The organism is Rhodanobacter sp. BL-MT-08, assembly GCF_054161255.1.
The window spans coordinates 1,648,340-1,704,140 of record NZ_CP167872.1; the positions used below are offsets into that span (position 1 = coordinate 1,648,340).

The window sequence follows — 55,801 nt, forward strand, 5'->3', positions numbered from 1 at the left end:
CAAGTCACCGATCCAGCTCTTGCTGAAGTACCAGGGTGGCTTCCGCACCGTCGCGGTGGATTATCACGGCGGCCTGCAATACCCGCATCTCGTGCGCGTCGAAGGCACGCCGGATTATCTCAGCGAGATTGGTGCGGCGAGAAAATAGCGCGAACCGGCGGCGCTATTGCCGCCCAGCGTTACCAATGAGGGCAAAAGCATCGATGGCTGCTTTTGCCCTCGCTGGTTTTGGACGGCTAGTCCGCGAAGAAATCTCGCAGCGCGCTCGCAGGTATTTCCAGCAGGCTGCCAAGCCGGCCTTAGCCGTGAGCCTGAGCGCTCCCGATGCTATCGAGCGCTTTGAGCGCGTCGTCTGGCAGCGTGATTTCCGCTGCGGCCAGGTTTTCGCGCAGATGCGCCACCGACGAGGTGCCCGGAATCAGCAGGATATTCGGCGAGCGCTGCAGCAGCCAGGCGAGCGCCACCTGCATCGGCGTGGCATCGAGCTGCGTGGCGACGTCGGACAGCGCGGTCGATTGCAGCGGGGTGAAGCCGCCGAGCGGGAAAAACGGTACGTAGGGGATGCCGGCCGCGGCAAGTTCGTCGATCAGGGCGTCGTCGTGGCGGTGGGCGAGGTTGTACTGATTCTGCACGCCGACAATTTCCGCGATGGTGCGTCCTTCGGCCACCTGCGTGCGCGTGACGTTGCTCAGGCCGAGATGACGAATCAGGCCCTGCTGCTGCAGTTCGGCCAGCACCGTCAGCGGCGCTTCGAGCGAACCCTCGGCGGGGCCGTGCACGTCGAACATCAGGCGCAGGTTGACCACGTCGAGCGCATCGACGCCCAGGTTGCGCAGATTGTCGTGCACGGCACGGGTGAGGTCTTCCCTGGAGAACGCGGGATTCCACGAGCCGTCCTCGCCACGCCGCGCGCCGACCTTGGTGACGATCACCAGATCGTCGGCATAGGGATGCAGCGCTTCGCGGATGATCTGATTGGTGACGTGCGGGCCGTAGAAATCGCTGGTGTCGATGTGATCGACGCCGCTGGCGATCGCCTCGCGCAGCACGGCGAGCGCGCCGTCGCGATCTTTCGGCGGGCCAAACACGCCCTTGCCGGCCAGTTGCATGGCGCCGTAGCCCAGGCGCTTTACAGTGCGATCGCCGAGCTTGAACGTGCCGGCTTTAAGGATATCGTTCATGGCTTTTCTCTCAGGGTGTTTGCTGTCGGGGACCTGAAATATAGGCACTCGGCACTTGTATGATAAGCGGGTGCAATCGGCACGGGCCGTATGGAAAATCGAACAATGCCGCCGAACCTTGCCGATCTTTCCGCCTTTGTGGCCGTGGCGCAGGCCGGCGGGTTCCGCGATGCCGCACGTAAGTTGGATGGCAGCGCATCCAGTCTGAGCGAGGCCGTGCGTCGGCTGGAAAGTACGCTCGGCGTCAGGTTGCTCAACCGCACCACGCGCAGCGTGGCCACCACCGAGGCCGGGGCGCGGCTGCTCGATCGGCTGGGCCCGGCGCTGGGCGAGGTCGAGGCGGCGCTGGATGTGGTCAACGGCTTTCGCGACCGCCCGGCCGGCACGCTGCGGCTGAACGTGCCGGTGAGTGCGGCGCGGCTGGTGCTGCCGCAGATCCTGCCGCCGTTTCTCGCGGCCTATCCCGATATCCGGCTGGAGATCGTCGCCGAAGACAGCTTTGTCGATGTACTTGCGGCCGGTTGCGACGCCGGCATTCGCTACGACGAGCGGCTGGAACAGGACATGATTGCGCTGCCGATCGGTCCGCGCGTGCAGCGCTACGCGACGGCGGCATCGCCGGCGTATCTGGACCGCCGCGGTCGCCCGGATCATCCGCGCGACCTGCTCGCGCATGCCTGCCTGCGCGGACGGTTCTCCAGCGGTGTCATGTACCCCTGGGAGTTCGAGCGTAACGGCGAGATCGTCACGGTGGAGCCGTCCGGCCCGCTGATCGTGCGCATCGGTGCAGCGACCGATCTGGCCGTGGACGCCGCGGTCGCCGGCTGTGGCGTCATCCAATTGTTCGAGGACTGGCTGCGCCCGTATCTGGACAGCGGTGCGCTCGAGCCTGTGCTCGAGCCCTGGTGGCAGCGGTTCTCCGGACCGTTCCTCTACTATCCGGGGCGCCACCATCTGCCCGCGCCGCTGCGCGCGTTTGTCGATTTCATCCAGGCGCGGCGCGCTTCGATGGAAGGCTGAGCAACGCTCGACGATGGCCGCTATCGCGCAGGCTCAGCGCCGCGTCGCCAGCACGCCATCCAGCGCCAGCTGTGCCTTGAAGCCGGCTTTTTCGAGCCGTTTGGCCACCTCGTTGGGCACGTCACGGCCGCTGGTGAGCTTGTTCGGGCTGCCGGTGTAGTGGAACAGCCGGCCGCCGCGACGCAGCACGCGCGCGAGGTGGTCGTAGAAGACCTGCGAATAAAGCTCGCCGGCGATGCCGAAGCGCGGTGGGTCGTGCAGCAGCGCGTCGACGGAGGCGTCGGCAATCTGCGTGATCGCCTGCGACACGTCGGCATGATTGAGCTGCAGGCGACCGCCGCTGGCAACACCGTCCGGATCGGGCGACCAGGGATTGAGCGTGCGCAGCCACAGCACGTCGGCATTCTTTTCCAGCGAGTGGATATGCGCCACGCCGGCTTCGAGGCAGCAGGCGGCGAAGTAGCCCAGGCCGCCGCAGGTATCGAGCACCATCTTGCCGCGCGGTTCAATCAGCGCCACCTTGCGCCGCGCGTCCTCGAACGGCGACTCCTTCGAGGTCGGCAGCATCTTGATGCCGTCAATTTCGAACGTGGGCGCACCCCACTCGGTGGGCACCAGCTTGATCAGCGACTCGGCAAAGCGCGACACCGGCGCGAACTCCTCGCCGTCCCAGTGATAAATCGTGCGGTCTTTCAGTTTCGGCGCGTAAGGGTATGGCCGGTCGCGCCACTGCCAGGCGTCTTGTTCCAGCGTGATGCTGATGGTCGACCGTCCCAGGTCGACGCTGCCGCTCCATGTGCTGGCGCCGGCATCGCGCGCCGCGAGAAGCGCGTCGGCAATCGGGCGAGTCAGCAGCGGGCTGGAACAATGCGACACGAAGTGCTCCTGGTACGACGGCAGCCGGCCGCAAGCCGACGAGCACGGAATCGTAACGTACTGGTGCGCCACCGGCGCTAAATGTACGGCAAAGTGGGAGGGCTGAGCTGGCGGCTCATGCGTGCTTCGGTTGTCGCGCCGGCTTGCCTGGCGCCGCGGCGCGCATGCCTCGACGGTGCAGCGTCTTCAATTCCTCAGCGGTGAGACGACAGGCGGTCGCGCTGCCGGTCTGCGCCATCACGAAATCGATAAAGGCACGCACGCGGCTGGGCATTTCAGTGCGCTGGGCGTAGTACATGTAGACGCCGTAGCGCTCGTTGAGCTGGTCGAGCATCAGGGGCACCAGCGCGCCGCTGCGCAGGTGGCCGGCGGCGCTGATGCTGTCCAGCTGGCCGATGCCGAGCCCGTCCACCACGGCCTGGGTTTCGGCTTCGGGATCATTGCTGGTGAAGCCGGCCGGCAGATCGCCGAAGCGCAGCTCGCCCTTGTCCTGAAACTCCCACGGCGAAATGCGGCCGGTATTGGGGTGACGCGCGCCGGTGAGCTGATGTTGTTCCAGATGTACGCGTTTTGTCGGCACGCCGTGTTCGGCCAGATAGGCCGGGCTGGCGCAGATCAGCAGCTGGATGCGAAACAGCTCGCGCACCACCAGCTGTGCGTCCGGCGGAAAGCCGCTGCGGAAGCCGATGTCGATGTCGCTGCCGATCAGGTCGGTGTAGCGATCGTCCAGCAGCAGCTCGACCAGCACGCCCGGATAAGCCTTGCGAAACGCGCCGATCAGCGGCACCAGAAAAGCGCGGCCCAGGGTCGGAGAGGCGCTGAGGCGGATCGTGCCCTGTTCTTCGGTGACGGCGCTCTGCACCTGCTGCCAGGCGCTGTTGACCAGCTCGATACCCGGCCGCACCTTGTCGGCGAAGCGACGGCCTTCCTCGGTCAGGCTGCTTTTGCGCGTGCTGCGGCGGAATAGCTGCACCCCAAGTTCGCGCTCGAGCTGGCGTACCGCCTTGCTCACCGCCTGCGGCGTGATGCCCTGGGCCGAGGCCGTGCGGTTGAAGCTGCCCAGATCGATCGCCTTGAGAAAGGTCTCGATCGCGCGAAGCCGATCCATTGGAAACTCCAAGTTGTTTTTGAAAGCCGGTATTGAGACTACTACGGTTGCTATTCAACGCGTAATCTATGCAGGCTTACTTCCCCCCAAAGGAGACATTCCATGCTTCCCACTCTCAGCTATGCCGCCTCGTCGGCCAAAGCGCCGCTGGCGCCGTACCGCTTCGAGCGCCGCGATCCGCGCGACCACGACGTCGTCATCGACATCCTCTACTGCGGCGTCTGCCATTCGGACGTGCACACCGTTCGCGATGAGTGGGGTCAGGGCAAGTACCCGATCGTGCCGGGCCACGAGATCATCGGCCGCGTGACCGCGGTCGGCAAAGGCGTGACCAAGTTCAAGGTTGGCGACATGGCCGGCGTCGGCTGCATGGTCGATTCGTGCCGCGAATGCGCCAGCTGCAAGGAAGACCTCGAGCAGTTCTGCGAGAAGGGCGCAACCTTCACCTACGCCAGCAAGGACCGTCACGACGGCACCGCCACCCAGGGCGGCTATTCCAGCCAGGTCGTGGTGGACGAGGCGTTCACCCTGCATATTTCCGACAAGCTCGACCCCGCCGCAGCGGCTCCGCTGCTGTGCGCCGGCATCACCACCTATTCGCCGCTGAAGCACTGGAAAGTCGGCAAGGGCAGCAAGGTTGGCGTGGTCGGCCTGGGCGGCCTGGGCCACATGGCGCTGAAGCTGGCGCACGCCTTCGGCGCCACCGTGGTGCAGTTCACCACCTCGGAGTCCAAGCGTGCGGACGCGCTGCGTCTGGGCGCCGATGACGTGGTGCTGTCGAACAATGCCGAGCAGATGAAGGCCCACGCAGGCACCTTCGACTTCATCCTCGACACCGTGTCGGCCAAGCACGATCTGGACGTCTATCTGCAGATGCTCAAGCGCGAGGGCACCATGACCCTGGTCGGTGTGCCGGACAAGCCGGCAGAACTCGCCGCTGGTGCGCTGATCTTCGGCCGTCGTTCGCTGGCCGGCTCGCTGATCGGCGGCATTGCCGAAACGCAGGAGATGCTGGATTTCTGCGCCGAGCACGGCATCGTCTCGGAGATCGAGAAGATCGACATCCAGAACATCAACGAGGCCTACGAGCGCATGCTCAAGAGCGACGTGAAATATCGCTTCGTGATCGACATGGCCAGCCTGAAGAAAGAGGGCGCGGCCGCCTGATTCAAGCCAGCCGTTAAAGCGTCAAACGAAAAAGGCCGCCTGTATCAGGCGGCCTTTTTCTATGGCTGGTTTTATCGCTGCAAATGCAGGCGAGAGCCGTGGCCCTTGCCTGCTGGCTTGAATCCGTATTACTTCTCGGGAGAGTCGGTCGCCAGGCCGACGCTTCGCCATGTCTTCATCTCTTCCAGCACACCTTCCAGATAGGCGGTGACCTTTTCCACGCCCCACGCGCCAAGCACCAGATGGCGCGGCGGGTTGGGGTGACCGACCAGGTCGATCATCGCCTGCGCGGCGAGGGCCGGATCCCCGGCCTGCTTGCCGCTGCCTTCGCTGGTGCTGCGCATGCGTGCGGCGGCGGTATCGGCATAGTCGGCGATCCTGCTCGGCGTCTGCCTGAGCGAGCGACCCGCCCAGTCGGTGCGGAACGGACCCGGCTCGATGCAGGTGACCTTGATGCCAAGCGACTCGACCTCGGCGGCCAGTGCGTCGGCCCAGCCCTCCACCGCATGCTTGCTGGCCGCGTAGAAACCCGAACCCGGAAATCCGACGAAGCCAGCGACCGAAGTGATATTGAAGATGTGCCCCTGGCGCCGCGTGCGCATGCCCGGCAGTACGGCCTGGGTCATGGCGAACAGGCCGAAGACGTTGGCCTCGAACTGGGCGCGGATTTCCTTGTCCTCACCTTCTTCAATAGTGGACTGATAGCCGTAGCCGGCGTTGTTGACCAGCACGTCGATGCGGCCAAACTTGTCCTCGGCGGCTTTCACCGCGGCCTTGATCTGCGCGGCATCGTTGACGTCCAGCGCCACGGCCAGCGCCTGCTCTTCGTGACCGGCCACGAGGTCCGCCACTTTGGAGGCATCGCGTGCCGTAATGACCGCACGCGCGCCGCTCTCGATAACGCGCTGTGCGAACGCGCGGCCAAGGCCGGTGGAGCAGCCGGTGATGAACCAGACGGTTTTTTTATCGGACATGGGTGTTTCCTGTAAGCGTGGAAGCGGATGCTGCGAATCATTGGGTGCAAGCATAAGTTCGCAGGCGTGAACTCGTTGAAAAGCGCCGCAGCGCACGGGCGTTTCCCCTGGCGCCAGCACGGGCTCGCAATAAAGACTTCCGCGAGGGTGCAAATGCCTCGCGGCGCATGCGACGATGACGCGAGACGCCCAAAGTCTCCCGGCCTGCTTTGCGTATTTCCGGAGCCGGGACGAACGCGCTCCCATGGTCGGGCGCTGCAGAAAAGATAAAAGTTGGAGCCGAATTCAACGCCGCATGGCTCAGCGTTCGAAGCACCCCGGCATCGTCCGCTGAAGCCGGAAAATGGCGCGGTGCAGCGTGGGTCGGTGCCGGAAAATGCAGCCGCCCTGCGGCACCATTTTCTCGTGCTGCGGCCAGCCGGTCGAGATCTTCAGTCAGTGCGCTGATCGGCAGATGCGAAGGGATTGTTGCGACGCGAGATGTACTCGTTGCGCGGCATCGCAAACCACCTCTTTGACGCTGCCGATTTGCCGGCGCATATTGCCGTTGCGGAATATGGGACATTTCGCTGGGCGGTTCTGTATGGACGTCCAATTGATCGACGGGCCTGCAGCGGAATCGAGTTGCAAAATCATTCTGCTGCGGGGTGACCGTTTCACCCTGTGCGTTCATCTACGCAACGATTTTCAGGCTGGCGCGTAAGTGCGCGTACAACACGCAGCCAGACCGTTTCGGCCTGGTCACTTTGAGCTTGCATGGAGACGACATGAAAATGATCAGCACAACGCAGGCATCGTCCGTCAGCCCGACATCCAGGCGTCTTGCCATGGTCTCTCTCGCGGCATTGACGGTAATCGGCTTCGGCAGCATTGCTCATGCCGCTGTCGCCAACGCCCAGTACGGTGGTCAGTGCGCCGAGGCCATGGCAGAGGGAAAACACGTTTCCACCGACTGTTCGGTCAACTGGACGGCGAAAGACGGCAAGGAATACTGTTTCGGCAATGCGGCCGCGAAGGCGAAGTTCCTGAAAAATCCGCGGGCGCAGATCAAGAAGGCTGATGCTTTCGCGATGGCGCATCCGAAATAGCCTGTCGAGATCGGGGCGGGGACGGCATCGGTGGTCTGAGGAGGCCAGGCCCTTGCTTTTTGCTGGTGCCGTTCCCGGCAGCGCACTGACGGAAGCCAACGAAGGCGGCCAGGGTTACTTGGCGGCCGCCAGACTTCACCGCTGCCGATCAGTCAGTGCGCCGCGGCGTTTCCGAAAATCTGTGCCATGACGTCGGGCGGCGGCACGCCCTGGGCCATCTTCACGTTGCCGTCGTGATCGAGATAGACGATGGCCGGCGTTCCCTGTGCGCCGAGCGTATGCATCAGCGTTTCGTTGTGGGCAAGCTTTGTCAGCGTGGCCCGGGGAATGGGCGACTCTGGTGCCAGGCGCGGCTCTCTGGAATCCTCATTGGCCTTCAGTGCCGCCGCGGGATGGGCGGCGTCCAGCATCGCCGCCCCGCGTCCCGCGCTGTCCTCGGCGATCACCGCCACCATGACGTGGCGCGTCTGCAGCTGGCCGGTTTTCAGGAAAGGTTGCATTGCCTGCCATAGCTTGCGGCAGTATTTGCACTCGGTGTCGGTGAACACATAGACGATATGTCTGGCCCTGGGGTTGCCTTCCACGATCCACGTCGATTTGTCCAGCGCGGCCCACGAGGGATCGACGCTGGACGTCGGGCTCGGATTCGATGACGTTTCATCATCGATGACGGCGGGAGCCAAGGCGTGAGCTGTCGAGAGCACAAGAAAGGTGCCCGCAAGCAGTCCAACTAACCTCGATCGCTTCATGACTGGTTTCTCCCGTGATCGGCATGCCAATGCGTGAGCTTGGTTCGTTCCGCATGCGTTGCCAGTCACTATAGCCGCGTCCCGCCGGCGGATGGCCGATGCACAGCAGTGAGGGGCGCTGACAAGAAAGCCGCCCGAAAGGCGGCCTTCTTGTACGGCTTGCAAACGGGGTCAATCATCCAGCCGAAGCGGCGGTCGCCGGTGCCGTGGTCTTGCCGTGCTTGTGTGACGCATGAGCGGCTTTCTTTTTGGCGCGTTCATTGCGGTACATCGCGTCGGCTACCTGCTTTTGCTCAGGCGACAGTACGCCATACAGGTCGCTGAAGGCTGACGACAGCTTCTGCATGTTTTCCGCATGCTGCTGCGCCAGAGCGGCATAGGACTTCATGGCATCGTCTGCGCTCATACCCGAGAGCTTGCTGGCGCGCTCGCGGAATGCGCTATCGGTTTTCGTGGCGTTGTCGCGCATGGTCTGCGCAAAGGCATTCCACTGCTTGGACTGCTGATCGGTAATGTTGAGCTGGCTATGCAGTTCGGCAATTCTCTGCTCGACCACGTCGGCATGCTTCTGCGCATGGCCCTTTGCCATGGATGAGGAAGACATCGCGGAGCTGCTGGCGGATGCCGGTGCCTGTTGCGCAAAGCCGGCTGTGGTGAAAATGGCAAGTGACAGCAGGACAGGCGCTGCGAGATGACGAAAGGTTTGTTTCATGGATTGGATGCTCCGATTCGCGTGGCGTGATCGACAGCGGCCCTTGCGGGCGCGTCGCGCTGATTAGTAGCCGTTCTGCGGCGGCGGATAGCTGTTGTTGTAATAGACAACACCCGGTGGCGGAGGCGGCGGTGGCGAGGAGTACACCACGTCCGGCGGTGGCCTCTGGGCAGCATTCGAAATCGCGGCGCCAGCAATCACACCGAGCAGGGCACCGGCGATGAGACCGCCGTTGCCGCCGCCGCGACCGCGGTCGCGATAGCGGTTGTCGTTGCGGCGGTCGTAGTGCGGCTGCGGGCGGCCGTGATAGCCGTGCCCGTAGCGCTGGGCCTGGACGGGCACCGCAACGACGGTCACCGCGACGCCCATCACGGCTGCAGTGAGGTAGCGATAAAACGGGATTCGAGCGATGTGAGTCATGAACGTATGCTCCTCACGGTAGGGCGGATGATCGCCCGCATCGCGCATCATTATGTGCGCGACCAGGTGTCCTGAAGCTGATGAAAGTCGACGGCACACATCATGCGCCATGCCATGGCTGCCCCGTCGCGGATCGAGTCTAGGCGCATCTGTGTGAGTGGGGATTTAACGTATGCCTCGCTTCGACGCTTCGGGCAACGCCTTGCGGCGATTGCATGCCGCAACGGCGCTTTATCCATACGCCGTCTGGGTGGTGGGCGCATCATGGGATGGATGCTGCCATCCTCTGCGGAGCCTGCAAAAAAAGGAGCCGCTTTTTGCGCGCGGCTCCATGGTGATGGTGACCTGGTGAATTCGACCGGTTCACGTCCATGCGATTCGTCCCGCCTGGCTTTTGGCATGACGGTAATACGCCGTACCGCGACTTCGCGCTTTCCACGAGGCCGCCGTCTCCTTGGCGAATTCCCGATACGAGCGCGGCGCGTGGCTGAGGATGCCGGACATGATGTCGATGGCGCCGGGCTTGGGCAGCATGCCGTCGCTCTGGAAACGCGCCAGCATCAGGCGAATGTCGTAGGCGGACCACGACGGCGCACGGCTGGCCATGTTCTTTTCGAAACCGACCAGATCGTTGCCGCCGTAGGCCACCGGCTTGCCCAGGGTTTCGGACCAGATCGCGGCGGCGTCCGTGCCGGTGATGGCATCGGGACCGACCAGTTCGATCACGTCGCGCGGCAGGGGGGTACTGGCCTGTTCGCGGCGCAGCAGCGAGGCGACGGCGATCTCTGCGATATCGCGGGTGTCGATCATCGACACCCCCAGTTCGCCCAGCGGCATCGGGTAGACGCCGTTCTCCAGCGCGCCTTTCATCATGGCGTCGTTCTGCATGAAGTAGGACGGGCGCAGCACGGTGGCCGGCAGGTCGAGCTGTTCGATCGCACGTTCCACCGTGTATTTGCCGGTGAAGTGCGGCACGTCGGTGAACGCGTCGCTGTTCTGCACCGAGAAGTAGACGATGCGCTGGATGCCGGCTTCGCGCGCCAGGTTCAGCGCGATCAGCGCCTGCGTGACTTCGTCGGCGACGACCGCGTTAAGCAGGAACAGCGTATCGACGTTCTTCAGCGCGGCGCGCATGGACTCGACGTCGGTCATTTCGCCGGCGACGGCGCGCACGCCCTCGGGAAAGCTGGCCTTGTCGGGGTTGCGGGTCAGCGCATGGACGGTGGCGTGTTGCGCCACCAGACCGTTGACGACCTGGGTGCCGATGGCACCGGTACTGCCAGTGACGAGAATGCTCATGTCGTTACTCCTTTTGTTTCGGTGAGAATGGGTTTGGTCGGTTGCGTTGTGGAGCGGGTACGGAGCTACTCTGTTCGTTTCTAAAAAGAAACGAAAGACGCATAATTGGGACGTAAAGTCTCAAAAATGGAACGTATATGGACCTCGAAGCGCTGGCCGATTTCAACGCCGTGGCCCACCACGGTGGTTTCAGTCACGCCAGTCGGGCGACGGGGCGACCGAAGGCGACGCTGTCGCGGCGGGTCCGGCAATTGGAGGATTCGCTCGGCGTGCACCTGATCGAACGCGGCGCGCGTACCTTGCGCCTCACCGACGACGGCGCCGCACTGCATGAGCAAACGTCCGCGCTGCTCGATCGCATCGACGACATCAAGCAGGCGCTGATCGGCGAGGTGGGTTTGCCGCACGGCCGTCTGCGCATCAACGCACCGGTACTGTTCGCGCAGCGTGGACTGGGCCGCATTGCCGCGCGCTATGCGGCGGCCTATCCCGATGTGCAGCTGGAAATCACCGCCGACGATCGCTTCATCGATCCGTTGGCAGACGGTTATGACCTGGTGTTGCGCGCCAATCCGGAGCCGACCACCGAACTGGCCGGCCGCTGTTTTCTGCGCGACGAGCCGATCGTGGTGGGGCCGCCAGCGATGAAGCGCCCCGAGTCGGCCACTGACGATGCGCCGCTGCCCGCCGTGCTCTTGCTCGGTGCGCCCGAGAGCTCACCGTGGACAATCGAGCACGATGGGCAAACCCGGCAGCTCCACACACGCGCCGTTCTGCGCCTGTCATCCATGCCGATGGTCCACGACGCGGTGCTGGAGGGGGCCGGTGTGGCGATGATGCCGCGCTCGCTGGTGCAGGCCGATCTCGACGCCGGTCGTCTGGCCCAATGGGGCACGGCGGTGGGGCGGCGTCTTGAGGTATGGGCGCTGTATGCGCCACATCGTCACGTGAGCCGCAAGGTCTCCGCGTTTATCCGCATGCTTACGGAGCAATTCGTCGACGGCTCACCGGAAGGCTTTCGATCGCTGTCGCGATCGGTGGGGTGAGTGGCCACGTCGCATCGTCGTGTGCCGGGTTCGACTCGGCCGTATCCGGTGCGCCGAACAGCAGTATCGTGATTTCCTTGCCCTCGGGAATTTCCAGTGCTGGCGTACCCAGGGCAGCGATGCGGCTCTTGAACGTATCGAGCGTCGTGCCAGGTCCCATGGCCGAGCGCCCGTTGACGGCCCAGACGCGGCTACCCCGTTTCCAGCGTGCCAGCGCCACATCGAGCTTCGATGTCACCAGCGCAGATTGGTCGATCGGCGCCTGGTCTTTAGGCTGCAACACGGCCAGCATGGTGGGCGCGTTCGTATCGTCGGTGAACACCGTATCGCCGGGGCGAACCTGGGCTGCCAGCGTCGCCGCGGCCCGGTCCCAGCGTGGTTTCGTTTCGGTGTGATAAATCGGCAGAAGATTGATCGTACACAGCAGCAGTAGCGCGGTGAGCGTCATTGGTTGCATACGGCGCGGCAATGCAGCCGCGCCGATCCCTGCCAGGATGAAAAACGGCGCCGCACTCCACAGGATGTAGCGCGGCAGCACCATCGATTTCACCAGCGATACGGCCAGCAGCAGCAGCGGCAACAGAGCAAATCCCAGCACTAGAACGCGACCTTCGAGCCGGCCGCGCATGCGGTACAAGCCAACGCAGCCCAGTAGCGCGACCAGCACGCCCAGCAGGGGTACGGCGGTGGGCAGCACGCTGAAGTGCACTACCGCGGCCATGCGCATCAGATAGGCGCTCTTCGCTGCAACCCGCAGGCTCTGCCAGCTCAGCGGCGGAATCCAGTCGAACTTCTGCAGCATCTGGCCGTCGCTGAAGGCGAGAATAGCGCCATAAAAAGGTATGCAAAAAATCAGGATAAGGGCCGCGCTGAACAGCCAGTTCCGCCGAAATCCGCGATTCGCTTCGCTGCCGTGCGACGCACGCAGGCTGCGCCAGATCAGATACAGCGACAGGTTCGCGGCGAGCAGCCACGGCGCCGCATCGCCGAGTACGTCCAGCGCGCCGATCGTGCCGATGACATAAGCGCCCCAGCCAATGCGGTCGAACTCGGCATCGCGAAAATCCAGCGCAGCACCGCGCGGGTTCTGCGCCAGACGCACCATACCCCATAGTGCGACGGTGATCAGAAGGGTGACCAGAGTGTACGAGCGCGCCTCCTGCCCGTACTGCACCTGCAGCGGCGACAGCGCCATCAACAGGGCCGCGACCACAGCCGCGGCGCGACCGGCAACGCGTCGCGCGATGGCGAACACCACGGCGATCGACGCGCTGCCGAATAATGCCGAAGGGATGCGCAATCCGGCATTGTTCGGGTCGAAGGGCGAGAGTGCCTGCAGCATCAGGAAATAGCTCGGCATGTGCCGGTTGCTGAAGCTGTCGGTGATCAGGTTGCCGAGACCGAGATGGACGCGCTGATAGGTCAACGCTTCGTCGAGCCAAAACGGCTGGCTGTCGATGTGCAGCAGTCGCGCTGCCAGGCCGATCCATACGACGATCAGCAACCATGCGAGATCGCGGGCCGAAAATTTTTCCGAGCGGTCGGACGTCTGCGTGTCGGTGAGCATGCGCGTGTTCAGAGTGAGTCAGCCGTGGCGATGGAGCGACATTGAAGACCACCGTATGAGGGACCAGAACTAATTCACCGATGTGACAGTTCGGTCGGCCGGTTTGCCTGCAGTCACGAAGCAAACGCCCGGCCCCGCGTTTGGTTGTCGGCGCGTGCCCGCACGTTGTGCGCCGTTCATTCCGGTGTGCTCGCGTAGTCGTCGTGGGCTAGGTCTGCCGGTGCCGCAGCGTCCGATCCTTGGCGCGGCATGTCTTCATTACTCAAGCCTGCTTCCAAGTGATTACGTGCGCTTGCAGCAACAAATCGCAACCGTCACCATAGGCTGCACCTTGAAAAGTCCGATCTCGAGAGCCTCTCTGGCAGGCACTGTCGAAGCCCAACGGTGTCTCCGCTTGGGCCGTCGGGTGCATTCCTGCCTCATCAGATCCTCGGCAGAATGAAGCCGCAGTCTGTCCTGACCCAACGTTGTGGAACATGCATGGATATTTTCGGTGTGGCGTACATGAGTCAGGCGACCCGAATCATGTCGAGCGAAGACATGGACAGCCTGCTGGTCGACGTCCGTGCAACTAATGCGTCAATCGGCATTACCGGCGTGCTGCTCTATGGCGAAGGCCGCTTTTTTCAGTATTTCGAAGGGGCGGAGGCCGACGTGGCCGGCGTTTATGCGCGCATTCGTGATTCAAGGCGGCACCACCAAATCGTCGAGCTCGAATACCGGCAGATACCGCAGCGGCTGTTCCGCAAGTGGTTCATGGGTTTTCGCGATGCGCCCGCCAGCGTGCTGCAGAAACTCAGCCAGCAACAGTGGTCGCGCGAGCGCCCCTGGATGGAAGACCATTCGACCGAGTCGCCCGGCATGCACGAGCTGCTGAAATTTCTTGATAACAGCGTCGAGGGAGATCCCGTGGTGGAGTGACGCCCAGCGCCGATGGCTGAGCAACGACGCTGAATGTGTGGCGTTTCAAGTAACGACTTGCATGCAGCATTAAAAAAAGACCCCGCTGTTTCCGGCGGGGCCTTTTGCTTGTCTGGTCGCCGGGCGACCGGATCATCCACCGGTCACTGCGGTATCGGCACCTATCAGCGCACGCCACCGCCAGCAAGCAGCAGTTCGCCGGTCAGCCACGCTGAGTCGTCCGAGGCCAGGAACACGGCAATCGAAGCAATATCGTTCGGCTGGCCGATACGGCCGAGCGGGGTTTGCGCTACAGCGCCTGCTTCGAAATCCGACCCGATGAAACCGGCCGAATGCGCGCCCTCGGTCTCGACCATGCCCGGGTTGAGTGCGTTGACGCGGATCTTGCGCGGGCCCAGCTCACGCGACAGCACGCCGGTGATCGCATCAACGGCGCCCTTTGTGCCGGTATAGATCGCGCTGCCGGGCGGGGTGATGCGGCTGACGACCGAGCCGATATTGATGATGCTGGACCCTTCGCCCAGATGCTTGCTCGCCGCCTGCGTGGTCAGTAGCAGGCCCAGCACGTTGATATTGAACTGGCGATGGAACTCTTCCTCAGTGATCTCCTCCAGCGCTGAAAACGCGTAGACGCCGGAGTTGTTCACCAGCACATCGAGTTTGCCGTAGTGGTTGATGGCAGCATCGACGATGCCCTTGGCTTCCCCCGCCTTGGAGACGTCACCCTTGACCGCCACGGCCTTGCCGCCGGCCTGCGTGATATCCGCGACGACTTTGTCAGCGCCTTCCTTGCTGGAGGCGTAGTTCACGACGACGGATGCGCCCGCCGCGGCCAGGGATTTGGCAATGGCGGCGCCAATGCCTTTGGATGCGCCTGTGACGATGGCGACTTTACCGCTGAGCTTGCTCATGACGTGTCCTTTGATTTGGGGTGAATGATGTTTGATTGGGGTTCTTAACTCCCGTAGTTCGCAACATATGAACTATGGAACTAAATGTCAAGGGCTGATAAGATTCTCAGCATGAGACCGCTGATCCATCCGTCGATCGAAGACATCACCGTCGAGGGCATTCTGCACGCGCTCGCCGATCCGGTGCGTGTGGCGATCTACGCGGAGCTGGCCAGCTCGGCCTGCGCGAACACCTGCTCCAATTTCCTGCAGGTCAGCGATCGCCATATTCCCAAGTCCACGTTGTCGCAGCACTTTAGGGCGTTGCGCGAAGCGGGCCTGGTGCGCAGCGAGCGTATCGGTGTCGAGATGCACAATACGGCGCGTTGCCAGGAAGTGGAAAAACGCTTCCCGGGCCTGCTTGCCGCGATCATGAATGCGCATCGCATTCAATCGACCGAAGGTACCCGCGTGGCCAAGCGCCAGCAGGCGGCCGTCAGGAAAAAAGCGGTTTAATTTTTTGCGCGGTCCTGGCGCCGGCGTCGTTTCCGCTGGCGCCAGCGATACTCGATACAGGTCAGGCAACGTCGCGTCGGTCGACGCAGAAAAGGCACATCCTGCACGAGCAGCAGCATACCCATCGGCAGCATCCACAGGCCGAGCAGCGGCAGGATGCTGAAGACACCACCCAGGATCAGCAGAACTCCAGCCGGCAGGCGTACCCACCGCGAGGATGGCTTGCGCAGCCATTGCAGCGAACGGCCGGCCCAGCGAGGCAGCTTCTGGCCGAGAAGGTCGAGCTGCCGATTCAGCCGCTGCTGGTCACGATTCACCGTTTGCCGGCGGCGCTTACTGATCGCTTGGTGGCGTTTTGTCCGCACTGTCGGAGGCGGCCTTGGCCGCTTCGCGTTCCTCACGCTTGCGCGCGTCCTTCTCTTCCTGCTGTTTTTTCTTCGCGATTTCGCGCTGGCGCTTTTCGAACGAGTAGTTGGGCTTGGCCAAGGTGTGTCTCCGTAAGGGCGCCCTATTGTAGTCGTCAGCGCCCGACGAAATGCCGAAACGTTCTGTGATAACGGAAAAGGACGGGGCTGGTATGCCTTAGAGCGTAGCGACAGTCCGGGTTGAAATACGGCGCATATCGTCAATTGCCTAAAGCGCCTGCTTGCCGCAACGATATTCCGCCAGTAGCCACAGCTTGCGCTGGCTCACGGTGAAGCTGTCAGCGCGATAGTCGCCGTATTGCAGTTCGAGACTGAAACGCTTGCTGAGCTGTGCCTTGATGCCGGCATCGGTCTCGGTACCGTAGCGCGCGCCGCTGCCGCTTTGCGGATCGAACCGGTGCTGGGTGACGAGCCAGCTCAACGCATTCCACGGCAGCGTGCCATACACGCCGGCATACCGATCGCGCAGCCCATGTAAGGGAATGGCGAATACGCCGACCCAGCCGTCGAAGCTGTGGCCCGAGCCGTAGGCGATGTTGAACGCATTCTTGCCATCGCCGCCCAGCGACTCTTCGCCGAGGCGGCCGGAGATCGCCGGCAATCCGTAGCTCAGTTCGAATAAATGGTAGGCCAGGCTGAAGTGCGCCGGATTATTGGCGTAGTCGTCTTGGTGCGCGCCTTCGATTGTCCAGCCAATTTTCGCGTCGGTATCGCCCAGTGCTGCGTTGCCGGTCCAGCGCGCTCCGTATGTTCGCACCGAGTTCTTGGCAAGCGTGAGGTTTTTCACGAAATAGCCGTAAGCGCTCAGTTGCCCCAGCGGAAGCACCTGGTCGAGATGAATCAGTTGACCGTCGAGTTCCCATCGCCGCTGGGAATAATCGGGAAAATCAGCGCCAACCGTGCGATTGACCTGATTGATCCAGTCATAGCTCAGCGTCGTTTTTTCGGCGAGCCTGATGTAGCTGGTAATGCCATCGAACGACTGCGGATTTTGCCGCCAGTAGTTCGGGCTGAAAAAACGGTTGTTGTCGATGTGTAGATATTGCCGGCCCGCACGAAGGCCGATGTCGCCATTGTCGTAACCGAGCCAGGCGCTGCTGAGTTCGGTCGAGCGTGGGTCGCCTTCGGCGGGATAAGGCGTGCGCCTGCCGGTGGTGTCGTCGTACTGCCGGCCGAACAGCGGCTGCACCTTGGTGCCTTCCACATAGGCCGCCAGATGCGTTGTGAAAGCCCACAGGTAACCCAGCTGAAGTCGCAGCGTATGCGCGCGGCCGGTCTTGTCGAAGCGGCCCGAATGCAGCGTGCTGTCGCGATAGCGCAGGCCGAGGTAGGGCTGGCTGACATACGTGTTGTCTTCGGCGTGGCCAATCGCCGAAAACGCCATGGCAGCAAAAACGGCGAGGTATCGTGGAAGCGTCATGGTCTCAGTGACTGGCGATATGGACTTCCGTTTTAGCGTTTATTGACGGTTGGCCATAAACATATTTTGTCATGTGGATATGGCGTGGTGTGATGACGCCCTTCAGTCCTTCATGTGGCTGGCAAACGCGTCGGCGTAATCCGGATGCCAGCGCGACAGCGCAGGGCGATTCTCGATGATGTCATTCGCGGCCCAGCGGATGCGTTTTTCGTCGGTGGCGCGATCCACGTCGTTATCGGGGCACAGGATGTAGAAGTCACCGTGCGAAAGCGCGGGGAGCATGAAATCGACGACCTGCTCGGGTGTCCACGCCGCGGCCGGTTTTTCGGTGATGCCGCGAGCGCGGGTAAAGCCAGTAAACGTGAAGCCCGGAATCAGCAGATGCGCCGTGACGCGGTCGCCGGTCGTCAGCAGGTCGTGGGCGAGCGATTCCGTCAGCGCGCGCAAGGCCGCCTTGCTTACGTTGTATGCGGTATCGCCAGGCGGCAGCGTAATGCCCTGTTTCGAGCCGGTGTTGATCACCAGGCATGGCCAGTTCGCATGGATCATGTCCGGCACAAAAAGCTGGATGCCGTTCAGCGCGCCGCCGAGGTTGATGTCGAGCGTTGCCTTCCATTTGGCGATATCGGCAAAGAGGCCATCGCCGCCTTCGCGCGCGGCGTTGTTCATCAGCACGGCCACCTCGCCGAACGCGTCGGCCTGGGCTTTGACGCGTGCCATATCGTCGCGGCGGCTCACATCAGCTTTCACCGCGCGGGCGACGATGCCGTTGGATGTGAGGTCGGCGACGGCGCGCTCCAGCGAATCCGCGTCGATATCGACCAGCACCACGCGCATGCCGATCTGGCCGAGTCGACGCGCCGCAGCGAGGCCGATGCCGCTGGCGGCGCCAGTGATGACCGCAACGCGGCCGGGGACAATAGCTGGATGGTTCGACATGGCGGCTTGCTCGTGGCGAAAATGATGGCCGTCTAATTTACCGGTTTCGGCGTGATCTTTTCCTGTTGGTCGGTGCCTGGCCGATTCCTGCTTCGCGCGGAGTGCTTGTCGACGCTTGACGAACTACCATCTGCTTTGTCGACATGACTTACGCAGGGATATGAGCTTCCATCACGAAATTTCACCGGTCGCCGAGCTGGATGCCCTGACCAGCGCGCTGATCACCGGCGCCAGCAGCGGGATCGGGTTGGCGATGCTGCAGCAGCTGCTGGGCAATCAGCACGTGGAAAGAGTTTTTGCGGTCTCCCGCTCGTGTTCGACGTCTGATGCGCTGAGGCTGTTGCAGCAGAGCCATGGCGACAGGCTGGCGCTGATCGACGCCGATATCACCGATGAGAGTGATCTGGAAAATCTGCGCGCAAAGGTGTCCTCGCAGACCGACGCGCTGCATCTGGTGATCAACGCCTCCGGCATGCTGCATGACGCGGACGTTCAGCCGGAAAAATCGCTTGAACAGATCACGAAGGCCAACCTTGATCGCGTCTTTGCGCTCAACGCCTTTGCGCCGATTCTGCTGGCAAAGGCGGTGATGCCGCTGCTCAGTCACGGCAAGCCTGCCGTGTTTGCATCGCTTTCCGCACGCGTAGGCTCGATCGGCGACAACCGCAGCGGTGGTTGGTACGCCTACCGCGCCTCCAAGGCGGCGCAGAATCAGCTGATGAAAACCTTTTCCATCGAACTGGCGCGACGTAATCGGAAGGCCTGTTGCCTGCTTCTGCATCCCGGTACCGTGGATACGCCGCTGTCGGCGCCGTTTCAGGCGCGCGTGCCGGCGGAAAAATTATTCACCGCGCAGAGGGCCGCTTCGCAGCTGCTGGCGATCATCGCCAAAAGCCATGCTGCTGACAGCGGCCGATTTATCGCCTGGGACGGCAGCGAAGTGCCGTGGTGATTGATCCGGACTCAGGCGACCATTACCCAGTTGGTGAGATCCTGCCACGGTCGCAGTGCGGGTAGAAAAAAGAGGGCGGCAAGGTTCAGCACGTAAACCAGTAGCCCCCATCTCGTTGCCCGATGGATACGTCGCAGGCTCATTAAATCGTAGAGCGCGACCAGAACAGGAAACACGGTGAGAACAGCGATCGTGGAAAGTATCGACGTCATGAACGGAAAATCCCAGCGATCTACCGCCGGTGCCAGAATGAAGATGGTAGCGAACACCATCAGGCGTTTGTGCGCGGCAGCTTCAGTCCGTACGTAGAGAGCTCAGACGACGAAGATGGCAAAGGTAACTATCGCCAGCAGATCACCGGCAAAAAACACTGCTGGCGGAATGCGCGGCACGGCGTTGCGGCGTAGCGCCATCACCAGCGTGGCGAGCCCCGCAACAATCATCATGGGCGCTATCACAGCACCAGCGATACCCAGCTTTTTGTGCCATCGGGTATGCCCAGTGCTCACCAGCATGATCTGCGCCGTCAGCAGCACAATCCAGCCGACGAAAAGTGCAGCATGGATATGCACTATAAGACTGGGCAGGTGAGCAAAGATCAAGCCGGCCCGGAAATAGCTGTCCTTGAAACCGATAACGACCGTTGCTGCGATTGCCAAAGCCATCGCGCCGAAAAATGCATGCTCGCGTTTTCGGCCTGGAATCACATTCCCCATGACGATCCCCTGTGCGCCATGACACTGACGGCGTCGATAGTAATAAGCAAAGCGCACGCTGGGTAGTGAGTCAGGATCGCTGGTCCTGGTTGTAGTGCTGTTTATGGTAAAAATCTCGATGCGGCAAGCCTTGCAAGCCTTGCCGTGCGGGTCAGATCATTTCGCTTCGCAGGTTTTGCAAAGCCTGCAGAATCTCTTCCGGTTCGCGCATCGCCTTGCGTGCTGCGCCCACGGCCTTGCGCACTGCGCCGGGCGTTGCGCCGGTCTCGATCAGGCCGATGGCCGGCCGGCGGCATTCTGTCAAGGCATCGACCCAATCAGCTGGCTGCACGATGCGCAGGCGTCGCGTCAACAAACGGCTGACGCGAAACGCCGGCGCAACGCTGCTCACACGGTCCATCGCCATCAAAAAATCGTCAGGGCTTCGCGCCGTATTGGCGGGGTCCAGCGCATCCGCCAGTGCGACAAGCGATTCGGCGATTCGCAGACGCAGCACGCCAGTGGATCGAACCGGCAGAACAAACCAAGCAGCCGCTATGCCAATGATCGCACCGATCACGATTTCTTCCAGTCGCAGCGAGAGGATATGTCCCACGGTCGGTCCTTCGAAGCCTTGCAGAAGCGCCAGCGCCAACGTGACGAACATCGCCCACCAGGCATAGCCCAGCGGACGCAGCCAGATGCCCATGAAGACGGCAGCAAGAATCAAGCCGATGGTTGCCGTGTCGCTGGCCGTGTGATTGGCGAACGCGAGGGCGAGAAGCGTGCCCACACCGGCGCCCACAACACGCAGCAGGCTCTTGTAGGCGACATCCAGTCGCCCCTGGTTGCCGCTGCCGACGATGAAGGCTGTCAGCACGATCCACGCCCAACGCTCCGCAAAGAATATGTAGCCGACCACGAAGGCAATCGCCAGTGCGACAGCCATTTGAATGGCCATTCGCGAGCTTGCCGCCGGACGCAGCGAAGAGGGGCGGGTGTTTGATGCGGCAACGTGCTTCATCGCGCGTGCCGCTGGCAACCAGCGCACGCGGCGCGCCGCCATGTGCAGCACGCTGACCCAGAAAAGGGCCAGCAGCGCCACGACGATCGGCAAAAGCAGCGTCATGGCCGGACCGACGCGCGTCGTCGGCACGTAGGGCGTGGTAAGAATCACCACGAACGGCAGAGCGACCAGCGAGCCGGCTCTGCGCACCAGCGGGCCGAACCGACGCAGCCAGATCGACATCGAGATGGCGACGACAAAAAAGCCTGCGCCGAGCCAGGGTGCACGCAGCAGCAGCATACCCACGCCCAGCGCGGCGAGGCTGACAACGGGTAGCGTCAATGCCGCTTCCAACCGTCCTCGCCGGTCGCGGTCGAGCTGGCTGCGCGAAAGCGATACACACAGCACGACGGAGAGTATGGCCGGGCCGGGCTCCGGGTCGATGGCAAGAGCGCAGCACATTGTCGCCAGTGCCGCGAGCATCGTCACGATCGCCTCGCGCAGTGCCTGAAAAACCCTGTTGGTGGTGGCAGACATCGCGGGTTCCAGTCCGTTGGCGCAGTACCGAAGAAATCATCGACGGCTTTACGTTAGCAAGTATGCGACCGTCATGCGCACAAAAAACCCGGCCAGCCTGGCCGGGCTTTCCCATCAATGCGCGTCCGTTCGCCAGCGCATCCTTGCGCGGGAAGTTACTGCCTGGGCCTCTTGCCACCGGTGTTGTTGGAAGGGATGGGGCTGGTCTGGCGCCCCGCGGCAGTCGCGCCGGCCCAGGCGATATTCGCGTATACGCTGGTCACGGTGCGGCTGCCGACTGGCTGCTGGTGCCGCGTTGCCCGGCCGTGGCCTTCCCATCGTCGCTGCTTCCGGGCCTCACGACTTTTCCGGGCTTGTCCCCAACTGGGGAGTGGTCGCGGCAAGTCCAGCTGTTCGTCGTGAAAATCTGCTGCCCGCTCGTTCTCTCCAGAATTCAGAAAAAGATGACGTTAATAAAAATCGAAATAACCGTCTATAAGAAATAATCCGATACATAATGAAAAGATTCGACAAAGATAAATATCTGTTCATTATTTTGTATAAAAAATAAACCCCGACGCAAACGCCAATTGATATTCATTCGAAATTAAGTGTGCAGTTCTTCGGCATAGCTTCATGCGAGCGCTACAACGCGTTGACCGTCGGCAGTCAGACGTTTCGTTTTTCGACGAAACTCTTCGCGAGGGTAACCAACATTGGATGCTCTTGGAGCGACTGCTGTTGCGCATGGGATGCCAGTAGCCGGGGCATGAGCGCCGCAGCCACGCGACGGCTGACACACCTGCGTCAAATGTTCCCCGCAACGCATGACGCTGTCAGCATGACAAACATGTTACGGTTTATCATCGGGAGGTTAAGGGGCGCGCCGGTCATCTCGGTGACTTCGCGTCGGCATTCCGGGATGGGATCGATTGTTCTTTTGCGCGCGCCACGCACCGCGCACCGCGCCAGCGCGCGGATGAAGGAGCACCGGTCTGTTGGCAAGAGACATGGGACTTGACGATGTCCGAAAGCGCTGCGGAGCCTAGGCCTGCATTCCAATCGCCTGTGCTCAAGACGCTCACGTTTGCGGTGGGCTGCTTTGTTCTGGCCAGTGTCATCTGGTTTGCCGATCGTCTCGCTCTGCGGGTTCAATGGTCGGCCTATATTTTCAGCTACGGCTTTTTCGCTAATGCGTTGCCTGTTGTACTTCTTTTTTTACTCCTGACGGTGCTGGTCAATCGGATGAGCGTCGCCGGTATGCTGGTGATGCTATTGGCTGGAGGCATCTACTACGCCGATCACCAGAAATTCAGCCTTCTGTCCGAGCCGGTGTCGTTCAACGACATCTTTCTCATACGCGACATGGACGCTTCGACGTTTCATCTGCTGTCCAACTATCTCAATGGCTGGTACGTGCTGGGCGTGGCCCTGATGGCGGGTGGCTTGATCGCCGTCTGTGTTCGATACGAGCCAGCATTCTTCAAAAAGACAAGCCTTGTTCGCCTTCTCGTGGGGCTGGTAGCCGTCGGCATTTTCGTAAATCTCGTCGCTGGCGGAAAGCTGGCGTCGGATATCTATGGGCCAGGCAAGCTTCGCGTGGTTCCCTGGGCTCCCCTGCACACCATTTTGCACAGCGGACTGCTCAGCTCGATCGAGTACTCCAACCTGGATTATGGCCGCGCGCTTAAGGTGCCGGTTGATCGGGCAGCGATCAAGGCCTTCATCGACATGCCCTCAGGCGATGTTGCTAGCGGCAGTGAGGCCCAGGCCTCGCCGGCGTCTGCGCAAAGCCATCCGGATATCGTCATCATCCAGAGTGAGTCGTTCTTCGACCCGGCAATACTCAAGGATATCCAGAGCAGCGAGGCGCTGCTGCCCAACCTGCACCGGGCCCTGGCGCAGGCCACGGGTGGGACCATGAAGCCTCCGACCTTCGGCGGGGGCACGCTGCGCACCGAGTTCGAAGTGCTGACCGGCATCCCAATGGATGCCTACCCGAAAATCGATTTTCCCTATCTGCAAATCAGCCAGAAATCTATTCCCAGCCTGGTCGGGGTGTTGCACGACGATGGCTACAAGGCCTACGCGGTCCACGGCAATGCCGGCGGCTTCTGGAATCGAGACAAGGCATTCAAGGAAATGGGCTTCGACCGCTTTTTTACCCGAGCTGATTTCCCCGCTGACGCCAATACCGATGGATGGTTTCTTTCCGACGAAGCCATGACCGACAAGATCATTGCCTTGCTGGACAAGCCGTCGTCGCCGACCCTGATTTTCGCGATCAGTATCGAAGGGCATGGCCCTTACGATCATTCTCCGATACGCGACATGGCAAAAAGAGATGCCATCGTAGCGCCCGCGGCGTGGCCTGCCGCGGCAGTGAACGAGTACAAGAATTACATGTACCACATCCGCAACGCCGATCAGCAAATGGGTCGCCTGTGGGGCTATCTGGCGTCGAGGCATCGGCCTTATGTGCTGGTCTTTTACGGCGACCACCTGCCGGCGCTGCAGAACGTCTACGCGGTGGACGGGTTTGACGACACATTCGACGGAACGACCGAATTCGTTCCCTGGTTTGTTCTCGCGGGCGATCAAGCGGTGGCGCGAACCAAGCATATCAATGCCTGGATGCTGGGCGAAGAAGTGCTATCCGCGGCGCGCCTGGCCGAGCCGCCGTACTACCGGGCACTGGCCAAGGCTCAGAAGCTGCTTGAGGACAGTCGTGACGAGACCGACAGAAACAAAGTCCAGCAGGGGGTGGACTCGATGGCCAGGCTCTACCTCAACGGAAAGTTCGATCAGGAGATGCCGTCGATCGAAAAAGCGGGGAAAGTCCAGTGACCCGCACGCGAACGACTAGTCAATGGCGGCTGCTGCGGTCATCTGTTTTGGTATTGCTTGCAGTCGCGCTGCTTGTCGCGATGATTCACCGGCTTCGACATCACCACAACCTCGTCGTAATCACGCCAACGAAGTATTCGGAATGTCTGGGGCCCAATGTCGTGGCCCACATCCAGTGGGATCTGCGCGGCACGGCGTCTGGCCAGTTCGTGTTCATCAGCGCGTATCGGCTTGGGATGAAGCCAACGGTGGTGGCGACGGGTGCGCTCGTTGGCAAAGTGGACACGGGCGAGTGGGTAACCGACGGCACGACGCTGATGCTCTCCGATGACAAGAACCATTTGCTTGCCAAGCGCACCATCGAAACCACCGACTGCCCCACCTCCCCGATCTGGGTGGATGGCGCATGACTGCTGGTCGCCGGTTAAGCACTGCGGCATGGCACGCGCCCCTTGCCGGTATGCACGGCGGCTTCCGCCGCTCGGCCAATTCGTGTCAGCGGCGGCTGTTCAGCCACCGTCGATAGCGTTTTGCGAGCTGCTTGAGCCGCCACTGATCGATGATCAGGCTGAAGAGCGGCGAGTAATGCTTGGCAGGTTTTCTGCCGCTGGCGAAACTCCACAGGTAGCGTTTGACCAGCGACATGGTGGCCAGTCCGGCCATACCTTTGTCCTGCCATTCAACCGGCGGTATGTTTGCCACAAGCTGGCCCCCCGCGAGCCAGTCACGAGGCAGATCGGGCGCCACCGCCAGTGCAGTAGCCATGCCCACGACGGCGATACCGCCAGCCAGCACATCCTCGGCAATGGCGCGTCGGCGAATGCCGCCGGTGGTCATGATCGGCATGCGCGCGATGCCGGCGATGGTGCGGGCGAATTCAAGAAAGAACGCCTCGCGCGCCAGCGTTCGCCCGTCGGCGGTACGGCCCTGCATGGCCGGGCTTTCGTAGCTTCCACCGGAGAGTTCGACCAGATCGACGGAAAGCTCGTTCAGCCACAGCACGACCTGGCTGGCATCGTCTTCGGAGAATCCTCCGCGCTGGAAATCAGCGGAGTTGAGTTTGACAGCCACGCAGAACTCGTCAGAGACGCGGGCTCGCACGGCGCGAACGATATCCAGCAGAAGGCGCGCCCGGTTGGCCAGACTGCCGCCCCAGGCGTCCGTCCGCTGATTGGCGAGCGGCGACAGAAACTGCGACAGCAGATAGCCGTGGGCGGCATGGATTTCAACGCCGGTGAAGCCGGCCTTTTCGGCCGCATGGGCGGTTGCGGCGAAGCGCTCAATCGTCTCGTCGATTTCAGCGGCGGTCATCGCTTTCGGCTGTGCGAAGAGTTTGCTGTGCTTGCCCAGCTCCAGCGGCACAGCGGAAGGCGCCCAGACCGAGCCGCCCATCTCCGCGCGCACCTGGCGGCCTGGATGGCTGATCTGCACCCACGCCTGCGCGCCATGCGAACGCATCACCCGCGCCCATTCCTCGAAGGGTTCAAGTGGCGTATCGGCCTCCAGCACGATACCTCCGGGGCCGGTCAGTGCGCGCGCATCAACCATGACATTGCCGGTAATGATCAATCCGGCACCGCCTTCGCTCCACGCTCGATAGAGTTGATAGATCGCCGCGCCGGGTAACTGGCCGGATTCGGCCATGTTCTCTTCCATGGCGGCCTTGGCCAGGCGGTTGGGCAGGGTGATTCCGTTGGGTAGCGCGAGGGGCGAACTGAGGGATGGGGTCATGTTGGCTGTCGTGTTGGCTGCACGTTCCATCGTAAGCGGTAAGCGTCGTCTGCGTCGCAGAGCGGAGGCTCCTGATTGCGGATGTGCCTGACCCTTCAAGTTATCGCAGCGCCGAAGCCGTTGGTTTTGGTGGCTCAGGGCCTTGCCCGGCTTGTCGGAATGCGGCTTCATTGACGTCTTGCGGGGAAGACGATCCGTTGGCGACGCCGGTTGGGCGAGTTCCGAAGCGGAGTCGACGGGCGTCGCCGCCATCTGCTGCCGCTCGACCATGTGTGGCCGCTCCTGCAGCGGTCCCCGTCGAGGCAGGCCGAATCCAGTTTTTTCACGGTCGTGCACGTCACGGCGTGCTGAGCCAATCGCTCATATTATGTATAGTTCTACCGTGACGTGCATCACGCCGCGATAAGCGGGTTTATGCTTGCTACCGAGCGAGGTTGCCGACACCGGAAATGCAAGGCGTAGCTCGAATCATGTCGATCGGCAGAATTCGCCGACAACGGTACACAAGTAATCGCGTCAAGGTGCGCCAATGGATTTGCAGGCCCCGTTCAGACTCAGGTCGAATCGCCTTTTGCTCGACGGCGTCAACATGTTTTTTGCCCTGCTGCCGGACGAAGAGGCCAGGGCCGAGATCATCCGCATTGGCGAGCGATTTGTGAAATCACACCGGCTGGGTGGCTCGTCGATCGATAGCGACCGGCTGCATGTCACGCTCACGCCGATCGGCAAGCCCGATCGTTTGCGTCAACCGCTGGAAGGAGCGCTGCTGGCTGCCGCCGAAAGTGTCAGGATATCCGAGTTCGATGTGACGCTGGACAGTGCAATGCGTTTTAGCAATGCCAGCGCGGATGGCCGCTTTCCGTTTGTGCTTTGCGCTGACTCGTCAACCATTCAGACAGCGCTGAGTCTGCGCAAGGCGCTTGCCCATGCCCAGTATGCGCAGGGATTGTTCGTGCCCGGCATCTCCAGCTACGTGCCGCACGTCACTCTGCTTTACGGCCAGGGGCTTGATGCGATCGAGCAGCCGATTCCGCCGATCCACTGGAGGGCGCGCGAATTCGTGCTGATTCGCAGCTTTTTCGGGCAGTCCAAACATGAGGTGATGGGTCGCTGGCCGCTCGGCGTCGTCGGCTGAGAGGCTGTCGAGAGGTCCGAAGCAAGCTCGTGTGATCAGCCGGTGTCGCGTTCTCGCCACGGCTCCTTAGCATCGACGGTGCCCGACTTTTGGCGGAGGCCGCCTTACTTGCATGGCGTGGGCAAACGAGACAGGGAAAATGTAATGCAGGATGCTGCTCTGTCGCTGGTATTCAAGCCGATCGGCTGTATGGACGGCAGCCGAATTCGGTTTTGATCCACCGGCCCGTCCAAGACGAAGGCATCCGCAAGGTATGTCGCTGCAGACGTTGCATCCAGCCTATGACGGCGGCGTGGTGGCGTTATCCGTGATCATCGCCATTTATGCATCCTACGTGGGGCTGGATCTGGCGCGGCGGGCGCCGTGTGTCATACGACCAACGGTCTCGGTGGCCACAATCTGGGCACGATGGTGGTGGTTGCGTCGCTGATTCTGCTGTCGATCACGCTATTTACGTCGATGCTCGACGCGCGGCAGCAGGTACGAGCTTTCGCCATGGCGGAAACGCTGGAGCAGGCGAACTCGCAACTTGAGGGTGCCGACGCCGAGCGGCATTGGATGGACCTCCGCGATCCGCCGACCGGATTGCCAAATCGCGTTCTGCCGCAACATCGTCTGGATCGTGCGCTGAACCGTATCAGCCGACAGGCGAACTATGCCGCCAAGCGCACGCCGACCAAGCTTGCTGTGGTGTTCATCGATCGGGATGGTTTCAAGCCGGTCAACGACAGCTACTGTCATAGCGCCGGTGATCAGGTAATACGCCGGGAGTCGCTTCGCCTGAACGAGTTGATCCGGGATACCGATACGGCGGCGCGCACCGGTGGCGACGAGTTTCTCCTGCTGCTGGAGGAGGTGCAGCGTGTCGCCGCCGCGGCAGGTCTAGCCGATCGCATTGTTCGATCGCTAGGCACGCCGCTGCAGAAGATCAGTCGCAGCTTTACCCGTGACCTGGACAGTTCCGCCGATGCTCGTGCAGTGGTCGACGCGGTGATCCGTCTGGAGCACTCGCTGGGCCTGCGCCTGGTTGCCGAAGGGGTGGAGACCGCGGAGCAATAGACCACCCTGATCGAGCTGGACTACGACTAGCTCCATGGCAATTACCTCGCCATGCCGATGACGGCAGATGCACTGCGTAAATCGGGATTGTTCGGGTCTTTGGCACCATCGTGATCATGCATAATTGCTGCCTTGTCCTTCGACCGGATCCGGCGCCGCATGTCCGACCCCAACAAGCTTTTCGCGCGGGCTACGGCAGCTTACAACCAAGGACACTGGCAACAGTCGTTTGACCTGGCGACGTCGCTGCTGCCGCTGGCTCCGCAGCACGCGGGTCTCCATTACCTGATCGGGCTGGCGGCGCTGGGGATCAAGCGGATCCCGCAAGCGCTGGAAGGTTTGCAGCGCGCCTCACAACTGGAGCCGGGCCGGGCTGATTATCTGGCCCAGCTGGCGAAGGCCCTTTCTCTGGTCAACCGCCCCGCAGAGGCGGTGGCGATCGTGGATCGGGCGTTGACGCTGTCGCCTCTGGATGCGTCAACGCTCGACACGCTGGGTGTCGTGCTCTCGCGTGCCAACGCACACGCGCGGGCAAAACAGCTTTATCGGCGTGCGGTTGACCTGGCGCCTGATCATGCGGATTTTCGCCACAACCTGGCCAAGGCGCAGACCTTCCTTGGCGAGCTTGATGCTGCCGAACGCGAGCTGGATATCTGCATCGATCTGGCGCCGCATTCCTGGTACGTACACCTCACGCTGGCACAGCTGCGTAAACAGACGGCCAAGAGCAATCACCTTAATCGCCTGCATGCCCTTCTGCCGGAAAGTGTGGGAAGCCCGATCGGACAGATGAACCTGCACTTGTCGCTGGCCAAGGAGTACGAGGACCTCGAGGACTATTCCAGGGCGTTCGAGCATCTGGTTGCCGGCAAGGCGGCGGGGCGCAAGCTGCTCAATTACCGCTTCGAACAGGACGAGGCGCTTTTCGCCGCGATTACCCGCGCATCGTCCGAAATCTCCCCGGATTCACCCGGATTCGCATCGGGTGAACCAATCTTCGTTCTCGGCATGCCGCGCTCGGGAACGACGCTGGTGGACCGGATCATTTCCAGCCATCCAGACGTCCATTCCGCCGGTGAACTGCAGATATTTTCTTCAGCTTTCAGACATGTTTCCGGCAGCAGGTCGGCGCGATTGCTCGATATCGACACGCTCGATCATGTCAGGCATGTGGACTGGCACAAGCTCGGTCAGGCTTATCTTGCCGGCGCCCGTCCGGCCACCGGTCATACGCCGCGTTTCCTCGACAAGATGCCGCATAATTTTCTGTATGCCGGCTTTATCGCCAGGGCACTGCCCGATGCCAAGATCATCTGTCTGCGGCGCAATCCGATGGATACGTGTCTGAGCAACTTTCGCCAGCTTTTTGTGCCTGGGTCAAACAACTGCGATTATTCGTTCGACCTGCTCGATACCGGTCGCTATTACGTACTGTTTGATCGGCTTATGGCGCACTGGCGCGCGCTTTTCCCGGGCCGCATTCTGGAGATGGAATACGAGACGCTGGTCCAGTCACAGGAGCCCAGCACGCGCCGCCTGCTCGAGTTTTGTGGTCTGACCTGGAACGAAGCCTGCCTGCATTTCGAGGACAACCCCTCGCCGACGGCCACGGCCAGTGCTGTGCAGGTGCGGCAGCCGATGAATCGCAGCTCTATCGCGCGCTGGAAAAAATATGAGGCCCAAACGGTCGAGTTGCGGCAGCTCCTGATGGAATCGGGGATCAGGCTCGAACCGGGGGCGCGTGTCGGGCATTCAAGCACGGATTCTTCCACTGCAATTCCATGAACTGAGCTGCATGAGTGTCACTCGACCGCCATTTTTCGTGCCGCCGATTGCAGCATGTGTCGCAAGAAGTTGCATGATCCGGACTTCTAAAAGTCCTATTGCCAACTGCATTGGCGCTATCTAGATTCGAACTGCTGCAGCACGAATTTGCGGGACGCGGTGCAAGACTGGGCGGCGCCCTGTGGTGCCGTGTCCGACACTAAAAATCTGGAGAAACGGATTGTGAAAGTATTCCCAAACGGTTCGGTTGGTCGCCACGACACGGTCCTCAAGAAATCGATCGCAGCGCTGCTCTTTGCCAGCACGCTGACGTTCGGATTTGCTGCGCCAGCTGCGGAGACGCTGACGGGAAACAACCATCTTCTCAATACCAACCTCCCCGCTGTCGTGTCATCGGGGCAGGCGGCCCACACCGGCATCATGGATCCGGCGAAAAGCATGAAGCTTGGGCTGATTTTACCGTTGCGCAACGAGGCCGAGCTCGACAGCCTTCTGCTGCAGCTGCGCGATCCGCAAAGCATCAACTATCACCACTACCTGTCGTCGGCCGAATTCACCGAGCGTTTCGGCGCGAGCCAGAAAGACTACGACGCGGTTGTTGCCTGGGCCAGATCGAACGGCTTTACGGTTACCCAGACCACGCCCAATCGACGCGTGGTGGACGTACAGGGCTCGGTGGCCACGATCAATCGCGCGCTGCACATGCAACTGGGCACCTTTCAGCATCCGACCGAGAACCGCACGTTCTTCGCGCCCGATCGCGAGCCGACGATGAATCTGGCGGTACCCCTGCTGGACATCACCGGTCTGACCAACGTCAACTTGCCGAAGAATCATCTGGTGCACGGCAGCAGCGTGCAGCATATGGATGCCATCAAGGCTACGCATGGCTCTGGCCCATCGGGTGAGTACCTGCCCAGCGACATGCGTGCGGCGTACTACGGCTCGGGCTCGCTGACCGGTGCCGGCCAGACCGTGGGCATTTTTTCGTATGACGGCTACAAATCGTCCGACGTGACGCTTTACTACAGCAAGACCGGCATGAAGTCCTCGGTGCCGATCAAGAACGTACTGGTCAACGGCTACAGCGGCGTCTGCGATGCGGGCGACGGCAGCGGCACATCCAAGTGCGATGACGGCGAGCAGGTGCTCGACATCGTCAACGTCATCGGCATGGCGCCGGGCCTGACGCAGGTGATTTTCTACGAGGGCTCCAGTGCCACGGACATCCTCAATCAGATGGCAACCGACAATACCGCCAAGGTCATCACCAGTTCGTGGGGCGGCGGCGACTTCGGCAGCGCGGACGACACCATCTACAAGCAGTTCGCTGCGCAGGGGCAGACTTTCCTCAATGCCAGCGGTGACGAAGGTGCCTACAACGCCAGCACGTGGCTGCCGCCGTCTCTGGATCCGAACATCCTCGACGTGGGTGGCACGGACCTGGTGACATCGGGCCCGGGCGGCACCTGGACCTCGGAAACGGGCTGGCTCGACAGTAGCGGTGGTTACTACAAGAAGGCCGGTTATGCGACGCCGGCATATCAGAAGTTGAGCGGTGTCATCACCAGCACCAACAAGGGGTCGACTACCTATCGCAACGACCCGGATCTCGCCGCCGAGGCGAATTTTGACAATCCCACGGTCAGCAACGGTACCTTCGAAACCGGTTACGGCGGCACCAGCTTTGCCGCGCCGCGCTGGGCAGGATTTCTTGCGCTGGCCAACCAACAGTCGGTGGCAGCAGGCAAGAGCACGCTGGGCTTCGTCAATACCAAGATCTACAACATCGGCGTCGGATCCAGTTACAAGAGCCAATTCCACGACATCACCAGCGGCAACAACAAGCCGTCTGCCGGGAGCGGCGCCGGCTTCAACGCGGTGGCCGGTTTCGATCTGGTCACCGGCTGGGGCAGCCCGCAGGGAGCGGCGTTGATCAATGCGCTGACTCAATGAGGCGATGCGTTCGGCGTGTCACGTCGAACTGACGCAAGCGGAGGGTCGCCCTGGGCGGCCCTCTTTTTTTTGCCTGCACAATCGCCAAGGCAGAGGCGCGCCCTTGCTTGAGCCCGATTCCCCCGCTGAAACCACGCGGGAAGTCTTGCGGACCAGCGGGTTGCCGTGCCCGCAGCGGTCACTGGAGTACCCTGTCATGCGATGCGTCTTTCCGCTATGGAGCCAAGGTCATGCGTAGCATCTGGATAAGTGCGGTTGTCACCATGGCGTGCGCGGCGTGCGTCGTTCATGCGCAGACATCCGCTGCCAAACCACCGGCTGTCGAGGCGTTCGGCAAGGGCGTGCAGGTCTATGCCTGTACTTCCGTGAGTACAGGCTATGCCTGGACGCTGAAGGCACCGGAAGCGAGTCTGCGCGACGCGAAAGGTCACCTTATCGGCAAGCACTTCGCTGGCCCGACATGGCAAGCCATCGACGGCAGCGCGGTCGTCGGGAACCCGCTCAACGTTTCCCCGTCACCCGACGCCGGCGCCATTCCCTGGATTGTGCTGCAGGCGAAATCGCATGCCGGCATGGGCCTGATGTCGAACGTCGATTATGTGGTGCGTACGCGTACCGAGGGCGGTTCAGCGCCGGCAGGCGGCTGCGATGCCGGCCACGCAGGGGCCGAAGTCCGCATACCCTACAGTGCCGTCTACCTGTTCTTCCGCCACTGAGGCGCTGGACTCGTCGCAGCGCTTGCGACAGATGGTCGCGACACTTCGGCTTCTACACATCGTGCCGCATCGGCTGCGCCATCATGGTGGCCTGATGAAACTCTCCGAAAAGCTCGCCATTCTCGCGGACGCCGCCAAGTACGACGCCTCGTGCTCGTCCAGCGGCGGGCAGAAGCGCGACTCGCTGAAAACCGGCGGCATCGGCTCGAACGAGGGCATGGGCATTTGCCACGCCTATGCGCCGGACGGCCGCTGCATTTCGCTGCTGAAGATTCTGTTGACCAACTTCTGCATCTACGATTGCGCCTACTGCATCAACCGGCGCACCAGCAACGTGCAGCGCGCGCGTTTCACCGTGGCTGAAGTCGTGCAGCTGACGATGGACTTCTATCGGCGCAACTACATCGAAGGCCTGTTTCTGTCGTCCGGCATCATCCAGTCCTCCGACTACACGATGGAGATGCTGGTGCAGGTCGCGCGCAGCCTGCGCGTGGATCATCGCTTTGGCGGCTACATCCATCTCAAGACCATTCCCGACGCCTCGCCCGAGCTGCTGTCCGACGCCGCCCGCTGGGCCGATCGCCTCAGCATCAACGTTGAACTGCCGACCGAAGGCGGATTGAAAGCGCTGGCGCCGGAAAAGGATCTGCGCGATATCCGCCGCGCGATGGGCCGTCTGCGCATGGGTATCGACGAAGCGAAGGCGGAAAAGAAGGCGCCGCGTTTCGCGCCGGCCGGGCAGAGCACGCAGATGATTGTCGGCGCCGATGCTTCCAGCGATCGCGACGTGCTCACCAGCAGTACGAACCTGTACGCCAACTACAAGCTCAAGCGCGTGTATTACTCGGCCTTCAGCCCGATTCCCGATGCGTCCAAAGCATTGCCTTTGCGTCCGCCGCCGCTGGTGCGCGAGCATCGGCTGTATCAGGCCGACTGGCTGATGCGCTTCTACGGTTTCAATGTCGACGAGATCGCGCCGGCCAGCGATAGCGGCATGCTCGATCTGGACGTCGATCCGAAGATGGCCTGGGCGTTGCGCCATCGCGAACAGTTTCCGGTCGACCTCAACCGCGCGCCCAAAGAGATGCTGCTGCGCGTGCCGGGCCTGGGCGTGCGCACGGTGCAGCGGTTGATCGACATGCGTATGCATCGCAAGCTGCGCTACGCGGATCTGGTGAAGCTTCGCGTGCCGGTGCGCAAGGTCGCGCCGTTCGTTGCCACCATCGATCACCGCCCGCGCGTGGACAGCGAAAGCGTTGCGCTTCGCCACCTCGACACCACGCCGCGTCAGGCTGACCTGTTCGGCCACTGATGCGCCTCGTCGTTCTGCACGATGGGAGTGATTTGTCCGAATGGCGTGGCCAGGCGCGCGCGCTGCTGGCCGCAGGCGTACTGCCTTCGGACGTGCACTGGCAGGTTGGCGATGCCGGCGGCCTGCTGCCGGCGGAATCATCGCCGTCGTCGCCTGCGGCCAAGCCGGCCGGCACGGTGCCGCACGAGTTTTTGAGCCTTGCCAATACCGTGCTGGCGCATGCCGATGCGCGCCGCCACGCCGTGCTGTATCGCATGCTGTGGCGCCTCACCCACGGCGAACGTCAGCTGCTGCATATCGCCAGCGATGACGACGTGGACTGGTGCGAGCAGGCGGCCAAGGCCGTGCGACGCGACATGCACAAGATGAAAGCCTTCGTGCGCTTTCGCGAGGTGAAGAGGGCAGAGGGTTCAGTGTTCATTGCGTGGTTCGAGCCATCGCATGACATCCTTCCCCGGGTGGCGCCGTTCTTTGTGCGCCGCTTCGCCGGCATGCACTGGTCGATACTCACCCCAACACGCAGCGCGCACTGGAACGGCGAAACCATCAGCTTCGGTGCCGGCGCGCAGAAGGCCGATGCGCCGAACGAGGATGCGCTGGAAGCTCTATGGCTGACGTACTTCGCGAATATCTTCAATCCGGCGCGGCTGAAAGTGCAGGCGATGAAGAACGAAATGCCGGTGCGCTACTGGAAAAACATGCCCGAGACCGCGCTGATTCCCGGCCTGATCCGCGACGCTTCCGCGCGCATGGATGCGATGGTGCAGAAAGCGCCAACCCTGCCGAAGAAACATATTCCCGCGCCGGCGGAACGCGTGACCGTGCCGCTGCCGCAGGGCAGCGTCGCCGAACTGCGCGCCGCTGCAGCGCAATGCCGAGCGTGTCCGCTGTGGGAGCCGGCCACGCAGACGGTTTTTGGCGAAGGCCCGGACGACGCGCGCATCATGGTGATCGGCGAGCAGCCGGGCGATCAGGAGGATCTGGCCGGTCGGCCCTTCATCGGACCGGCCGGCCAGCTGTTCGATCAGGCGCTGGCCCAGGCGGGCGTCGAACGCAGTCAGCTTTACATCACCAACACCGTCAAGCACTTCAAGTTCGAGCCGCGCGGCAAGCGCCGCATCCACTCACGCGCCAGCGCCTCCGAGCAGTTCGCCTGCCGACCGTGGCTGCTCGCCGAAATCCAGCGCGTGGCGCCAAAGACCATCGTCTGCCTCGGCGCGATGGCGGCCCAGGCGATTTTCGGCAAGAACTTTCGCCTGCTCGAACAGCGCGGCCAGTGGATGACTCTCGATAACGGCATCCGCGTCTTTGCCACCGTGCATCCGTCCTATCTCTTGCGGTTGCCGGACGAGCGCGAGCGCGAGGCGGCTGTTGCCGATTTCATACGCGATCTGAGCATGCTGGTTTCGTAGAGCTAAAACCGACACGACATCGCTTAAGCTGCGCGCTGGATTTCCACCGAGCGTTTCCGTGAACAGCCAGACGCATCCGCATCCTGCCCAGAAGGTTCAGTCGATTTCCGCCGCGCTGGTAATGAGCGCGCTCGGCGTCGTGTTTGGCGACATTGCTACCAGCCCCTTGTATGCGCTGCAGGCGGCGTTCGACTCGCACGGCGTGCCGGCCAGTCGCGACAATGTGCTTGGCCTGCTGTCGCTGGTGTTCTGGGCGCTGATCATTGTGGTGTCGTGCAAGTACGTGGCGTTCATCATGCGAGCCAACAACAACGGCGAAGGCGGCATCATGTCGCTGATGGCGCTGACGCGCGAAGTCTGCCGTGACAGGATTCCGCGCCCGCTGCTCGTGGGGTCGCTGGCGCTTGGCCTGATCGGCGCCGCGCTGTTTTTTGGCGACAGCGTGATTACGCCGGCCGTATCGGTGCTCTCGGCCGTCGAGGGTCTGCAGCTGGCGGCGCCTGCGCTGAAGGCCTGGGTGCTGCCGATCAGCGTGGTGATTCTTCTGGGGCTTTTTTTCGTGCAGCGCGTGGGCTCGGCGCACGTCGGCAAGATCTTCGGGCCGGTGATGGCGCTGTGGCTGCTGGTGGTCGCGTCGCTGGGCGTTTACCGGTTGATCGATCGGCCGGACGTGTTGATCGCGGTCGATCCGATGTATGCCGCGCACTACTTCGCGAAAAACGGGTTTCGCGGTTTTGAGACGCTGGGCGCGGTGATTCTGGTGCTCACCGGTGCCGAAGCGCTGTACGCGGACATGGGCCATTTCGGCGCGGGCTCCATCCGCGTGGCGTGGTTTGCGCTGGCGCTGCCGTGCCTGCTGCTGAGCTACTTCGGGCAGGGCGCCTTTCTGCTGGGTGACCCCGCAGCGGCAGTGATGCCGTTCTATCGCATGGTGCCGCATGCGCTGCTGTATCCGATGATCGTGCTGGCCGCGCTGGCCACGGTGATCGCTTCGCAGGCGGTGATTGCGGGTGCGTTTTCGATGGCGCGCCAGGCCATGCTGCTGGGTTACCTGCCGCGCATGCGCGTGCAGCATACGTCGCATCACGTGGAGGGGCAGGTGTATCTGCCGGGCATCAACATGATGCTGCTGGTGCTGGTGATGGCGGCGGTGCTGATCTTCCGCTCATCCGATGCGCTGGCGTCAGCCTATGGCATTGCCGTGAGTGGAACGATGCTGGCCACCACCATGCTGGCGCTGCTCTACGCGCGCTTTGCGTGGCATTGGCGCTATGTGGCGCTGATTCCGCTGGGCATTGTGCTGACGACGATTGATGTGGCGTTCTTCGGCGCGAATATCCTGAAAATCAGTTCCGGCGGCTGGTTTCCGCTGCTGCTGGGCGCGGTGATGTATGTGCTCATGTCGACCTGGCATCGCGGCCGAAGAATCCTGATCAATCACCTGAGCCGTGACGGCCTGGAGCTGAAGAGTTTTGTTCGCAGCATAGCGGCGCATCCCCCGCATCGCGTGGATGGAAGCGCGGTGTTTCTCACCGCGCGCAGCGCGGGTGTGCCGGTGGCGTTACTGCATAACCTGAAGCATAACCGTGTGCTCCACCGCACCAACATCGTGCTGACGCTGGAGTTCGTCAATACGCCGTTCGTGTCCAGCAACAATCGCCTGCATCACGTAGAGCTTGGCGACGGATTTCACCAGGTCAACCTGCGCTTTGGCTTTGCCGAAGACACCGATGTGCCGCAAGCGCTGAGCGCCCTGGACATCGACGGTGAACAACTTGATCCAGCGATGCTGACCTATTTTGCGAGCCGCGAAAATATCGTGCCGTCCCGGTTGCACGGCATGTCGCTGTGGCGCGCGCATCTGTTTGCGCTGATGGCGCGCAACGCGCTGGCAGCGACGACCCATTTCAATCTGCCCGACAACCGCATGGTGGAGATCGGCACGCGCGTGGACGTGTGAGGCATCCGGTTTTCGATGGCGCAGGTGTTGACGTAGGTTGGCGCTGAGCGCAGCGAAGCCCAACATGTTTCGCCGTATGTAAGTTGGGCTTCGCTGCGCTCAGCGCCAACCTACGAAGGTTGCGAAAGCGCGTGATCTTATGCGGTGCGGCGTTTCTTCGCGGCGGCCGCGCGCGGCTTGGCGACTGTCGCCGGCTTGCGTGCGGCCTTGCCGGTGGCGCAGGCACCCCCGGACTGGCTGCAGCAGTGGTCGGTGAGGTAGCCGATCAGCTCATTCATCGTCGCGAGTACGGGCGAGTAATAGATGAACCGACCGTCCTGCCGGCTCGCCACCAGGCCCGCGTGCGACAGCTCTTTCAGATGAAAGGACAACGTGGCGTTGGCCAAGCCAAGCTTCTGCGCGATGACGCTGGCGGCCAGGCCCTCCGGCGCGTGCTCGATCAGCAGCCGATAAACCGCCAGACGCGATTCCTGCGCCAGCGCGGAAAGTATGGTGACCGCTTGTTTGCTCTGCATGTTGATGGAGATGATGGTTCAGTGACTTGAGGGCTGTGTCAGTGTAGAGGCTCGCGGCCAGAAGGCGTTCGATCAGACGGTTCGCGTTTCGTACCAGGACTTGCTGACTGTCACGAGGCGAACCACGGACAGCATCACCGGCACTTCGATCAGCACGCCCACGACCGTAGCGAGTGCGGCGCCGGAGTGCACGCCGAACAGGCCTACCGCCGTTGCTACCGCCAGTTCGAAAAAATTGCTCGCGCCGATAAGTGCGGAGGGTGCGGCCACACAGTGCGGCACACCGAAGGCGCGATTGAGCAAGTAGGCCAGCCCCGAGTTGAAGTAGACCTGGATAAGGATCGGCACGGCGAGCATCGCGATCACCAGCGGCTGCGCAATGATCTGCTGGCCCTGAAAACCGAACAGCAGCACCAGCGTCAGCAGCAGTGCCGCCAGTGACAGCGGCGCCAGCCGGCTCAGCAGATTCTGCAGTGCCTGCACGCCACCGCTTGCCAGCATCCAGCGCCGCAGAACCGCGGCGATAAGCACCGGCACGATGATGAAAAGCAGTACGGAAAGAATCAGCGTATGCCAAGGCACGGTGATTGCCGAGATCCCCAGCAGCAGCGCGACGATGGGTGCGAATGCCACCACCATGATCGCGTCGTTCAACGCCACCTGGCTCAGCGTGAAATTGGGCTCGCCGCCGCAGAGATTGCTCCATACGAAGACCATCGCCGTACACGGCGCAGCGGCCAGCAGGATCAATCCGGCAATATAGGAGTCGAGCTGATCGGCAGGGAGGTAACCGGCAAATACGTGGCGGATGAATATCCAGCCCAGCAGCGCCATCGAGAAGGGCTTGACGGCCCAGTTGATGAAGAGCGTGACACCAATGCCTTTCCACTGGCGGCGCACGCCACCCATCGCGGCAAAGTCGATCTTCAACAGCATCGGGATAATCATCAGCCATATCAGCACGGCTACCGGCAGATTGACCTGCGCCACCTGCCAATGCCCCAACGTTTCGAAGGTCGTCGGCAACAGATGCCCGAGCGCTGTGCCGGCCACGATGCACAGCAGCACCCATACGGTGAGATAGCGCTCAAAAAAACCGATGCGTGGCCGGGCGTCGCCGCTGGCGGCGTTGGCGTTGGCGCTGCTGCGAGGCTTGCTCATGTGCGTGCCTCGCTGTCGGATAAAAGCATTTCGCCGATACGATCGAGCGATCGTTTCAGCTCGGCGGGCTCCATGTTTTCAACAGGTAGCGCAAGCATCGCGCGCAGCCGACGCGTAATCAGCGCATGTGCCTGGCGAAAGGCTCCCGTGATTTCCTCAAAGCTGCCCTGTGCGGCGGCGGGGTCGGGCAGGCCCCAGTGCGCGCGCACGAAGTCGCCGAACAATACCGGGCAAGGCTCTTTCGCGGCGCTGTCGCATACGGTGATTACGATATCGAGTGGTGGCGAATTCGCGCCGACGAAGCGATCCCATGATTTGCTCGACAGACCATTTGTCGGAATGCCGGCGGCGTTGAGCGCGCTGATCGCATAGGTATTGACCCGCCCCGCGGGCTGACTACCGGCGCTGAAAGCCTCAAAGCGCCCTGCGCCCAGATGGTTGAGCGTGGCTTCAGAGAGAATGCTGCGGGCCGAGTTGACCGTGCAGATAAAAAGAACGCGGCAGGGATGCATGATGGGTATCCGTTAACGGTTGTTTGTAATTCGACATTTCCATAATTATAGAAAAGTATAATCAAGGCAACCTTCGACATCACTCAACATCAGGCTGACCCATGACAACTGAAACCATGACCGACGAACTGCCCAACATTACCGCTCAGGCGCTGGATATTCCCGACCAGGTCAAACTGGGTTTACCTGAAGGTGCCGCGCATCCGCCGCGCATTCTGCTTCTGTACGGATCGCTGCGGCCGCAATCCTTCAGCCGCAAGCTGGCGCTGGAGGCGCAGCGCATTCTGCAAAGGATGGGCGCCGAAACGCGGGTTTTCGATCCGCACGATCTGCCGATGCTGGACAGCGTGCCGGCTGATCATCCAAAGGTGCGCGAACTGCGCGAACTGTCGCTGTGGTCGGAAGGGCAGGTGTGGGTGAGTCCGGAGCGGCACGGTGCGGTGACCGGCGTGTTCAAGAACCAGATCGACTGGCTGCCGCTGGAGGATGGCAGCGTGCGCCCGACGCAGGGACGCACGCTGGCGGTGATGCAGGTATGCGGCGGGTCGCAGTCGTTCAACGTGGTGAACGCGCTGCGCCTGCTCGGGCGCTGGATGCGCATGGTCACCATTCCGAATCAATCGTCGGTGGCCAAGGCGTGGACGGAGTTCGATGACGCCGGCCGCATGAAGCCCTCGCCGTATTACGACCGCGTGGTGGACGTGATGGAGGAGCTGTTCAAGTTCATCCTGATGATCCGCGATCGCAGCGATTACCTGGTCGATCGGTACAGCGAGCGAAAAGGTGCGGTTGAGGCGCGTGCGCTGTCGCTGGCAGCAGGCTTGGTGCGCACCGTTCAAACTGCAGAGAAACCGATACAGCCGATGGCGGCTACGATTTATCACAACCCCGCCTGCGGCACCTCGCGCAACACGCTGGCCTTGATCCGGCATGCCGGCATCGAGCCAACCATCGTCGAGTATCTGAAAGATCCGCCAAGCCGGCAGCAGCTTATGCAGCTTATCGCTGATGCCGGACTGACCCCTCGCTCAGCCCTGCGCGTCAAGGAAAAGATCTGTGGCGATCTTGGTCTGGATGCGGCGGACACCAGCGACGATGCGCTGCTGGACGCGATGATCGAGCATCCCATCCTGATCAACCGTCCCTTCGTGGTGACGCCGCTGGGCACACGGCTGTGCCGCCCGTCCGAACGGATTGTCGATATTCTTCCCGCGTTCTCCGAGCCCTTCGTCAAGGAAGACGGCGAGGTGGTCTCGCCGCGCGGATGAGTCGCTGATGCAAGGACTCGGCTGATTCACTCACTGGGAAAAGTCGAGATTGACCGGCGCATCCGGAATCTGTGGCGCCGCGCTCCCGGTCACGGCAACGTCTTTGTCAACAACGTCCAGCGCAAAACTGTCGCCCCATAATTCGCCTTTACCGGAAAGAAAAAAGCCGAAGGCAATATCCTTTGCGTTGGCCGGCACATCGAGCACGATGTCACAGCGCCGCCAAGCCTGGTCACCCTGCAGCGCGCGCTGTTCCATATTGTCGAAGCCGAGGATCTTGCCCGCCGTGTCGCCGTCGATGCGCATCCACATCTGGCCCTTGCCGGCGTCCTTCGTGCGCAGGTAGCCCGACAGCCGTATGCGTTTGCCCTGGTAGTTGGCGGCGCTGATGGTCTGCATCAACGTGCCGAATCCGTCGCTGTCGGTCTTTGCCCGAATGAATGCATTGCGGCTATCAGGTCGACGGGTTCCCGGTTCGCTGCCCATGACGTAATCGGCCGGTTTTGATCCGGCGACAAACCAGCCTTCGGGCGTGCTCGCATGGCAGTTGGCCGCCAGCAAACAGCCGAGACTCAAGGCGAGAGCAAAAGTGCTTTTCATGCGTTTCTCCGTGAAGCGGTTATCGGGAATTACTCGGGGGACGTATTTTGCGTCAGGAGGTATTGCGCACTGGGCGAGAGCGGCGGCGCGACATCCATTTGCAGCAGATAAGCGCGCGCGCGCCCGTCGAGATATCCGGGCGTCACACTGCTGGCGGCATGCTGCACTGGCATTGGCGCCGATGCGCTGTGCCGGGCGGTCAGCCAGATCATTACGCCGGCAGCGATGGCGCCGGCAAGCCACGACCAGCGCATTGTTTGCGCCCGTGAGCGACGGTTGGCGCCGGCGATTTCCAGAATTCGTGCATCGACGGTGGCGCGCGGCGCTTCCTGCGCGACCTTGCGATACAGCCTGACAAGATCGTCCAGCGGCTCATCGTTCATTGCCATGCCTCCAGCGCAGCGCGCAGGCGCTGCTGTGCATAGCGCAATCGACTCTTGACGGTTTCGCGGGATACCTCTGTAGCCAATGCAATGTCATCAAGGCTCAAATGCCCCTCCGCTTTCATCAGAAAAGCTTCCCGCTGCAGCGGCGGAAGATGACTTATCGCCTCGAGCAACGCCTGTCCGAGTTCTTCGCTGTGGGCCAATCGCTCTGGCGATTGCGACGACGGCGCCGGCGAATCGAGCTGAGCCAAATCGCTGCCGTGGCTCTGCCAGTCGGGCGCATGCCGACTGAGCACGCGCCAGCGGTCGGAAGCGCGACGATGCGCGATGGAGAACAGCCACGCCGCGAAGCCGGCGCTCGGCTGGTAACGATCCTTGCTGCGGATGACGGCAATCCAGACTTCCTGAAACACCTCTTCGGCTTCGCTGGGGTGGGCGGCCAGTCTGAGCAGGTAGCGGTGCAGCTTTTCGCGGTAGCGAAAATACAGCGTCTGGAACGCACGGTTATTGCCCCGCTGGTATTCGATCATGCATGCCTCGTCGGTCGCATCGCTCGTCTCGGCACGCGTTCTTTCCACGCTGGCGACCGCTTGCGAGGATTTGGGATGGCGCACAAACGCCAGCGCTTCGGCGAGACTCCAGTGCAGTGACCCCGTACACGCGCTTTCCATGGCTCCAATTCCTTACCGTGATATCCAATAATCGCTGGATTGCCTGCCATGGGGTTAACCGCGCGGCACTTTTTTCACGGCGATTTTCTGCTGCGGCTGTCGCGAAGGGTTTCCTCTGGCAGAATCGAACCAACTGCACTGCCGGAACACTCTGGAATGACTCAAGCTGCTGCCGCGCCCGCCAATTCGCCGAGCCGCATTCTGTTCGCCAGCCTGATCGGTACGACGATCGAGTTCTTCGATTTCTATATCTACGCCACGGCGGCGGTGCTGGTTTTTCCGAAGCTTTTTTTCCCGTCGGCCGATCCGGCGTCGGCGGCGCTGCAGTCATTCGCCACGTTTGCGCTGGCGTTTTTTGCGCGGCCGATCGGTTCGGCGGTGTTCGGGCATTTCGGTGATCGGGTCGGGCGCAAGGCGACCCTGGTAGCGGCACTGCTGACCATGGGTATTTCAACGGTGGCCATTGGCCTGCTGCCGACCTACGCAAGCATCGGCGTGGTTGCGCCGCTGCTGCTGGCGCTGTGCCGCTTTGGTCAGGGCCTGGGCCTCGGCGGCGAATGGGGCGGTGCGGTGCTGCTGGCGATCGAGAACGCGCCGCCGGGCAAGCGGGCCTGGTACGGCATGTTTCCGCAGCTTGGCGCGCCGATCGGCTTTTTCTTTTCCAGCGGGCTGTTTCTGTGGCTGACGCAGGGCATCGGCGATCAGGCCTTTTTCGCCTGGGGCTGGCGCGTGCCGTTTCTGGCCAGCGCCGTGCTGGTGCTGATCGGCCTGTGGATGCGGCTGAAGCTGCAGGAGACGCCCGCGTTCGCCGAGGCCATGGCGCACCACGAGCGCGTCAAGCTGCCGATGGTTACGGTGATCACCAAGTACCCCGGAGCTCTGCTGGCGGGCACCTTCGCCGCGCTGGCGACGTTTGTGCTGTTCTATCTGATGACGGTGTTCGCACTGAGCTGGGCGACGACCAGGTTGGGCTATTCACGCGAGCAGTTCCTGATACTGCAGATGGTCGGCGTGCTTTTCTTCGGCGCGACCATCCCGCTGTCGGCGATCCTGGCCGATCGCTGTGGCAACCGTTTCACGATGATTCTTTCCACGGTGCTGATCATTGCCTTCGGCATCGGCTTTGCGCCGCTGTTTGCCGCGGGCAGCAGCGGCAGCGTGCTGGTATTTCTGGCGATTGGGCTGGGTGTGATGGGTCTGACCTACGGGCCGCTGGGCACGATTCTGGCGCAGATGTTTCCCACCGCCGTGCGCTACACCGGGGCGTCGCTGGCGTTCAATATGGCCGGCATCTTTGGTGCCTCGCTGGCGCCATATATCGCCACGTCGCTAGCCAGAAGCTACGGACTGTCCTACGTGGGCTACTACCTGTCGGCGGCGGCGGTGCTCACACTGCTGGCGCTGCTGGCGACGCCGCGATCGGCGGACTGATATCCGCAGCGCCGCCTCTCCGTAAAACGCATGTGTCTGAAGGGCGCAGGGCCGGCCGCTGGAGATGCCCGGAAGTGTCCCCATCTTTTCCAGACACGGGTTTCATGCGGAAGCGAGCAGGCTCTGAGGCATTGGCAAGATGGAGGGTTTGTTATGGCAACCGGTTGGGCCGGCGACGGCGCCGTGCAGGATCAGATCGACGCCACCGTAAACGATGCGGTGACGCGGGCGCGCCGCCAGCTGCGGCAGGGCCCGGGCCTCGCCCATTGCGAGGAGTGCGAGGCCAAGATTCCCGAGGCACGCCGCAAGGCCGTGCCGGGCGTGCGGCTGTGCGTGGCGTGCCAGGAAGCGCACGACGAAGAGCAGGCCGCGGGCATCTACAACCGGCGCGGCAGCAAGGACAGTCAGCTGCGCTGAATGCCAAGGCTCGAACGTGGCGACTACCAGGATTGCGACTGCGACTGGGACAGCGCGGATTCGGCGATGGTCACCTGCACCTCGAGCGATTCGGCGATGCCGCCAAGTCGAACACCGCGCACCGGCGCGGCGTCGCGATAGTCGCGGCCGCAGGCGATGCGAACGTAGCGCTCGTCCGGCGACTGCCGATTGGCAGCGTCGAAACCCAGCCAGCCAAGGTCACTGACGAAAATCTCCGCCCACGCGTGGCTGGCGGCCGCGGTGCCTTCGACAGGGCAGAGGTAGCCGCTGACGTAGCGGGCCGGAAAGCCCAGCGAGCGGGCGGCGGCGATCAACACATGGGCATGGTCCTGGCACACGCCGGCCTCGGCCGCAAAAGCCTCGATCGCCGTGGTTTCCGCGTCGGTCTGATAGGGCAGGTAGTCGATGCGATCGCGCACGCCGTTGGTCAGCCGATGCAGGCGCTCAAGATCCGCGCCATCCCCAGCCGACGATTTTGCAAGATCATCGATCTCGGCATTGCTTTCCGTCAGTGGCGTCGAGGACAGATAGAACATCGGCGGCAGCAGCTCTTTCCGATCGCCGTGCACGCCGTGCATGTCGCGCGTGTTGACCGCCCCGCGCACCGACAGACGCAGGGTCTCCACGCTGCGGTCGATGGTGTGGGTGGCGACAGGATTGCCGAAGCCGTCGCTGCAGGTGGGCTGCAGTCGACGTCCGTCGACATCCACCTGCCAGCTGCTGACCGTTTGCCCGGCACTTGGCGCGGGCCACATGCGCAGCGCCTGGATGATCATGCTGGCGGCCTGACCGTAGCGGTAGACGGTGTCGTGAACGATGGTCAGCTGCATGATTAAAAAAGATGTCCTTCGGAGATTTGCGCGCCCAGTGCCTCGGTGCGAACGATCAGGTCGGTGAGATATTCGTGCAGGCCGTTGTTGATGATGTAGTCGATCCGGCCGTAACGAAGATTGGTGTAGATCGCATGCGCCTGCCGTTTGGCTTCGGCGGCGCGCTGCGGGTCCTGGTCCTCGATGAGATCGAGATGCTGGGTGATCTGGTTGTAGCAAAATGCCAGCGAACGCGGAAACTCGCCGCGCATGATCAACAGCTCGGCCACATGGGCAGGCTCGACCTGACCTTTGAACATCACGCGGTAGGCGCGGCGTGCACCAACGACGCGCAGAATGGCGAGCCACTGGTAGTAATCGACCACGCCGCCGACGTCGTTCACCGAGGGAAGCTTCACGTGATACTTCACGTCCAGCAGCCGCGCGGTGTTATCGGCGCGTTCGAGATACTGGCCGACGCGCACGAAGTGAAAGCCGTCGCGGCGCAGCATCGCGTTCGAGCACACGCCGTGGAACAGACCGACGCGTGACTTCACCCATTCGAGAAATTCGGACAGCAGGTCCTCGGTCATCGGCGTGTTGCGGTAGGTGGAAAGCTCCTGCCAGGTGGTGTTGACCGCTTCCCACATGTCGGCCGTCAGCGCGGTGCGTACGGCGCGCGCATTGCGGCGCGCGACTTCGATGCAGTTGACGATGGAGGAGGGGTTGTCGGCATCGAAGGCGAGGAACTGGATCACCGACGGCTCGTCGGCAGTTTCATGGCGCGCGTAGTAGCTCTCGCTGCCGCCGGCCGCGACGATCGCGGACTCCCACTCGCTATTGCGTTCGCTGTCGACGCGAACGGCGTTCATCTGGCCGGCCACCTGCAGCAGGCGGGCGACATAGTCGGCGCGTTCCATATAACGCGAGAGCCAGAACAGGTTTTCTGCGGTGCGTGCCAGCATCAGCTTTCCAGTACCCAGGTGTCTTTGGTGCCGCCGCCCTGTGATGAGTTCACCACGAGCGAACCCTCTTTCAGTGCCACGCGGGTAAGGCCGCCCGGCACCACGCGAATGCGATCGGCGCCGCACAGCACGAACGGCCGCAGGTCAACGTGGCGCGGCGCGATGCCCGCATCGACAAAGGTCGGCACGGTCGACAGTGCCAGCGTCGGCTGCGCGATGTAGTCCTGCGGGCGCGTCTTCAGCAGGGCGCGGAAGTCCTCCAGCTCAGTGCGGCTGGCGTGCGGGCCGACCAGCATGCCGTAGCCGCCAGAGCCGTGCACCGCCTTGACCACCAGCTCGTCGAGATGCTCCAGCACGTAGCGCAACTCGTCCGGCTTGCTGCAGTCGTGCGTGGGCACGTTGCGCAGCAGCGGCTCTTCGCCGAGATAGAAGCGGATCATTTCCGGCACGTGGATATAGACGGCCTTGTCGTCGGCGATGCCGGCGCCGATGGCGTTGGTCAGCGTGAGATTGCCCGCTCGGTTGGCAAAATGCAGGCCGGGGACGCCGAGCATCGAGTTCGGCTTGAACACCAGCGGATCGAGATAGTCGTCGTCGATGCGGCGGTAGATCACGTCGACACGCGCCAGGCCCGCCGTGGTGCGCTGATAGCAAACGTCCTTATCGACCACCAGATCAGCGCCCTCGACCAGGTCGATGCCCATCTCGTCGGCCAGAAACGCGTGCTCGTAATAGGCGCTGTTGTGAATGCCTGGGGTCAGCAGCACCACGGTCGGTTCGCCGGGACAGTTGGGCGGCGCCAGCGAACGCAGCGTGGCGAGCAACTCGTCGGGGTAGTGCGCGACCGGCGCGACGCGATTGCGTCGGAACAGATCGGGAAACAGCCGCTGCATCACCTCGCGGTTTTCGACCATGTACGACACGCCCGAGGGCGTGCGGCAGTTGTCCTCGAGCACGTAGTAGTCGTCCGGGCCGGTGCGCACCATGTCGATACCGGCAATATGCGAATACATGTGTCCGGGCAGATCGAGACCGGCCATTTCCGGCCGGAACTCGCTGTTGTGCAGGATCAGCTTTTCCGGAATACGGCCGGCACGCACGATATCGCGATCGTGGTACACGTCATGAATGAAGGCGTTCAAGGCCTTGGCGCGCTGCTCGAGGCCCTGGCGAAGGCGCACCCATTCTGCCTGCGCCATCACGCGCGGGATGAAGTCGAACGGGATCAGCCGCTCCGGGTCGCCACCTTCGGTATACACCGCAAAAGTGATGCCGATGCGGCGAAACAATACTTCCGCTTCGCGGCGCTTCAGCGCCAGCTGTTCGGGCGGCATCGATTTGAGCCAGGAATCGATCAACGCGTAAGGGGCGCGAACATTGTCCGGCCAGCCCATCTCGTCGAATACAGGGGTTGCGTCGGCCATCAAAACTCCTGGTTGGGCAGCCACAGCGACGATACGTCGCTGTGGTGAAAAACGGTTGATGCTGAATTCTGTTTGGACGGCTCGACATTACCGCGGGTGACCGATCCATGTCGAAGTGTTTCGTCGCCACGGCAACCATGGCCCGAATACGCGCCGCGGCAACCGGCGGACAATCGCAGAGCGAGCGTGCAATTTCCGTGCATCCAGATCGCGTGCAGGCGCGCCGGCACACGCTTCGCGCGCCTCCAAGAACTTGGAAGCTGGCCATCTGCCTGCTGCGGTCAGTGCGCGCCGGGCTCGATTTCTGTCGACAGCCTCTGCCATCGTCGAGACTGAGGCATTAAAAAATGCGGTAGGCCGTATTCGCGTCCCGTTCGTCTGACGATCAACGCCATGCGATTGCGCCGATGCTTTGTTGTTCCGCAGTGAACTCGTTAGTTGGATAACGTTGTCATACAGTGCCATGAATGACGCTTCGCCCTGCATGAACGCCTCGGCTGAGATGCATACGATTGCGCCATCTCCAAGCCCGTTACTCGAGACGCGCTTTTTCATCAGCCGCCTTGCAGTCCGCGGCGTGTTTGCGTGGACATCTAAAGCCCGGGCAGCGCGGACGATCCGCTGAATTGCGACGGTTCTGGCCGTTGGTGCAGCGCGATAGGCCGTCAGACAAGGCGTGCAGCCGAGTGTCGTCGCGGCATGCCGCAGCGGCAACAAAACAAACGGAGCGCACGCACTGCAGCAGCATTTTGGTGGTGCTTAGCAACAATTCACGCGCGCGATCACAGATGCGATTTTTTCCAATAGACAACGTTGTCATTTAGTCCTATCACAGGACATCCAGCGCATAACAAGCGGTAGCGTGCATGGATGCAATGAGGCGCCTATCCCCCATGGCTGATCGGATCGCGGCCGTGATCTGCCTCGGTAATTCACTCGAATTGATGCAGGCCCATCCGGAGAGCACGACATGTCACTTAAACCCCCGTCACCTTTTGTAAAGCAGCCCGCCAAATGTTTACGCATGGCGCTCGGCGCGTTCGGCAGCGTTGCCGCCACCGGTCTTTCCATGGCCTTGCTGGCCGCGGCGCCGGTGCAGTCGGTTCACGCCGCGAGCGCGACCAGCTGTGCGGCAGCCTGGAGCGCGTCGCAGGTGTATACCGGCGGCAACACCGCCAGCGAGAACGGCGTCAACTATGTCGCCAACTGGTGGACGCAGGGCAATGACCCGGCAACCAACAGCGGCGGCGCGGGCTCCGGCCAGCCGTGGACTTCGCAGGGCTCCTGCAGCGGCGGCGCACCGGCGCCTTCACCTTCACCGGCACCTTCGCCTGCTCCCGCGCCGTCACCGGCCCCCGCGCCAGCCCCTGCGCCCGGAAGCCTGCTGTTCAGTCCGTACAAGGACGTGACCATCAATCTCAACTGGAATACCAACGTCATGCAGACGGCGGTGACCGGTACGGCGATTCCCGTCGTGGGCAGCGGCAGCCTTGTGTCGACCGCCGAACCCAACCTCGGCGCGATTACGCTGGCCTTCGCCTCGGGCGAATGCGGCAGCGAGAACTGGGGCGGCATTCCGGCGGCAAGCTTTGCCGGCGCGAACGTGCAGCCGCTCGCCAACGCCGGGCTCAACTACGTCCTTTCGACTGGCGGTCAGGCGGGCACGTTCACCTGCTCCACGCCAGCGGGCATGGCCAAGTTCCTGTCGACCTATAACTCCTCGCATCTGGTCGGCGTGGATTTCGACATCGAAGGCGGGCAGACGCAGGCGCAGATCAGCAGCCTGATCACCGAAGTGGCTTACGCGCACACGCTGTATCCGAACCTGCGCTTCTCCTTCACGCTGGCCACGCTGGCGGCATCGGACGGCAGCTACGGCGGACTCAATTCGCTCGGCGACATGGTGATGAAGTCGATCAAGAGCGCCAACCTCAGCAATTACACGATCAACCTGATGGTGATGGATTTCGGCGGCCCCAGCGCCGGCGTCTGCGTGGTCGCCAACGGTGTCTGCAATATGGGACAGTCAGCGATCCAGGCGGTACAGAACCTGCAGCACACGTACGGCACCCCGGCCAGCCAGATCGAGCTGACCCCGATGGTCGGCGTCAACGACGTCTCCAGTGAGGTGTTTTCGCTGACCGATGTGGACACGCTGACCGCCTACGCGGTGAGCAACAAGCTGGCCGGCATTCACTTCTGGTCACTGGACCGCGACACGCCGTGTTCGAGCAATTCGGGCTACGCTTCGCCGACGTGCAACTCGGTCAGCGGCAGCACGGCGCTGCAGTACACCAATCGTTTCCTGCACGACCTCGGCCGCCAGTAGCGCGGCGGCTCCCATCGACAGTCGTGCGCAGAGTGCGGCTGTCGATGCTTCCTCTGGGGTTTCATAAGGCAATCGCCCGCGCAGGAGATCGCCACCTTGCTGCGCGGGCGATTGTTGCGGGAGGCGCACGGTATGCGAAAGGCGGGTCGATCGCACGCGCTACCGACAAGCGTTCAAGCCCTGCCTGTGCGTCAGATGGACGCATTCGCGCCCGCACGCGGCGTTCGCCACTACGATCCGTGACATGCCCGCGCCGCCGCTTTTTTCGATCGTCATGCCGACCTACAACCGCGCCGCGCTGCTCGGACGCGCGCTCGCGTCGGTGCTGGGCCAGACGGAGGCGAGTTGGGAGCTGCTGGTAGCGGACGACGGCTCAACCGACGACACCTGGCCGCTGCTGTGCGACTGGCAGGCGAGCGACCGGCGCGTGCGCTGCTGGAAGCACGAAAACGGCGGCCAGTCGGTGGCACGCAATCGCCTGCTGGCCGAGGCCCGCGCACCATGGATCGCCTTTCTCGACAGCGACGACGAGTTTGAACCGTCGCATCTGGCGCGGCGTCGCGCGGCGATTGCATCCGATCCCACGGTCGACATGTGGATTTCGCCAATGCGCGTCGTGGGCGATCCGCTGGTGCCTTGCCGGCACCATCCCGGCCAGATGATCCACGTCGACCGTTGCCTGGGCGTGGGCATGATCGTGGTCAGGCGCGAGGCCATACTGGCGGTCGGCGGTTTCCCCGAGATCCGCTATGCCGAGGATTCAGCGCTGGTGAAGAAACTGGTGGTTGGCGGCGTGCGCAGTCGCAAGCTGCGCGAGCGCTCGTACGTCTATCACCGCGATCATGCCGATACCATCACGCAGAATCGCCTGCGCGCATTCGGCGTGTCCGAAGACCGGATGCCGGCAGAGGCGGGGCATGCGGCGGACGCTTAGACGTCCATAGGCATCTGCCGCTTTGAACGGGTCTGGCCGCCCGCTTCACACATACCGGGGTATCGGCCCTAGCTGCGGGGTCTGGTTGGGCAGATCGACCAGGGTATTGTCGATAAAACACCAGCCCCAGCCCTCGGGCGGATCATAGCCTTCGATGATTGGATGCCCGGTGGCGTGAAAATGCGCGGTGCCATGGCGACCGGGTGACTGATCGCAGCAACCGACATGGCCGCAGGTGCGGCACAGTCGAAGATGGACCCAGGTCGAACCGGTGTGCAGGCATTCCTCGCAGCCCAGCGTCCGCGGCATGACTTCGGCAATGCTGGCGACATGTTTGCAGTAATCACTCATCTATTCGATTCCGGCAGTCGGACAGGAGAGGCGGCAAGCACCTGATGCAGCGCGGCAACGACCTGTGCGCCTTCGCCTACCGCCGCGGCAACGCGCTTGGTCGAGCCGGCACGCACGTCGCCAATGGCAAAGATGCCGGGCACGCTCGTTTCCAGCGCCAGCGGTTCACGTCCGACGGACGACCACAACGGTCCGGTGCCGGGCTGGCCGGTGCAGATGAAGCCCTTCGCATCGACCTCGACGTTGCAGCCATCCAGCCAGGCAGCGTTGGGATCCGCACCGACGAACAAAAAAAGATGCCGCAGCGGGCTGTTCCACTCGGCGCCGCTATCGCTTTGGCGGAAAGTGGCGCCGGTCAAGCCGCTGCTCACATCGCCCTGCAGTGCGATGACTTCGGTGCGCGTATGCAGGGTAACGTTGGGCACCGCGGTGATGCGTTCGATGAGATAACGCGACATCGACGCCTCCAGCGATTCACCGCGTATCACCAGATGAAGGTGTTTGACCCGGGGCGCCAAGAAAACCACCGCCTGTCCCGCCGAATTGCCGGCGCCGACCAGGGCGATCTCTTCGCCTTCGCACAGCTTGGCTTCTACCGGCGAGGCCCAGTACGACACGCCGGCGCCTTCGAACAAGCCCAGATTTTCGATATCAATGCGCCGGTAGCGTGCGCCGGAAGCCACCACGACGCTGCGCGCCCGCATGCCGAGGCCGCTCGCCAGCCGCAGCGTGAACAAGTCGCCGGATTGGCGTTCATCGCCCCCGCATTCCAGTTTGTTCACTGTCACCGGAATGGCGATTTCAGCGCCGAACTTCTGCGCCTGGGTGAACGCACGCGCGGCCAGGGCGTGACCGGAGATACCGGTGGGAAAGCCCAGATAATTTTCGATACGCGCGGAGGCGCCCGCCTGACCGCCGAACGAACGCGTATCAAGCACCAGCACGGACAGGCCTTCGGACGCCGCGTACACCGCGGTCGCCAGACCGGCCGGGCCCGCGCCGACGACGGCGACGTCGTAGACCCGATCGGGGTCGAGTTCGGGCGTCATGCCCAGGCAGGCCGCCAGGTCCACCTCGCTGGGTTGCCTGAGCAGCGAGCCGTTTGGGCAGAGCACGATGGGCAGCTCGTCATCGTGTACGCCGAATCGTTCGACCAGCGCCTGACCTTCACCGCCGTCGGCCACGTCCAGCAACGAATGCGGGTGGCCGTTGCGGGTGAGAAAACCTTGCAGCCGCAACAGCGCCGCCTCGCCGGGGCGCCCGGCAAGCAGGGTGTTGGCCCCTTCGGCGATCAGCGCCGTGCGCCGCAGCAGGAACGCACGCATGATGATTTCGCCAATTTCCGCAGAGCCGACGATCAGGGCGCGCAGCTGATTGGTATCGAAGCGCAATGCTTCGCAGCCGTTCTCACCCGCGCGCGCCTCGGCCAGCGCCGAACGGCCACCGAGCTGGCTCACTTCGCCGGTGATGCCGCCGATCGGCAGCACGGTAATCAGCTGGTCCTCGCCGGTCGCGTGCCCGCGGGTGATGCGCACTTCGCCTGCCGTCACGATAAACACCGGCGCATGCCGCTCGCCCAGCGCGTACAGCGTTTCGCCGGGGGCGAACCGCTGCGGCGGCGCTGCCGCAAACCGTTGCGCCATGGCGACCTGCACGGCACACAGGGTGGGGAACAGCTGATCGTGACGCGTCTCGGCCAGGCGCATGTTTTTTCGTCCGTCCGCTGAGTGTCCGGTCAGTCTCGCCGCCGCGATGCAGGCTGGCAAGCGCGGGCATGGACGCTCGCTCGTCCGCGTCAGCGCGGGGTGCCCCTGACATGAGGCCCGTTGATCAAGGCGATTGCAACAAACGCCATGCGCGAGCCGTTAACGCGTACCATGGAAGAGCAAAACGCGCACGATTCGCGTTTCATGGATGTACTGATGCAGGCTGACGCACACGGTATCAGAGCCATGCTTGCCCGACGGGTGGGTGAGGATGCGGATGCCGCAACGATTGCCGCTGCAGCGTTGTTGATATGGCGCGATGTCGATGTGGCCTTGTCCCCGATCATCGGTCAGCCCGGTGTAGCCGCTTTGTACAAGCGCAGCCTGTATCTGACCCTGGTCGACCATCCGTTTCTGGTGACTGCCTATGAGGGCTCTGTGCGCGCCGGTGATTTTGTTGGTCTGGAGACCGCGTTGTCGCAACAGACACCCACCGAAGCGTTAGCTGCGATTATTTCTCTGCTGATCACTTTCCACGATCTTCTTACCCACCTGATCGGCGGCTCGCTGTTCGAGCGTCTGCTGCGTTCGGTGTGGGACAAGCCATCCAGCGGCGATGCCGCGAAGGACAATGCTTCATGACCAGGGTCAAAGCCATCATCAATCGCCTTGCCACGGGAGTACCCGGACTGGACGAGGTGTTCGGCGGCGGTCTGCCGGAATTTTCCTTCAACCTCATCGCCGGGCCGCCGGGGTCGGGCAAGACCACGCTGGCGCATCAGATGATGTTCGCCCTGGCCACGCCCAAGCGGCCCGCATTGTACTTCACCGTGCTGGGCGAACCACCGCTGAAGATGTTCCGCTATCAGCAGCAGTTCGAGTTTTTCGATACCGAGAAGGTCGGCCAGTCGATTCATTTCATCAACCTGGCGGAAGAAACGTCCACCGGCGACCTTTCCAAGGTCCTGGCACGCGTGATCGCCGAAGTCGAGGCCCATGGCCCCTCGCTGGTATTTGTCGATTCGTTTCGTTCGGTAATTCTTGCCGGCGAAGGCGACAGCAATCCGTTCATCAGTCTGCAGCAGTTCGTCCAGCAGCTGGGCATGCTGATGACGAGTTGGCAGGCCACCACCTTTCTGCTCGGCGAATACTTCAGCGATGACGATCCCAGCCCGGTATTCACGGTGGCCGACGGCTTGATCTGGCTGCGGCAGAGCGTGCAGAGCAATTCGATGGTACGCAAGATGGAGATCATGAAGATGCGCGGGCAGCCGTCGCTTCCGGGTCTGCACACGTTTCGCATCGGCGACAGCGGCATCCAGGTATTCGCTCCACCGGCATTGGCGCCGTTGACCGACTGGCAGCCCGCCCTGGATGCCGACAAACGCATGAAGATGGGTGTGCCCAAGCTGGACGCCATGATGGGCGGCGGCCTTCCGCGCGGCTATTCGCTGCTGGTTGCCGGGCCATCGGGTTCGGGCAAGAGCATTCTGGCATCGGCTTTTCTGGCCGAAGGTGCCCGGGCTGGCGAAACCGGCGTCATCGCCGCGTTCGAACAGCGTCCCAAGCAGTCGCGCGGTCCGGTACTTGCCGAGTTGATTGAACGCGATCGCGTCGCTGTCGTCGATACCCGTTCGCTCGCCCTGTCCGTTGACGAAATCACCATGCTGCTGATCGCGGAGATCCGGCGGCTCAAGGCCAGCCGTGTGGTGATCGATTCGCTGTCCGGTTTCGAGCTGGCGCTGGCGCCGACCTTCCGCGAGGATTTTAGAGAGTCGCTATCGCGCCTGGTTTCGGCGCTTACCGATATCGGCGTCACCGTATTGATGACCTCCGAGCTGGAGGATCGCTACAGCGAGTTGCGCTTCAGCCCCTACGGCACGGCGTTTCTCACCGACGCCATCATCGTGCAGCGGTATATCGAGGTGGAGGGCCGACTCAAGCGCGTGATGGCGGTGGTGAAGATCCGCGCCAGCGCCCACTCGAACGCGCTGCATCTGTTCCATATCGACGATGACGGCATCAAGATCGACGAGATGCTGGCCGGCTACGAGGGCTTGCTGGGCGGGCGGCCCACCCGCAGCGGCGGCGGCATGAATGGACCGGCGAGCCGAGCCGACGATGGATAAGTACCGCATCATGCCGTCGACGCCGTGACCGACCGGACCGATCCGCTCACCGTTGCCGAGGCCACGCAGTCACTGGCGTTGCTCAACGGACAGGCGGACGACCTGCGAGCGGATCTGGTGAGGTTGCGGCAGCAGCTGGAGGACGTGCGGCTGGAGGTGAGCAGCAATCGCGTCACACAAATGCTTGAAGCCAACGGACGACTGGTGCTGGCGGTGCTGAGCGCCGAATCGATTGCGGAAACCGCGGTAGCCAATCTCAGCGAGCTGACTTATTCCAGCCAGCGCGATGCGCTGACGCATACCGCCAATCGTGCACTGATGTTCGACCGCCTGACCCTGGCGATGACCACGGCAAGCCAGCAGAACAGCCGTCTTGCTTTGCTCTTTCTCGATCTGGATCACTTCAGGACGATCAACAACACGCTCGGCCATGCCGGTGGCGATGCCGTGCTGCAAGTCGTGGCCAGCAGGCTGGAGTCGGTGCTGCAGGACGGCGACACGGTCAGCCGGCACGGCGGCGACGAGTTCCTCGTGCTGCTCACGCACGTGGCGCAGGCGTCTGACGCTGCGCGTATCGCCGAGATGCTGCTGGCGGCGATTGCCTTGCCCAGCTCGGTCGGCGAAGTGCGGCTGCAGCTTTCCGCGAGCATCGGCATTGCCATGTATCCGGAAGACGGACTGGATATGGCCACGCTGATCGATCGTGCCGACGTCGCCATGTATCAGTCCAAGCGCAGGGCGCCGGGCGGTTATGCGTTCCACAGCGACGTGC

General features: G+C 62.4%; 55 protein-coding genes and 2 pseudogenes (2 of these 57 cut by a window edge). 28 read left to right on the forward strand and 29 right to left on the reverse strand.

Annotated elements, in window-relative coordinates; genetic code table 11:
• Positions 1–148, forward strand: partial view of a M61 family metallopeptidase gene (locus ACDK93_RS07140; protein ID WP_458071913.1) — the end only. 1,802 nt of this gene lie to the left of the window's left edge; the window shows 148 of its 1,950 coding nt (coding positions 1,803–1,950); the start codon falls outside the window, past its left edge; its stop codon occupies positions 146–148.
• Positions 149–299: 151 nt separating this feature from the next.
• On the opposite strand, the gene ACDK93_RS07145 is transcribed toward ACDK93_RS07140, so the two are convergent.
• On the reverse strand, positions 300–1,181 hold the full coding sequence (locus ACDK93_RS07145) for an aldo/keto reductase family oxidoreductase (RefSeq protein WP_458071914.1): 882 nt from the start codon (positions 1,179–1,181) through the stop codon (positions 300–302).
• Positions 1,182–1,286: 105 nt separating this feature from the next.
• On the opposite strand from ACDK93_RS07145, the gene ACDK93_RS07150 reads away from it, so the two are divergent.
• A complete protein-coding gene (locus ACDK93_RS07150; protein ID WP_458071915.1) occupies positions 1,287–2,201 on the forward strand; it encodes a LysR family transcriptional regulator in 915 nt (304 codons plus the stop codon).
• A gap of 33 nt (positions 2,202–2,234) precedes the next feature.
• Here the strand turns inward: ACDK93_RS07150 and ACDK93_RS07155 are convergent, their stop codons facing one another.
• A complete protein-coding gene (locus ACDK93_RS07155) occupies positions 2,235–3,077 on the reverse strand; it encodes a class I SAM-dependent methyltransferase (RefSeq protein ID WP_458071916.1) in 843 nt (280 codons plus the stop codon).
• 115 nt (positions 3,078–3,192) lie between these two features.
• Complete coding sequence (locus ACDK93_RS07160; RefSeq protein WP_458071917.1) at positions 3,193–4,185, reverse strand: LysR family transcriptional regulator; 993 nt, start codon at positions 4,183–4,185, stop codon at positions 3,193–3,195.
• A 102-nt stretch (positions 4,186–4,287) separates the two neighbouring features.
• Between ACDK93_RS07160 and ACDK93_RS07165 the strand changes: the two genes are divergently transcribed.
• On the forward strand, positions 4,288–5,352 hold the full coding sequence (locus tag ACDK93_RS07165; RefSeq protein ID WP_458071918.1) for an NAD(P)-dependent alcohol dehydrogenase: 1,065 nt from the start codon (positions 4,288–4,290) through the stop codon (positions 5,350–5,352).
• 128 nt (positions 5,353–5,480) lie between these two features.
• On the opposite strand, the gene ACDK93_RS07170 is transcribed toward ACDK93_RS07165, so the two are convergent.
• Positions 5,481–6,326: an oxidoreductase gene (locus tag ACDK93_RS07170; protein WP_458071919.1), complete on the reverse strand. Its 846-nt coding sequence runs from the start codon at positions 6,324–6,326 to the stop codon at positions 5,481–5,483.
• Positions 6,327–7,093: 767 nt separating this feature from the next.
• On the opposite strand from ACDK93_RS07170, the gene ACDK93_RS07175 reads away from it, so the two are divergent.
• Positions 7,094–7,414 carry a hypothetical protein gene (locus tag ACDK93_RS07175; protein ID WP_458071920.1) on the forward strand — a complete coding sequence of 107 codons (321 nt, stop codon included), beginning with the start codon at positions 7,094–7,096 and terminating at the stop codon, positions 7,412–7,414.
• Between the two features lie 152 nt (positions 7,415–7,566).
• Here the strand turns inward: ACDK93_RS07175 and dsbG are convergent, their stop codons facing one another.
• The 4 genes and pseudogenes from dsbG to ACDK93_RS07195 all read right to left on the reverse strand — a co-directional run.
• Positions 7,567–8,163 carry a thiol:disulfide interchange protein DsbG gene (gene dsbG / locus ACDK93_RS07180; protein ID WP_458071921.1) on the reverse strand — a complete coding sequence of 199 codons (597 nt, stop codon included), beginning with the start codon at positions 8,161–8,163 and terminating at the stop codon, positions 7,567–7,569.
• Positions 8,164–8,338: 175 nt separating this feature from the next.
• A complete protein-coding gene (locus ACDK93_RS07185) occupies positions 8,339–8,875 on the reverse strand; it encodes a Spy/CpxP family protein refolding chaperone (RefSeq protein WP_458071922.1) in 537 nt (178 codons plus the stop codon).
• 63 nt (positions 8,876–8,938) lie between these two features.
• Positions 8,939–9,295 carry a hypothetical protein gene (locus ACDK93_RS07190; protein WP_458071923.1) on the reverse strand — a complete coding sequence of 119 codons (357 nt, stop codon included), beginning with the start codon at positions 9,293–9,295 and terminating at the stop codon, positions 8,939–8,941.
• A gap of 441 nt (positions 9,296–9,736) precedes the next feature.
• Positions 9,737–10,594 (reverse strand): annotated as a pseudogene (locus ACDK93_RS07195) (NmrA/HSCARG family protein); the annotation flags it as partial.
• A 137-nt stretch (positions 10,595–10,731) separates the two neighbouring features.
• Between ACDK93_RS07195 and ACDK93_RS07200 the strand changes: the two are divergent.
• Positions 10,732–11,640, forward strand: coding sequence for a LysR family transcriptional regulator (locus tag ACDK93_RS07200; RefSeq protein ID WP_458071924.1), 909 nt, complete (start codon positions 10,732–10,734; stop codon positions 11,638–11,640).
• Here the strand turns inward: ACDK93_RS07200 and ACDK93_RS07205 are convergent.
• Entirely contained in the window at positions 11,576–13,207 is a 1,632-nt protein-coding gene (locus ACDK93_RS07205; RefSeq protein WP_458071925.1) for a glycosyltransferase family 39 protein, read from the reverse strand. The two genes, ACDK93_RS07200 and ACDK93_RS07205, sit on opposite strands and share 65 nt — an antisense overlap.
• Positions 13,208–13,687: 480 nt before the next feature.
• On the opposite strand from ACDK93_RS07205, the gene ACDK93_RS07210 reads away from it, so the two are divergent.
• Complete coding sequence (locus ACDK93_RS07210; protein ID WP_458071926.1) at positions 13,688–14,128, forward strand: BLUF domain-containing protein; 441 nt, start codon at positions 13,688–13,690, stop codon at positions 14,126–14,128.
• Positions 14,129–14,292: 164 nt separating this feature from the next.
• On the opposite strand, the gene ACDK93_RS07215 is transcribed toward ACDK93_RS07210, so the two are convergent.
• Entirely contained in the window at positions 14,293–15,039 is a 747-nt protein-coding gene (locus ACDK93_RS07215; RefSeq protein WP_458071927.1) for a glucose 1-dehydrogenase, read from the reverse strand.
• Positions 15,040–15,150: 111 nt separating this feature from the next.
• Between ACDK93_RS07215 and ACDK93_RS07220 the strand changes: the two genes are divergently transcribed.
• On the forward strand, positions 15,151–15,534 hold the full coding sequence (locus tag ACDK93_RS07220) for an ArsR/SmtB family transcription factor (RefSeq protein ID WP_458071928.1): 384 nt from the start codon (positions 15,151–15,153) through the stop codon (positions 15,532–15,534).
• Here the strand turns inward: ACDK93_RS07220 and ACDK93_RS07225 are convergent.
• From ACDK93_RS07225 to ACDK93_RS07240, 4 genes are all read right to left on the reverse strand, one after another.
• On the reverse strand, positions 15,531–15,851 hold the full coding sequence (locus tag ACDK93_RS07225) for a hypothetical protein (protein ID WP_458071929.1): 321 nt from the start codon (positions 15,849–15,851) through the stop codon (positions 15,531–15,533). The two genes, ACDK93_RS07220 and ACDK93_RS07225, sit on opposite strands and share 4 nt — an antisense overlap.
• 16 nt (positions 15,852–15,867) lie before the next feature.
• Positions 15,868–16,020, reverse strand: coding sequence for a hypothetical protein (locus ACDK93_RS07230; protein WP_458071930.1), 153 nt, complete (start codon positions 16,018–16,020; stop codon positions 15,868–15,870).
• Between the two features lie 147 nt (positions 16,021–16,167).
• Complete coding sequence (locus tag ACDK93_RS07235; RefSeq protein ID WP_458071931.1) at positions 16,168–17,379, reverse strand: hypothetical protein; 1,212 nt, start codon at positions 17,377–17,379, stop codon at positions 16,168–16,170.
• 102 nt (positions 17,380–17,481) lie between these two features.
• Complete coding sequence (locus ACDK93_RS07240) at positions 17,482–18,318, reverse strand: SDR family NAD(P)-dependent oxidoreductase (protein ID WP_458071932.1); 837 nt, start codon at positions 18,316–18,318, stop codon at positions 17,482–17,484.
• Between the two features lie 160 nt (positions 18,319–18,478).
• On the opposite strand from ACDK93_RS07240, the gene ACDK93_RS07245 reads away from it, so the two are divergent.
• The gene (locus ACDK93_RS07245) at positions 18,479–19,270 is read left to right on the forward strand and encodes an SDR family NAD(P)-dependent oxidoreductase (RefSeq protein WP_458071933.1); all 792 of its coding nucleotides are present in this window, start codon (positions 18,479–18,481) and stop codon (positions 19,268–19,270) included.
• Between the two features lie 11 nt (positions 19,271–19,281).
• Here the strand turns inward: ACDK93_RS07245 and ACDK93_RS07250 are convergent, their stop codons facing one another.
• The 3 genes from ACDK93_RS07250 to ACDK93_RS07260 all read right to left on the reverse strand — a co-directional run bounded on the left by ACDK93_RS07250 (position 19,282) and on the right by ACDK93_RS07260 (position 21,508).
• Positions 19,282–19,542, reverse strand: coding sequence for a hypothetical protein (locus ACDK93_RS07250; protein WP_458071934.1), 261 nt, complete (start codon positions 19,540–19,542; stop codon positions 19,282–19,284).
• A gap of 42 nt (positions 19,543–19,584) precedes the next feature.
• Positions 19,585–19,986 (reverse strand): hypothetical protein, encoded by a 402-nt coding sequence (locus ACDK93_RS07255; RefSeq protein WP_458071935.1) that lies wholly within the window; start codon positions 19,984–19,986, stop codon positions 19,585–19,587.
• A gap of 151 nt (positions 19,987–20,137) precedes the next feature.
• Positions 20,138–21,508: an FUSC family protein gene (locus ACDK93_RS07260; RefSeq protein ID WP_458071936.1), complete on the reverse strand. Its 1,371-nt coding sequence runs from the start codon at positions 21,506–21,508 to the stop codon at positions 20,138–20,140.
• Positions 21,509–22,510: 1,002 nt separating this feature from the next.
• Here ACDK93_RS07260 and ACDK93_RS07265 point away from each other — a divergent pair.
• The gene (locus tag ACDK93_RS07265; RefSeq protein ID WP_458071937.1) at positions 22,511–24,334 is read left to right on the forward strand and encodes an LTA synthase family protein; all 1,824 of its coding nucleotides are present in this window, start codon (positions 22,511–22,513) and stop codon (positions 24,332–24,334) included.
• Positions 24,331–24,744 carry a hypothetical protein gene (locus ACDK93_RS07270; RefSeq protein ID WP_458071938.1) on the forward strand — a complete coding sequence of 138 codons (414 nt, stop codon included), beginning with the start codon at positions 24,331–24,333 and terminating at the stop codon, positions 24,742–24,744. Before ACDK93_RS07265 ends, ACDK93_RS07270 begins: the two co-directional genes overlap by 4 nt.
• Before the next feature lie 85 nt (positions 24,745–24,829).
• Here the strand turns inward: ACDK93_RS07270 and ACDK93_RS07275 are convergent, their stop codons facing one another.
• Complete coding sequence (locus tag ACDK93_RS07275; RefSeq protein ID WP_458072371.1) at positions 24,830–26,065, reverse strand: NADH:flavin oxidoreductase/NADH oxidase family protein; 1,236 nt, start codon at positions 26,063–26,065, stop codon at positions 24,830–24,832.
• 589 nt (positions 26,066–26,654) lie between these two features.
• Here ACDK93_RS07275 and ACDK93_RS07280 point away from each other — a divergent pair.
• From ACDK93_RS07280 to ACDK93_RS07320, 9 genes are all read left to right on the forward strand, one after another.
• The gene (locus ACDK93_RS07280) at positions 26,655–27,200 is read left to right on the forward strand and encodes a 2'-5' RNA ligase family protein (protein WP_458071939.1); all 546 of its coding nucleotides are present in this window, start codon (positions 26,655–26,657) and stop codon (positions 27,198–27,200) included.
• Positions 27,201–27,453: 253 nt separating this feature from the next.
• Positions 27,454–27,630: an MHYT domain-containing protein gene (locus ACDK93_RS07285; protein WP_458071940.1), complete on the forward strand. Its 177-nt coding sequence runs from the start codon at positions 27,454–27,456 to the stop codon at positions 27,628–27,630.
• Positions 27,564–28,259, forward strand: a complete 696-nt coding sequence (locus ACDK93_RS07290) for a diguanylate cyclase domain-containing protein (protein ID WP_458071941.1) — start codon at positions 27,564–27,566, stop codon at positions 28,257–28,259. The genes ACDK93_RS07285 and ACDK93_RS07290 overlap by 67 nt, the downstream gene beginning before the upstream one ends.
• A 159-nt stretch (positions 28,260–28,418) precedes the next feature.
• Positions 28,419–30,044: a tetratricopeptide repeat-containing sulfotransferase family protein gene (locus tag ACDK93_RS07295; protein WP_458071942.1), complete on the forward strand. Its 1,626-nt coding sequence runs from the start codon at positions 28,419–28,421 to the stop codon at positions 30,042–30,044.
• 222 nt (positions 30,045–30,266) lie between these two features.
• A complete protein-coding gene (locus ACDK93_RS07300) occupies positions 30,267–32,000 on the forward strand; it encodes a S53 family peptidase (protein ID WP_458071943.1) in 1,734 nt (577 codons plus the stop codon).
• 230 nt (positions 32,001–32,230) lie between these two features.
• On the forward strand, positions 32,231–32,716 hold the full coding sequence (locus tag ACDK93_RS07305) for a DUF3455 domain-containing protein (RefSeq protein ID WP_458071944.1): 486 nt from the start codon (positions 32,231–32,233) through the stop codon (positions 32,714–32,716).
• Positions 32,717–32,810: 94 nt separating this feature from the next.
• Positions 32,811–34,028 carry a putative DNA modification/repair radical SAM protein gene (locus ACDK93_RS07310; RefSeq protein ID WP_458071945.1) on the forward strand — a complete coding sequence of 406 codons (1,218 nt, stop codon included), beginning with the start codon at positions 32,811–32,813 and terminating at the stop codon, positions 34,026–34,028.
• The gene (locus tag ACDK93_RS07315) at positions 34,028–35,440 is read left to right on the forward strand and encodes a UdgX family uracil-DNA binding protein (protein WP_458071946.1); all 1,413 of its coding nucleotides are present in this window, start codon (positions 34,028–34,030) and stop codon (positions 35,438–35,440) included. Before ACDK93_RS07310 ends, ACDK93_RS07315 begins: the two co-directional genes overlap by 1 nt.
• A 58-nt stretch (positions 35,441–35,498) precedes the next feature.
• Positions 35,499–37,400, forward strand: a complete 1,902-nt coding sequence (locus ACDK93_RS07320) for a potassium transporter Kup (protein ID WP_458071947.1) — start codon at positions 35,499–35,501, stop codon at positions 37,398–37,400.
• 137 nt (positions 37,401–37,537) lie between these two features.
• On the opposite strand, the gene ACDK93_RS07325 is transcribed toward ACDK93_RS07320, so the two are convergent.
• The 3 genes from ACDK93_RS07325 to ACDK93_RS07335 form a co-directional block, all read right to left on the reverse strand.
• On the reverse strand, positions 37,538–37,915 hold the full coding sequence (locus ACDK93_RS07325; protein ID WP_458071948.1) for an ArsR/SmtB family transcription factor: 378 nt from the start codon (positions 37,913–37,915) through the stop codon (positions 37,538–37,540).
• Positions 37,916–37,987: 72 nt separating this feature from the next.
• Positions 37,988–39,076, reverse strand: a complete 1,089-nt coding sequence (arsB, locus tag ACDK93_RS07330; protein WP_458071949.1) for an ACR3 family arsenite efflux transporter — start codon at positions 39,074–39,076, stop codon at positions 37,988–37,990.
• A complete protein-coding gene (locus ACDK93_RS07335) occupies positions 39,073–39,588 on the reverse strand; it encodes an arsenate reductase ArsC (protein ID WP_458071950.1) in 516 nt (171 codons plus the stop codon). The genes arsB and ACDK93_RS07335 overlap by 4 nt, the downstream gene beginning before the upstream one ends.
• A 116-nt stretch (positions 39,589–39,704) precedes the next feature.
• On the opposite strand from ACDK93_RS07335, the pseudogene arsH reads away from it, so the two are divergent.
• Both arsH and arsC read left to right on the forward strand, forming a co-directional pair.
• Positions 39,705–40,310 (forward strand): annotated as a pseudogene (arsH, locus tag ACDK93_RS07340) (arsenical resistance protein ArsH); the annotation flags it as partial.
• A 141-nt stretch (positions 40,311–40,451) separates the two neighbouring features.
• Positions 40,452–40,856, forward strand: a complete 405-nt coding sequence (gene arsC / locus ACDK93_RS07345; RefSeq protein WP_458072373.1) for an arsenate reductase (glutaredoxin) — start codon at positions 40,452–40,454, stop codon at positions 40,854–40,856.
• Between the two features lie 30 nt (positions 40,857–40,886).
• On the opposite strand, the gene ACDK93_RS07350 is transcribed toward arsC, so the two are convergent.
• The 3 genes from ACDK93_RS07350 to ACDK93_RS07360 are packed head-to-tail and all read right to left on the reverse strand — an operon-like array spanning position 40,887 to position 42,513.
• On the reverse strand, positions 40,887–41,456 hold the full coding sequence (locus ACDK93_RS07350; RefSeq protein WP_458071951.1) for a hypothetical protein: 570 nt from the start codon (positions 41,454–41,456) through the stop codon (positions 40,887–40,889).
• A 29-nt stretch (positions 41,457–41,485) separates the two neighbouring features.
• Entirely contained in the window at positions 41,486–41,839 is a 354-nt protein-coding gene (locus tag ACDK93_RS07355) for a hypothetical protein (RefSeq protein WP_458071952.1), read from the reverse strand.
• Positions 41,836–42,513 carry a sigma-70 family RNA polymerase sigma factor gene (locus ACDK93_RS07360; protein ID WP_458071953.1) on the reverse strand — a complete coding sequence of 226 codons (678 nt, stop codon included), beginning with the start codon at positions 42,511–42,513 and terminating at the stop codon, positions 41,836–41,838. Before ACDK93_RS07360 ends, ACDK93_RS07355 begins: the two co-directional genes overlap by 4 nt.
• Before the next feature lie 156 nt (positions 42,514–42,669).
• Here ACDK93_RS07360 and ACDK93_RS07365 point away from each other — a divergent pair, with 156 nt between their 5' ends.
• Positions 42,670–43,944: an MFS transporter gene (locus tag ACDK93_RS07365; RefSeq protein WP_458071954.1), complete on the forward strand. Its 1,275-nt coding sequence runs from the start codon at positions 42,670–42,672 to the stop codon at positions 43,942–43,944.
• Between the two features lie 153 nt (positions 43,945–44,097).
• Positions 44,098–44,361, forward strand: coding sequence for a DksA/TraR family C4-type zinc finger protein (locus ACDK93_RS07370; RefSeq protein WP_458071955.1), 264 nt, complete (start codon positions 44,098–44,100; stop codon positions 44,359–44,361).
• 23 nt (positions 44,362–44,384) lie between these two features.
• On the opposite strand, the gene ACDK93_RS07375 is transcribed toward ACDK93_RS07370, so the two are convergent.
• The 3 genes from ACDK93_RS07375 to ACDK93_RS07385 are packed head-to-tail and all read right to left on the reverse strand — an operon-like array spanning position 44,385 to position 47,580.
• The gene (locus tag ACDK93_RS07375; RefSeq protein ID WP_458071956.1) at positions 44,385–45,212 is read right to left on the reverse strand and encodes a transglutaminase family protein; all 828 of its coding nucleotides are present in this window, start codon (positions 45,210–45,212) and stop codon (positions 44,385–44,387) included.
• 2 nt (positions 45,213–45,214) lie between these two features.
• Positions 45,215–46,156 (reverse strand): alpha-E domain-containing protein, encoded by a 942-nt coding sequence (locus ACDK93_RS07380; protein ID WP_458071957.1) that lies wholly within the window; start codon positions 46,154–46,156, stop codon positions 45,215–45,217.
• Positions 46,156–47,580 carry a circularly permuted type 2 ATP-grasp protein gene (locus ACDK93_RS07385; protein WP_458071958.1) on the reverse strand — a complete coding sequence of 475 codons (1,425 nt, stop codon included), beginning with the start codon at positions 47,578–47,580 and terminating at the stop codon, positions 46,156–46,158. Before ACDK93_RS07385 ends, ACDK93_RS07380 begins: the two co-directional genes overlap by 1 nt.
• A gap of 970 nt (positions 47,581–48,550) precedes the next feature.
• Here ACDK93_RS07385 and ACDK93_RS07390 point away from each other — a divergent pair.
• Both ACDK93_RS07390 and ACDK93_RS07395 read left to right on the forward strand, forming a co-directional pair.
• Positions 48,551–49,909 (forward strand): carbohydrate-binding protein, encoded by a 1,359-nt coding sequence (locus ACDK93_RS07390; RefSeq protein ID WP_458071959.1) that lies wholly within the window; start codon positions 48,551–48,553, stop codon positions 49,907–49,909.
• Between the two features lie 244 nt (positions 49,910–50,153).
• Entirely contained in the window at positions 50,154–50,843 is a 690-nt protein-coding gene (locus ACDK93_RS07395; RefSeq protein ID WP_458071960.1) for a glycosyltransferase family 2 protein, read from the forward strand.
• Positions 50,844–50,888: 45 nt separating this feature from the next.
• On the opposite strand, the gene ACDK93_RS07400 is transcribed toward ACDK93_RS07395, so the two are convergent.
• Positions 50,889–51,194 (reverse strand): UBP-type zinc finger domain-containing protein, encoded by a 306-nt coding sequence (locus tag ACDK93_RS07400; protein WP_458071961.1) that lies wholly within the window; start codon positions 51,192–51,194, stop codon positions 50,889–50,891.
• Positions 51,191–52,900, reverse strand: a complete 1,710-nt coding sequence (locus ACDK93_RS07405; RefSeq protein WP_458071962.1) for an FAD-dependent oxidoreductase — start codon at positions 52,898–52,900, stop codon at positions 51,191–51,193. Before ACDK93_RS07405 ends, ACDK93_RS07400 begins: the two co-directional genes overlap by 4 nt.
• A 120-nt stretch (positions 52,901–53,020) precedes the next feature.
• Here ACDK93_RS07405 and ACDK93_RS07410 point away from each other — a divergent pair, with 120 nt between their 5' ends.
• The 3 genes in view from ACDK93_RS07410 to ACDK93_RS07420 are tightly spaced (at most 24 nt apart) and all read left to right on the forward strand, a layout consistent with a single transcriptional unit that may run on beyond the window.
• Positions 53,021–53,542 (forward strand): hypothetical protein, encoded by a 522-nt coding sequence (locus tag ACDK93_RS07410; RefSeq protein WP_458071963.1) that lies wholly within the window; start codon positions 53,021–53,023, stop codon positions 53,540–53,542.
• On the forward strand, positions 53,539–55,029 hold the full coding sequence (locus tag ACDK93_RS07415; protein ID WP_458071964.1) for an RAD55 family ATPase: 1,491 nt from the start codon (positions 53,539–53,541) through the stop codon (positions 55,027–55,029). The genes ACDK93_RS07410 and ACDK93_RS07415 overlap by 4 nt, the downstream gene beginning before the upstream one ends.
• Positions 55,030–55,053: 24 nt before the next feature.
• On the forward strand, positions 55,054–55,801 hold the beginning of the coding sequence (locus ACDK93_RS07420; protein WP_458071965.1) for a diguanylate cyclase domain-containing protein. The gene runs 887 nt beyond the window's last position; 748 of the gene's 1,635 nt are visible here — the first part of the coding sequence; its start codon is at positions 55,054–55,056; the stop codon falls past the right edge of the window.

Coding starts and splice junctions, on each gene's coding strand:
- ACDK93_RS07145 (WP_458071914.1), bottom strand. CDS start 1,181: ATGAACGATATCCTTAAAGCCGGCACGTTCAAGCTCGGCGATCGCACT.
- ACDK93_RS07150 (WP_458071915.1), top strand. CDS start 1,287: ATGCCGCCGAACCTTGCCGATCTTTCCGCCTTTGTGGCCGTGGCGCAG.
- ACDK93_RS07160 (WP_458071917.1), bottom strand. CDS start 4,185: ATGGATCGGCTTCGCGCGATCGAGACCTTTCTCAAGGCGATCGATCTG.
- ACDK93_RS07165 (WP_458071918.1), top strand. CDS start 4,288: ATGCTTCCCACTCTCAGCTATGCCGCCTCGTCGGCCAAAGCGCCGCTG.
- ACDK93_RS07170 (WP_458071919.1), bottom strand. CDS start 6,326: ATGTCCGATAAAAAAACCGTCTGGTTCATCACCGGCTGCTCCACCGGC.
- ACDK93_RS07175 (WP_458071920.1), top strand. CDS start 7,094: ATGAAAATGATCAGCACAACGCAGGCATCGTCCGTCAGCCCGACATCC.
- dsbG (WP_458071921.1), bottom strand. CDS start 8,163: ATGAAGCGATCGAGGTTAGTTGGACTGCTTGCGGGCACCTTTCTTGTG.
- ACDK93_RS07185 (WP_458071922.1), bottom strand. CDS start 8,875: ATGAAACAAACCTTTCGTCATCTCGCAGCGCCTGTCCTGCTGTCACTT.
- ACDK93_RS07190 (WP_458071923.1), bottom strand. CDS start 9,295: ATGACTCACATCGCTCGAATCCCGTTTTATCGCTACCTCACTGCAGCC.
- ACDK93_RS07200 (WP_458071924.1), top strand. CDS start 10,732: ATGGACCTCGAAGCGCTGGCCGATTTCAACGCCGTGGCCCACCACGGT.
- ACDK93_RS07205 (WP_458071925.1), bottom strand. CDS start 13,207: ATGCTCACCGACACGCAGACGTCCGACCGCTCGGAAAAATTTTCGGCC.
- ACDK93_RS07210 (WP_458071926.1), top strand. CDS start 13,688: ATGGATATTTTCGGTGTGGCGTACATGAGTCAGGCGACCCGAATCATG.
- ACDK93_RS07215 (WP_458071927.1), bottom strand. CDS start 15,039: ATGAGCAAGCTCAGCGGTAAAGTCGCCATCGTCACAGGCGCATCCAAA.
- ACDK93_RS07220 (WP_458071928.1), top strand. CDS start 15,151: ATGAGACCGCTGATCCATCCGTCGATCGAAGACATCACCGTCGAGGGC.
- ACDK93_RS07235 (WP_458071931.1), bottom strand. CDS start 17,379: ATGACGCTTCCACGATACCTCGCCGTTTTTGCTGCCATGGCGTTTTCG.
- ACDK93_RS07240 (WP_458071932.1), bottom strand. CDS start 18,318: ATGTCGAACCATCCAGCTATTGTCCCCGGCCGCGTTGCGGTCATCACT.
- ACDK93_RS07245 (WP_458071933.1), top strand. CDS start 18,479: ATGAGCTTCCATCACGAAATTTCACCGGTCGCCGAGCTGGATGCCCTG.
- ACDK93_RS07250 (WP_458071934.1), bottom strand. CDS start 19,542: ATGGTGTTCGCTACCATCTTCATTCTGGCACCGGCGGTAGATCGCTGG.
- ACDK93_RS07255 (WP_458071935.1), bottom strand. CDS start 19,986: ATGGGGAATGTGATTCCAGGCCGAAAACGCGAGCATGCATTTTTCGGC.
- ACDK93_RS07260 (WP_458071936.1), bottom strand. CDS start 21,508: ATGTCTGCCACCACCAACAGGGTTTTTCAGGCACTGCGCGAGGCGATC.
- ACDK93_RS07265 (WP_458071937.1), top strand. CDS start 22,511: ATGTCCGAAAGCGCTGCGGAGCCTAGGCCTGCATTCCAATCGCCTGTG.
- ACDK93_RS07275 (WP_458072371.1), bottom strand. CDS start 26,065: ATGACCCCATCCCTCAGTTCGCCCCTCGCGCTACCCAACGGAATCACC.
- ACDK93_RS07280 (WP_458071939.1), top strand. CDS start 26,655: ATGTTTTTTGCCCTGCTGCCGGACGAAGAGGCCAGGGCCGAGATCATC.
- ACDK93_RS07285 (WP_458071940.1), top strand. CDS start 27,454: ATGTCGCTGCAGACGTTGCATCCAGCCTATGACGGCGGCGTGGTGGCG.
- ACDK93_RS07295 (WP_458071942.1), top strand. CDS start 28,419: ATGTCCGACCCCAACAAGCTTTTCGCGCGGGCTACGGCAGCTTACAAC.
- ACDK93_RS07305 (WP_458071944.1), top strand. CDS start 32,231: ATGCGTAGCATCTGGATAAGTGCGGTTGTCACCATGGCGTGCGCGGCG.
- ACDK93_RS07310 (WP_458071945.1), top strand. CDS start 32,811: ATGAAACTCTCCGAAAAGCTCGCCATTCTCGCGGACGCCGCCAAGTAC.
- ACDK93_RS07315 (WP_458071946.1), top strand. CDS start 34,028: ATGCGCCTCGTCGTTCTGCACGATGGGAGTGATTTGTCCGAATGGCGT.
- ACDK93_RS07325 (WP_458071948.1), bottom strand. CDS start 37,915: ATGCAGAGCAAACAAGCGGTCACCATACTTTCCGCGCTGGCGCAGGAA.
- arsB (WP_458071949.1), bottom strand. CDS start 39,076: ATGAGCAAGCCTCGCAGCAGCGCCAACGCCAACGCCGCCAGCGGCGAC.
- ACDK93_RS07335 (WP_458071950.1), bottom strand. CDS start 39,588: ATGCATCCCTGCCGCGTTCTTTTTATCTGCACGGTCAACTCGGCCCGC.
- arsC (WP_458072373.1), top strand. CDS start 40,452: ATGGCGGCTACGATTTATCACAACCCCGCCTGCGGCACCTCGCGCAAC.
- ACDK93_RS07350 (WP_458071951.1), bottom strand. CDS start 41,456: ATGAAAAGCACTTTTGCTCTCGCCTTGAGTCTCGGCTGTTTGCTGGCG.
- ACDK93_RS07355 (WP_458071952.1), bottom strand. CDS start 41,839: ATGAACGATGAGCCGCTGGACGATCTTGTCAGGCTGTATCGCAAGGTC.
- ACDK93_RS07360 (WP_458071953.1), bottom strand. CDS start 42,513: ATGGAAAGCGCGTGTACGGGGTCACTGCACTGGAGTCTCGCCGAAGCG.
- ACDK93_RS07365 (WP_458071954.1), top strand. CDS start 42,670: ATGACTCAAGCTGCTGCCGCGCCCGCCAATTCGCCGAGCCGCATTCTG.
- ACDK93_RS07370 (WP_458071955.1), top strand. CDS start 44,098: ATGGCAACCGGTTGGGCCGGCGACGGCGCCGTGCAGGATCAGATCGAC.
- ACDK93_RS07375 (WP_458071956.1), bottom strand. CDS start 45,212: ATGCAGCTGACCATCGTTCACGACACCGTCTACCGCTACGGTCAGGCC.
- ACDK93_RS07380 (WP_458071957.1), bottom strand. CDS start 46,156: ATGCTGGCACGCACCGCAGAAAACCTGTTCTGGCTCTCGCGTTATATG.
- ACDK93_RS07385 (WP_458071958.1), bottom strand. CDS start 47,580: ATGGCCGACGCAACCCCTGTATTCGACGAGATGGGCTGGCCGGACAAT.
- ACDK93_RS07390 (WP_458071959.1), top strand. CDS start 48,551: ATGTCACTTAAACCCCCGTCACCTTTTGTAAAGCAGCCCGCCAAATGT.
- ACDK93_RS07395 (WP_458071960.1), top strand. CDS start 50,154: ATGCCCGCGCCGCCGCTTTTTTCGATCGTCATGCCGACCTACAACCGC.
- ACDK93_RS07400 (WP_458071961.1), bottom strand. CDS start 51,194: ATGAGTGATTACTGCAAACATGTCGCCAGCATTGCCGAAGTCATGCCG.
- ACDK93_RS07405 (WP_458071962.1), bottom strand. CDS start 52,900: ATGCGCCTGGCCGAGACGCGTCACGATCAGCTGTTCCCCACCCTGTGT.
- ACDK93_RS07415 (WP_458071964.1), top strand. CDS start 53,539: ATGACCAGGGTCAAAGCCATCATCAATCGCCTTGCCACGGGAGTACCC.